This window comes from Enterobacter sp. BNK-34 (assembly GCF_048684445.1).
In the GTDB taxonomy this organism is placed as follows: Bacteria; Pseudomonadota; Gammaproteobacteria; order Enterobacterales; family Enterobacteriaceae; genus Enterobacter; species Enterobacter pseudoroggenkampii.
Genome location: NZ_JBLQUA010000001.1, coordinates 3,759,859 through 3,816,445 on the forward strand (window position 1 = coordinate 3,759,859; position 56,587 = coordinate 3,816,445).

General features: G+C 55.4%; 54 protein-coding genes and 2 pseudogenes (2 of these 56 running past the window's edge). 18 read left to right on the forward strand and 38 right to left on the reverse strand.

Going from position 1 to position 56,587, the window contains the following annotated elements:
* The 11 genes and pseudogenes from ACMGG5_RS18400 to ACMGG5_RS18450 all read right to left on the reverse strand — a co-directional run.
* A protein-coding gene (locus ACMGG5_RS18400) for a Kdo(2)-lipid IV(A) acyltransferase (RefSeq protein WP_407820422.1) crosses the window boundary here: on the reverse strand, nt 1-666 show its 5' portion. It extends 336 nt beyond the left edge of the window; only the first 666 of its 1,002 coding nucleotides appear in the window; its start codon is at nt 664-666; its stop codon lies off the left edge, out of view.
* A gap of 182 nt (nt 667-848) precedes the next feature.
* A complete protein-coding gene (pptA, locus tag ACMGG5_RS18405; protein ID WP_248164776.1) occupies nt 849-1,079 on the reverse strand; it encodes a tautomerase PptA in 231 nt (76 codons plus the stop codon).
* A gap of 37 nt (nt 1,080-1,116) precedes the next feature.
* Nucleotides 1,117-1,734 carry a glutathione S-transferase family protein gene (locus tag ACMGG5_RS18410; protein WP_248271944.1) on the reverse strand — a complete coding sequence of 206 codons (618 nt, stop codon included), beginning with the start codon at nt 1,732-1,734 and terminating at the stop codon, nt 1,117-1,119.
* A 41-nt stretch (nt 1,735-1,775) separates the two neighbouring features.
* The gene (locus tag ACMGG5_RS18415; protein ID WP_248271943.1) at nt 1,776-2,663 is read right to left on the reverse strand and encodes an ABC transporter substrate-binding protein; all 888 of its coding nucleotides are present in this window, start codon (nt 2,661-2,663) and stop codon (nt 1,776-1,778) included.
* A 9-nt stretch (nt 2,664-2,672) separates the two neighbouring features.
* The gene (locus ACMGG5_RS18420; protein WP_024909602.1) at nt 2,673-3,446 is read right to left on the reverse strand and encodes an amino acid ABC transporter ATP-binding protein; all 774 of its coding nucleotides are present in this window, start codon (nt 3,444-3,446) and stop codon (nt 2,673-2,675) included.
* On the reverse strand, nt 3,430-4,356 hold the full coding sequence (locus ACMGG5_RS18425; RefSeq protein ID WP_023327573.1) for an amino acid ABC transporter permease: 927 nt from the start codon (nt 4,354-4,356) through the stop codon (nt 3,430-3,432). Before ACMGG5_RS18425 ends, ACMGG5_RS18420 begins: the two co-directional genes overlap by 17 nt.
* 9 nt (nt 4,357-4,365) lie before the next feature.
* Entirely contained in the window at nt 4,366-4,875 is a 510-nt protein-coding gene (locus ACMGG5_RS18430; protein ID WP_008501765.1) for a GNAT family N-acetyltransferase, read from the reverse strand.
* A gap of 9 nt (nt 4,876-4,884) precedes the next feature.
* Nucleotides 4,885-7,148 (reverse strand): annotated as a pseudogene (locus ACMGG5_RS18435) (NtaA/DmoA family FMN-dependent monooxygenase).
* 16 nt (nt 7,149-7,164) lie between these two features.
* Nucleotides 7,165-8,286, reverse strand: a complete 1,122-nt coding sequence (locus tag ACMGG5_RS18440; protein WP_148769482.1) for a M20 peptidase aminoacylase family protein — start codon at nt 8,284-8,286, stop codon at nt 7,165-7,167.
* Entirely contained in the window at nt 8,283-9,284 is a 1,002-nt protein-coding gene (locus ACMGG5_RS18445) for an LLM class flavin-dependent oxidoreductase (RefSeq protein ID WP_248164786.1), read from the reverse strand. The genes ACMGG5_RS18440 and ACMGG5_RS18445 overlap by 4 nt, the downstream gene beginning before the upstream one ends.
* A gap of 110 nt (nt 9,285-9,394) precedes the next feature.
* On the reverse strand, nt 9,395-9,934 hold the full coding sequence (locus tag ACMGG5_RS18450) for an AAA family ATPase (protein WP_420278323.1): 540 nt from the start codon (nt 9,932-9,934) through the stop codon (nt 9,395-9,397).
* Between the two features lie 345 nt (nt 9,935-10,279).
* Here ACMGG5_RS18450 and ACMGG5_RS18455 point away from each other — a divergent pair, with 345 nt between their 5' ends.
* A complete protein-coding gene (locus tag ACMGG5_RS18455; RefSeq protein ID WP_032647458.1) occupies nt 10,280-11,815 on the forward strand; it encodes a methyl-accepting chemotaxis protein in 1,536 nt (511 codons plus the stop codon).
* Here ACMGG5_RS18455 and ACMGG5_RS18460 read toward each other — a convergent pair.
* The gene (locus ACMGG5_RS18460; RefSeq protein WP_420278324.1) at nt 11,812-12,210 is read right to left on the reverse strand and encodes a (R)-mandelonitrile lyase; all 399 of its coding nucleotides are present in this window, start codon (nt 12,208-12,210) and stop codon (nt 11,812-11,814) included. The two genes, ACMGG5_RS18455 and ACMGG5_RS18460, sit on opposite strands and share 4 nt — an antisense overlap.
* Before the next feature lie 108 nt (nt 12,211-12,318).
* Between ACMGG5_RS18460 and ACMGG5_RS18465 the strand changes: the two genes are divergently transcribed.
* Nucleotides 12,319-13,233, forward strand: coding sequence for a LysR family transcriptional regulator (locus ACMGG5_RS18465; RefSeq protein WP_420278325.1), 915 nt, complete (start codon nt 12,319-12,321; stop codon nt 13,231-13,233).
* A 304-nt stretch (nt 13,234-13,537) separates the two neighbouring features.
* A complete protein-coding gene (ansP, locus tag ACMGG5_RS18470; RefSeq protein ID WP_024909651.1) occupies nt 13,538-15,034 on the forward strand; it encodes an L-asparagine permease in 1,497 nt (498 codons plus the stop codon).
* A 51-nt stretch (nt 15,035-15,085) separates the two neighbouring features.
* On the opposite strand, the gene ACMGG5_RS18475 is transcribed toward ansP, so the two are convergent.
* Nucleotides 15,086-16,147 carry a YncE family protein gene (locus tag ACMGG5_RS18475; RefSeq protein ID WP_420278326.1) on the reverse strand — a complete coding sequence of 354 codons (1,062 nt, stop codon included), beginning with the start codon at nt 16,145-16,147 and terminating at the stop codon, nt 15,086-15,088.
* Between the two features lie 243 nt (nt 16,148-16,390).
* Here ACMGG5_RS18475 and pqqU point away from each other — a divergent pair, with 243 nt between their 5' ends.
* Complete coding sequence (gene pqqU / locus ACMGG5_RS18480; protein ID WP_248271939.1) at nt 16,391-18,505, forward strand: TonB-dependent receptor PqqU; 2,115 nt, start codon at nt 16,391-16,393, stop codon at nt 18,503-18,505.
* Between the two features lie 118 nt (nt 18,506-18,623).
* On the opposite strand, the gene ACMGG5_RS18485 is transcribed toward pqqU, so the two are convergent.
* The 3 genes from ACMGG5_RS18485 to ACMGG5_RS18495 form a co-directional block, all read right to left on the reverse strand.
* Entirely contained in the window at nt 18,624-19,292 is a 669-nt protein-coding gene (locus ACMGG5_RS18485; protein WP_024909654.1) for a GntR family transcriptional regulator, read from the reverse strand.
* Between the two features lie 254 nt (nt 19,293-19,546).
* The gene (locus tag ACMGG5_RS18490; RefSeq protein WP_420278327.1) at nt 19,547-20,587 is read right to left on the reverse strand and encodes an NADP-dependent oxidoreductase; all 1,041 of its coding nucleotides are present in this window, start codon (nt 20,585-20,587) and stop codon (nt 19,547-19,549) included.
* A 65-nt stretch (nt 20,588-20,652) separates the two neighbouring features.
* Nucleotides 20,653-21,228: a helix-turn-helix domain-containing protein gene (locus tag ACMGG5_RS18495; RefSeq protein WP_008501301.1), complete on the reverse strand. Its 576-nt coding sequence runs from the start codon at nt 21,226-21,228 to the stop codon at nt 20,653-20,655.
* A 148-nt stretch (nt 21,229-21,376) separates the two neighbouring features.
* Here ACMGG5_RS18495 and ACMGG5_RS18500 point away from each other — a divergent pair, with 148 nt between their 5' ends.
* Both ACMGG5_RS18500 and ACMGG5_RS18505 read left to right on the forward strand, forming a co-directional pair.
* Entirely contained in the window at nt 21,377-21,895 is a 519-nt protein-coding gene (locus tag ACMGG5_RS18500) for a GNAT family N-acetyltransferase (protein WP_024907250.1), read from the forward strand.
* Nucleotides 21,892-22,341 carry a DMT family transporter gene (locus ACMGG5_RS18505; protein WP_008501299.1) on the forward strand — a complete coding sequence of 150 codons (450 nt, stop codon included), beginning with the start codon at nt 21,892-21,894 and terminating at the stop codon, nt 22,339-22,341. Before ACMGG5_RS18500 ends, ACMGG5_RS18505 begins: the two co-directional genes overlap by 4 nt.
* Nucleotides 22,342-22,344: 3 nt before the next feature.
* Here the strand turns inward: ACMGG5_RS18505 and ACMGG5_RS18510 are convergent, their stop codons facing one another.
* On the reverse strand, nt 22,345-22,578 hold the full coding sequence (locus ACMGG5_RS18510; protein WP_008501298.1) for a YdcY family protein: 234 nt from the start codon (nt 22,576-22,578) through the stop codon (nt 22,345-22,347).
* A gap of 96 nt (nt 22,579-22,674) precedes the next feature.
* Nucleotides 22,675-24,273, reverse strand: a complete 1,599-nt coding sequence (locus ACMGG5_RS18515; RefSeq protein ID WP_024907249.1) for an ABC transporter substrate-binding protein — start codon at nt 24,271-24,273, stop codon at nt 22,675-22,677.
* Nucleotides 24,274-24,556: 283 nt separating this feature from the next.
* On the opposite strand from ACMGG5_RS18515, the gene ACMGG5_RS18520 reads away from it, so the two are divergent.
* Genes ACMGG5_RS18520 through ACMGG5_RS18530 form a run of 3 tightly spaced genes read left to right on the forward strand, consistent with a single transcriptional unit; the run spans nt 24,557 to nt 31,063 of the window.
* Nucleotides 24,557-25,903, forward strand: a complete 1,347-nt coding sequence (locus ACMGG5_RS18520) for an SrfA family protein (protein ID WP_420278328.1) — start codon at nt 24,557-24,559, stop codon at nt 25,901-25,903.
* A gap of 4 nt (nt 25,904-25,907) precedes the next feature.
* The gene (locus tag ACMGG5_RS18525) at nt 25,908-28,889 is read left to right on the forward strand and encodes a virulence factor SrfB (RefSeq protein WP_420278329.1); all 2,982 of its coding nucleotides are present in this window, start codon (nt 25,908-25,910) and stop codon (nt 28,887-28,889) included.
* Entirely contained in the window at nt 28,886-31,063 is a 2,178-nt protein-coding gene (locus ACMGG5_RS18530) for a virulence factor SrfC family protein (protein ID WP_420278330.1), read from the forward strand. The genes ACMGG5_RS18525 and ACMGG5_RS18530 overlap by 4 nt, the downstream gene beginning before the upstream one ends.
* 71 nt (nt 31,064-31,134) lie before the next feature.
* Here the strand turns inward: ACMGG5_RS18530 and ACMGG5_RS18535 are convergent, their stop codons facing one another.
* The 9 genes from ACMGG5_RS18535 to ACMGG5_RS18575 all read right to left on the reverse strand — a co-directional run bounded on the left by ACMGG5_RS18535 (nt 31,135) and on the right by ACMGG5_RS18575 (nt 39,651).
* Nucleotides 31,135-31,890: an alpha/beta fold hydrolase gene (locus ACMGG5_RS18535; protein WP_420278331.1), complete on the reverse strand. Its 756-nt coding sequence runs from the start codon at nt 31,888-31,890 to the stop codon at nt 31,135-31,137.
* A gap of 85 nt (nt 31,891-31,975) precedes the next feature.
* Nucleotides 31,976-32,149: a GhoT/OrtT family toxin gene (locus ACMGG5_RS18540; RefSeq protein WP_013096478.1), complete on the reverse strand. Its 174-nt coding sequence runs from the start codon at nt 32,147-32,149 to the stop codon at nt 31,976-31,978.
* Nucleotides 32,150-32,331: 182 nt separating this feature from the next.
* Nucleotides 32,332-33,756, reverse strand: a complete 1,425-nt coding sequence (gene patD / locus ACMGG5_RS18545; RefSeq protein ID WP_032647482.1) for an aminobutyraldehyde dehydrogenase — start codon at nt 33,754-33,756, stop codon at nt 32,332-32,334.
* 24 nt (nt 33,757-33,780) lie between these two features.
* Complete coding sequence (locus ACMGG5_RS18550; RefSeq protein WP_024907243.1) at nt 33,781-34,587, reverse strand: ABC transporter permease; 807 nt, start codon at nt 34,585-34,587, stop codon at nt 33,781-33,783.
* Entirely contained in the window at nt 34,577-35,515 is a 939-nt protein-coding gene (locus ACMGG5_RS18555) for an ABC transporter permease (protein WP_407820461.1), read from the reverse strand. Before ACMGG5_RS18555 ends, ACMGG5_RS18550 begins: the two co-directional genes overlap by 11 nt.
* A gap of 7 nt (nt 35,516-35,522) precedes the next feature.
* Nucleotides 35,523-36,536 (reverse strand): ABC transporter ATP-binding protein, encoded by a 1,014-nt coding sequence (locus ACMGG5_RS18560; protein WP_420278332.1) that lies wholly within the window; start codon nt 36,534-36,536, stop codon nt 35,523-35,525.
* Between the two features lie 17 nt (nt 36,537-36,553).
* Nucleotides 36,554-37,699 carry a putative ABC transporter substrate-binding protein YdcS gene (gene ydcS, locus ACMGG5_RS18565; protein WP_024907240.1) on the reverse strand — a complete coding sequence of 382 codons (1,146 nt, stop codon included), beginning with the start codon at nt 37,697-37,699 and terminating at the stop codon, nt 36,554-36,556.
* 271 nt (nt 37,700-37,970) lie between these two features.
* Nucleotides 37,971-39,380 carry a PLP-dependent aminotransferase family protein gene (locus ACMGG5_RS18570; protein WP_157189264.1) on the reverse strand — a complete coding sequence of 470 codons (1,410 nt, stop codon included), beginning with the start codon at nt 39,378-39,380 and terminating at the stop codon, nt 37,971-37,973.
* A gap of 82 nt (nt 39,381-39,462) precedes the next feature.
* Complete coding sequence (locus tag ACMGG5_RS18575; RefSeq protein ID WP_032645155.1) at nt 39,463-39,651, reverse strand: hypothetical protein; 189 nt, start codon at nt 39,649-39,651, stop codon at nt 39,463-39,465.
* A gap of 391 nt (nt 39,652-40,042) precedes the next feature.
* On the opposite strand from ACMGG5_RS18575, the gene ACMGG5_RS18580 reads away from it, so the two are divergent.
* The 4 genes from ACMGG5_RS18580 to hslJ all read left to right on the forward strand — a co-directional run bounded on the left by ACMGG5_RS18580 (nt 40,043) and on the right by hslJ (nt 43,147).
* The gene (locus ACMGG5_RS18580; protein ID WP_248164806.1) at nt 40,043-41,443 is read left to right on the forward strand and encodes a cytochrome ubiquinol oxidase subunit I; all 1,401 of its coding nucleotides are present in this window, start codon (nt 40,043-40,045) and stop codon (nt 41,441-41,443) included.
* On the forward strand, nt 41,443-42,453 hold the full coding sequence (cydB, locus tag ACMGG5_RS18585; RefSeq protein WP_420278333.1) for a cytochrome d ubiquinol oxidase subunit II: 1,011 nt from the start codon (nt 41,443-41,445) through the stop codon (nt 42,451-42,453). Before ACMGG5_RS18580 ends, cydB begins: the two co-directional genes overlap by 1 nt.
* Nucleotides 42,453-42,581, forward strand: coding sequence for a DUF2474 domain-containing protein (locus tag ACMGG5_RS18590; RefSeq protein WP_008501283.1), 129 nt, complete (start codon nt 42,453-42,455; stop codon nt 42,579-42,581). Before cydB ends, ACMGG5_RS18590 begins: the two co-directional genes overlap by 1 nt.
* Before the next feature lie 128 nt (nt 42,582-42,709).
* Nucleotides 42,710-43,147: a heat shock protein HslJ gene (gene hslJ / locus ACMGG5_RS18595; RefSeq protein WP_048991967.1), complete on the forward strand. Its 438-nt coding sequence runs from the start codon at nt 42,710-42,712 to the stop codon at nt 43,145-43,147.
* Here the strand turns inward: hslJ and ACMGG5_RS18600 are convergent, their stop codons facing one another.
* Nucleotides 43,148-43,414 (reverse strand): DUF333 domain-containing protein, encoded by a 267-nt coding sequence (locus ACMGG5_RS18600; protein WP_024907232.1) that lies wholly within the window; start codon nt 43,412-43,414, stop codon nt 43,148-43,150. It abuts the gene before it with no gap.
* A 271-nt stretch (nt 43,415-43,685) separates the two neighbouring features.
* Between ACMGG5_RS18600 and nifJ the strand changes: the two genes are divergently transcribed.
* From nifJ to ACMGG5_RS18615, 3 genes are all read left to right on the forward strand, one after another.
* The gene (gene nifJ / locus ACMGG5_RS18605; RefSeq protein ID WP_061715034.1) at nt 43,686-47,210 is read left to right on the forward strand and encodes a pyruvate:ferredoxin (flavodoxin) oxidoreductase; all 3,525 of its coding nucleotides are present in this window, start codon (nt 43,686-43,688) and stop codon (nt 47,208-47,210) included.
* Between the two features lie 388 nt (nt 47,211-47,598).
* Nucleotides 47,599-48,708 (forward strand): porin OmpC, encoded by a 1,110-nt coding sequence (gene ompC / locus ACMGG5_RS18610; RefSeq protein WP_420278334.1) that lies wholly within the window; start codon nt 47,599-47,601, stop codon nt 48,706-48,708.
* Between the two features lie 148 nt (nt 48,709-48,856).
* Entirely contained in the window at nt 48,857-48,982 is a 126-nt protein-coding gene (locus ACMGG5_RS18615) for a hypothetical protein (protein WP_268987792.1), read from the forward strand.
* Nucleotides 48,983-49,046: 64 nt separating this feature from the next.
* Here ACMGG5_RS18615 and ACMGG5_RS18620 read toward each other — a convergent pair whose 3' ends face one another.
* The 9 genes from ACMGG5_RS18620 to ACMGG5_RS18660 form a co-directional block, all read right to left on the reverse strand.
* Nucleotides 49,047-49,124 carry a hypothetical protein gene (locus ACMGG5_RS18620; protein ID WP_223239581.1) on the reverse strand — a complete coding sequence of 26 codons (78 nt, stop codon included), beginning with the start codon at nt 49,122-49,124 and terminating at the stop codon, nt 49,047-49,049.
* A 68-nt stretch (nt 49,125-49,192) separates the two neighbouring features.
* Nucleotides 49,193-49,615 (reverse strand): GFA family protein, encoded by a 423-nt coding sequence (locus ACMGG5_RS18625; protein WP_407858637.1) that lies wholly within the window; start codon nt 49,613-49,615, stop codon nt 49,193-49,195.
* A gap of 3 nt (nt 49,616-49,618) precedes the next feature.
* Complete coding sequence (locus tag ACMGG5_RS18630; protein WP_023312007.1) at nt 49,619-49,816, reverse strand: hypothetical protein; 198 nt, start codon at nt 49,814-49,816, stop codon at nt 49,619-49,621.
* Between the two features lie 90 nt (nt 49,817-49,906).
* On the reverse strand, nt 49,907-50,938 hold the full coding sequence (locus ACMGG5_RS18635; RefSeq protein ID WP_420278335.1) for a methyltransferase: 1,032 nt from the start codon (nt 50,936-50,938) through the stop codon (nt 49,907-49,909).
* 258 nt (nt 50,939-51,196) lie between these two features.
* Nucleotides 51,197-51,646, reverse strand: coding sequence for a hypothetical protein (locus ACMGG5_RS18640; RefSeq protein WP_420278336.1), 450 nt, complete (start codon nt 51,644-51,646; stop codon nt 51,197-51,199).
* Between the two features lie 153 nt (nt 51,647-51,799).
* Nucleotides 51,800-52,240: a VOC family protein gene (locus ACMGG5_RS18645; protein WP_024907226.1), complete on the reverse strand. Its 441-nt coding sequence runs from the start codon at nt 52,238-52,240 to the stop codon at nt 51,800-51,802.
* Nucleotides 52,241-52,312: 72 nt separating this feature from the next.
* Complete coding sequence (locus ACMGG5_RS18650; protein WP_048991959.1) at nt 52,313-52,657, reverse strand: DUF1294 domain-containing protein; 345 nt, start codon at nt 52,655-52,657, stop codon at nt 52,313-52,315.
* Between the two features lie 95 nt (nt 52,658-52,752).
* On the reverse strand, nt 52,753-54,276 hold the full coding sequence (locus ACMGG5_RS18655; protein WP_420278337.1) for an EAL domain-containing protein: 1,524 nt from the start codon (nt 54,274-54,276) through the stop codon (nt 52,753-52,755).
* Between the two features lie 283 nt (nt 54,277-54,559).
* Complete coding sequence (locus tag ACMGG5_RS18660; RefSeq protein ID WP_024907223.1) at nt 54,560-54,880, reverse strand: cupin domain-containing protein; 321 nt, start codon at nt 54,878-54,880, stop codon at nt 54,560-54,562.
* A gap of 141 nt (nt 54,881-55,021) precedes the next feature.
* Between ACMGG5_RS18660 and ACMGG5_RS18665 the strand changes: the two are divergent.
* Together ACMGG5_RS18665 and ACMGG5_RS18670 are read left to right on the forward strand one after the other, a co-directional pair.
* Nucleotides 55,022-55,090, forward strand: a pseudogene (locus ACMGG5_RS18665) (hypothetical protein); the annotation flags it as partial.
* 313 nt (nt 55,091-55,403) lie between these two features.
* The gene (locus ACMGG5_RS18670; protein ID WP_420278338.1) at nt 55,404-56,075 is read left to right on the forward strand and encodes an SOS response-associated peptidase; all 672 of its coding nucleotides are present in this window, start codon (nt 55,404-55,406) and stop codon (nt 56,073-56,075) included.
* 172 nt (nt 56,076-56,247) lie between these two features.
* Here ACMGG5_RS18670 and ACMGG5_RS18675 read toward each other — a convergent pair whose 3' ends face one another.
* Nucleotides 56,248-56,587: the 3' end of a hypothetical protein gene (locus ACMGG5_RS18675; protein WP_420278339.1), read on the reverse strand. 1,757 nt of this gene lie beyond the right edge of the window; 340 of the gene's 2,097 nt are visible here — the last part of the coding sequence; its start codon lies off the right edge, out of view; its stop codon occupies nt 56,248-56,250.

The following is a 56,587-nucleotide window of genomic DNA, read 5'->3' on the forward strand; positions in this document are numbered from 1 at the left end:
GGTCGTCGCGGCATCCGGCACCGCAAAGAACGGCACAAATACGCTATTGGTTTTGCCATAGTCATGGTCCGGAGCGTACCACAAAATTTCATTTTGCTTCAGCGAGCGGATCATGCCCTTTAAATCATGACGATCGAGCATGGTTTTATTGGAACGCAGGCGCCCGCGCGTCTGAAGCCAGTCCAGTAGGGCATTATTATTAGGACGATACACCCCGATACCGGGGTTAAGCATGCCAAATATCCGCGCGCCCAGCTCAAGCGTCAGAAAATGCATCCCCACCAGCACCACGCCCTTTCCTTGCGCCCTGGCCTTTTCCATGTGCTCATAACCCTGCACGGTAAAGTATTTCTTCACCCGCCACTCGGGCCAGAACCATGCCATCCCGGTCTCGATCACCCCCATTCCTACCGATTCAAAATTACGCTGCAGCAATGACTCTCGCTCCGCCTTTTTCATCTCCGGGAAACAAAGCTCCAGGTTGCGGCGGGCAATTTCGACGCGGCGGGGAAGCAAGCGCATCGCCAGTCGACCAAGGCCATGACCGATTCTGAACAGAAGCGGATAAGGGAGCAGCATGATGAGCCACAGCGCGGCAATGCCGGCCCAGCTTAGCCAGTAACGGGGATGAAGAAAGGCGAATGAAAAACGGGGTAATTTTGTCATCAGAAAATTATCCTTTAACGTGTCTGTCCTTAATTGATTCTGTTGAAGATCTTTCCTAAGGATTAATAATATGTCAGCCAGAAACGTTAAGTGTAGCGGATAAGACAAAACGCATTTTTATCGATTTTTGCGAAAACGGGAAAACAAGCCGGGAAGGACTTATTCGCTCCCCGGCAAAGATCTTACATCGAATACCCGGGCTTCTTAATAAGCTCCTCCAGCTTCGGTCCAATTTCGGTATCCCAGACCTGCGCCTTCCAGTCTTCAGGCGCGATCTGGTTCAACGCCACCGACACGGAACTGTCTTTGCTGTTGAAATGGCGAATAATCACGTCGGCAATATCCGCCGCCAGGGCAGCTTTTTGTTCGTCGTTCAAATCACGGGGAAAACATTTGATATCTACGTGTGGCATGTACAGGCTTCCGGTTGTGAATGAGGGTTCCACGTTATCAGATAATATTGTTTGCCTTTAACACCTTGTGCAGTTCCGGTCGCTGACATACGGCGTCCGCAATCGCCGTGAATTTAGGGGTGTTCTCGGCAAACCAGGCGTGACGGGGCCCCCAGGTGCGCGCTACCGCAATATACACATCCAGCAGCGTCAGCCTTTCCCCCAGCGCAAACGGGGCGGCCTTAAGCTGACTTTCGAACCACAAATAGAGGGATTTCCGGTATGCGATGCAGTTTTTCTGCAGCTGTTCCGGCGCATCCGGCACCCAGCGTTCGGGATAGTCTGCATACGTAAATGTTGGATAGACGTTGGCCACAAACCAGATCAGCAGACGCTGAAACTGCTGGCGTTCGGCCTGCCCCACGGGCGGAGCAAGGTCGGGACATCTGTCGAGCACCATCAGGGCAATCGCCGCCGTTTCGGTCATGATGGAGCCATTTTCCAGCTCCAGCGTGGGCACCTGACACAGCGGGTTGAGCTTTTGCAGGAGCTCACGCTGCGGGCCGGGCTGGTCAAACCCGTCCACGTTGATAAATTGATAAGGGATATCAGCCAGGGTCAGCATCACTTCACCGATCGCCGAGCCCCAGCCGGGTACGCCATAGAGTTTAATCATGTTGCCCCCTCAGGAGTGAAAATCCTAAGTGTAGAGCACCATTAGTAGGTTATCCCAGGCGGGTTGACCTCCGACTGTGCCACCGCTTCCCCCTGCTCGCCCCAGCGCGCCAGCACCTTCTGGTAATCTCCCCGCTTGATCGCGCCGTCCAGCGCCGCCTGTAACGCGTACACCAGCTCATTGCCTTTTTTGGTCGTGGTCGCGACATAGGCTTTTTTCGGCCCTAAACCGACCACGCGGGTTTTACCTGTGAGTGCCGCTTTATAGGCTGAAACCGACTGAGGGCCAAAGAACACATCCGCCCTGCCGGACTGGATATAGAGATTGCCCGAAGCATCATCGTGGAGATAAACCGGCAGCGCAGGCTCGCGCCCCGCCTTTTTGTTCTCTTCGTTCCAGCCCAGCAGAATGCGTTCCTGATTCGTACCGGAGCCGACAATCACCCTTTTCCCGGCCAGATCTTCCGCGCTTTTGATTGACTGGATCTCACTGGTGGATTTCACCGAAAACGCCAGCGAGTCGACGCGGTAGGTCGCAAAATCAAACTTCTCTTTACGCTGTTCGGTCACCGCAATGTTCACCAGCGCCACGTCGTAGCGCCCGGAGGCGATCCCCAGCGGCCAGTCTTCCCACGCCGTCGGCACCAGCTTCAGCTTCAGCCCCAGGCTGCCCGCCAGCAGGCGGGCGATATCCGGGTCGCTGCCAATGCGCGTACGGTTATCGCTGGCCAGCAGCGCCAGCGGCGGGGAGTTCAGCATTGAGACGGCGACCGTCAGCGTACCCGGCTCCACGAATTTGTAACCGGCGGGGATCTTCGCCACGGCCTGCCGATCCACCGTCACCGGCAGCGGCTGTTCGTTAGCTTTCAAATCAATGCTGGCGTGGCTCACCGTCGTGAAGACCAGCCCCGCCAGAAGTCCATATTTCATCTGCGCTCCTTACAGCACTTTTGACAGGAACTGGCGCGTTCGCGCATGTGACGGACGGTTTAATACCTCGTCACTGCTTCCCTGCTCGACAATTTTTCCGTCGACCATAAACACCACCTGATCCGCCACTTCCCGGGCAAAGCCGATCTCGTGAGTGACCACCACCAGCGTAGTCCCGGACCGGGCCAGTTTTTTGATTACGTCCAGCACTTCCCCTACCAGCTCCGGATCCAGCGCCGAGGTGGGTTCATCAAACAGCATCACGCGAGGACGTAACGCCAGCGCACGGGCAATGGCAATACGCTGCTGTTGCCCGCCGGAGAGATGCCGCGACCAGGCATCGGCTTTATCCCGCAGCCCGACCACGTCCAGCAGGCTGTACGCCCTTTCTACCGCCTCTTTTTTGCTGAGCTTTTTATGCGCGATGGGCGCCTCAATCAGGTTTTCCAGCACCGTGAGATGCGGAAAGAGATTGAAGTTCTGAAACACATAGCCCACGTTGACGCGCTGTTTGAGGATCTCCTTCTCCTTCAGCTCGTAGAGCCTGTCTCCCTGACGACGGTAGCCAATGTAATCCCCGTCGATCTGAATAAAGCCTTCATCGACGCGCTCCAGGTGATTAATGGTGCGCAGCAAGGTTGATTTGCCTGACCCGGACGGCCCGAGAATGACCGTCACGGACCCGGGCGGGATCTCAAGCGAAACGTTGTCGAGCGCCTTATGGCGGCCAAAAAATTTGCTGACGCCGGTAATCGAAATATGTCCTTCAGGAGAGGCTTGCATGGATAGGCTCCTGTGCTGGCGTGGTGGTGACAGAACGGGTACGACGGGCGGCACGGTTCTGATTAACGGCAGAGCGGCGTTCGCTGCGGGCAAGTGCGCGTTCAACACCGTACTGGATAGCGGACAGGACGGTGGTGATCGCCAGGTACCAGGCGGCACCGACCATCAGCAGCGGGATCACCTCCTGCGTGCGGTTGTAGATCATCTGGATGGTATAGAACAGTTCCGGCATCGCCAGGACGTACACCATCGCCGTGCCCTTCGCGAGGCTGATGATTTCATTGAACCCCGACGGCAGAATGGTGCGCAGCGCCTGAGGCAAAATGATGCGCACCGTGCGACGCCAGGCCGGCAGGCCGAGCGCGGCGGCGGCCTCATACTGCCCGTGATCGACCCCGAGGAAGCCCCCGCGAATGATCTCAGCGGTATAGGCGCTCTGCACCAGGGTTAGCCCCACCACGGCGGTAGAAAATTGTCCCAGCACGTTGATGGTTTCAAAGCTGCCCCAGGTAATGCCGGTGAACGGCACGCCGAGCGAGAGCGTGTCGTAGAGATAGGAAAAGTTGTACAGAATGATCAGCACCACAATCAGCGGCAGCGACCGAAACAGCCAGATGTACGCCCACGCCAGGCTGCTCAGCAGCCAGGATGAAGAGAGTCTCGCCAGGGCCAGCATGCCGCCAAACACCACGCTCAGCGCGGTGCCGATCAGCGTCAGCAGCAGGGTCTGTCCGACACCTTCGAGGATCACCGGGTCGAAGAACCAGCGGGCGAACACCGCCCACTCCCAGCGCGGGTTAAAGGCCACGGACTGAATCACGACCGCCAGGACAAACAGCGCCACCGCGGCGCCGACGGCCCGCAGCGGATAACGCGCCGGGACCACCTTAATGGTTTCAACGTTGCTCATCGTCGTTCCTCATGCGGTTTTACTGAACGCTTCACGTACCAGCGTTTTGGTGAAACGCAGCCGACCGTCAAACGGCGGCTGGCTGTACTCTTCCGGATCGCGGTTCAGATCGAACTGCGGCTGATAGCCCTGGCTAAGATAGAGCCTGACCGCCTCCGGCTGACGAAAGCCGGTTGTCAGGTAGATCTGACTGTACCCTGCCAGCACCGCCCTGCGCTCCAGCTCCTGCACCACGCGCCCGGCAAGCCCCTGCTGACGCAGGGTTTTGTCCGTCCAGATGCGTTTGATTTCCGCGGTGCGTTCGTCGAACGGTTTGTACGCGCCGGTGGCGATAATCTTCCCGTCGCGCTCCAGGACGATAAACAACCCCTGCGGCGCTAAATACCACTCGGTGAGCTCCACTTCCGCGTCTTTAGAGAAGTAGTCCCCGTAGCGGGCGGCATATTCACCAAACAACCCCTCGATAATGGGCTGAAGTTCAGCATCTTCCGGTGATACATCACGAAATCGTTCGCTCATCACGCCTCCTTAATCACCCAGGCCAGCCGGGTTCACTTCGGACTGAGGAATGCGCTCGACCCCTTCTCCCCAGCGGTTCAGCACTTTGTCGTAATCGCCGTTTTTGATGACGCCGTTCAGCGCGGTTTGCACCGGCTCAACCAGTCCGCTGCCTTTTTTCAGCGTCACCGCGATGTGCGCCGCCTTCGGCCAGCCGCCGTCGACGCTGCCCACCAGTTTGGTTTTCCCGTTCAGCGCCGCTTTCCAGGCGCCAATCACGTTCGGACCAAAGTAGGCATCCGCGCGTCCTGACTGCAGCGCCAGCGTTTGTGCCGCATCGTCTTTGGTGTAGATCGGGGTAAAGGGCTTCAGCCCCTTCTTCAGGTTTTCGGCATTCCATGCGAGCAGAATGGCCTCCTGGTTGGTGCCGGAGCCGACGATAATCCGCAGCCCGGCGATGTCCTCAGCCTTCTCAAGCGACTTGATCGGGCTGGTTGATTTCACGTAGAACCCGAGGGAATCTTTTCGGTAGGTGGCAAAGTCAAACTTCTCTTTACGCTCTTTGGTGACGGTGATGTTGCTGATGGCGGCATCGTATTTCCCGGAGGCCACGCCCAGCGGCCAGTCTTCCCAGGAGGTGGGCACCACGTTCAGCTCCAGCCCGAGGCTGTCGGCGACCAGACGGGCGACGTCAACCTCGCTTCCCAGCAGCGTTTTGTTGTCGTCGGAGAAGACCGTCAGCGGCGGTTGATTGAGCCCCGCAACCGCCACGGTAAATTTCCCCGGCACGGCAAAGCGATAGTCTTTCGGCAGCTGTGCCACCGCATCATTGTTTTTGGCAGTGTTAACCGGCGTTTTATTGGCCTCGATGCTCACGCCGGTGCCGTTAATATTCACATTCTCTGCCCAGACGGCAGGGGTAAAGGCCAGCGCGAGCGCCAGAATAAGCGATGTTTTCTGCATAGCGGGGTTCTCTTTTATTGTTGTGTGTACTGGTTTTTCGGTTGGTCTAAACCCAGGCTTTCGCGCAGCGTAGTGCCCGGATAGTCGGTGCGGAACAGGCCGCGGGCCTGAAGAATGGGCACCACCTGGTCAACAAAGCGCGGGAAGGTATTCGGCGTACCGCCCTGAATGATGAAGCCGTCAGCGGCATAGCCTTCAAACCAGGCCTGCAGACCGTCAGCCACCTCTTCCGGCGTACCGGAAAAGCGCGGGCGCGGTGATGCAGCTTCAAGGGCTACCTGACGCAGGGTTAAGCTGCGCTCGCGGGCGTTACGCTTAATTTCATCGGTGGTACTGCGGAAGCTGTTTTTGCCTAAATCGCCGATATCCGGGAACGGCTCGTCGAGCGGATACTGGCTGAAATCATGATGTTCGAAATAGCGCCCGAGGTAATTGAGGGCATCGTTAATCGACACCAGCGCCGCCGTGGTCTGGTACTGGTTTTCCACGTCTTCGGCATCGCTACCCACAATCACGCTGACGCCCTGAAAAATATGTAAATCTGACGCGCGGCGGCCGTTTGTTTCCAGCTGCTGCTTCACGTCGCGGTAAAAGGCTTTTGCCTCGTCGAGCGTCTCGTGATGGGTAAAAATGGCGTCGGCATGTTTCGCCGCCAGCTTTTTCCCGTCGTCCGACGCCCCGGCCTGAAAGACAATCGGACGCCCCTGCGGGGTGCGGCCAATATTCAGCGGCCCGGCGACCTGGAAGAAATCACCGTGATGATCCAGGGTGTGAAGCTTTGACGCGTCAAAGAATTGCCCGCTCTCTTTATTACGTACGAACGCATCACCCTCCCAGGAATCCCACAGCCCTTTCACCACGTCGAGATACTCATCCGCAATCCGGTAGCGCAGCGCATGCTCGGGGTGTTTTTCGCGGGAAAAGTTCTTCGCCGACCCTTCCAGCGGCGAGGTCACCACGTTCCAGCCCGCGCGTCCGTTGCTGAGGTGGTCGAGGCTGGCGAACTGGCGCGCCGTGGTGAAGGGTTCGCTGTAGGAGGTGGATAAGGTTCCCACCAGCCCCAGGCGCGAGGTGATGCTGGCGAGAGCAGATAACACCGTCAGCGGTTCAAAGCGATTTAAAAAATGCGGGATGGATTTCTCGTTTATGTAGAGACCGTCGGCAACGAATAAAAAATCGAGTTTGCCCTCCTCCGCCTTTAACGCCGTCGATTTGACGAAATCAAAATTGATACTGGCATCGGCGACGGCCTCAGGGTGACGCCAGGCGGACATATTTCCGGATGCACCATGCAAAATGGTCCCCAGCCGCAGTTGACGATGTGCAGACATATTCACCTCTTAAGAATTAAACGTGTTGCAGGGCTTTTTCCGCAAGCTGTGCAAAATAGCGGGCAGCGGGCTCAATTAAGGCTTCATCCGGATTAAATGCCGGATGATGTAAACCGTACGGGCTGTTGCTGCCGATGCTGACAAACGCCCCCGGGATCTGCTGCAGATAGACCGCAAAATCTTCCCCGCCCATATGCAGCTCGGCGTGCCGGGTTTCGTATCCGGCGTCCCGGGCGACCGAGGTGGCGAAATCGGCCCAGCGTTCGTCATTCACCAGCGCGGTGGGCCCGGCATACCAGGTGATATCAATCTGCGCGCTGAAGGCGCTGGCAAAACCGGCAGCGATTTCGCCCACGCGGGATTTCACATTCTGCTGCACTTCCGTGCGATGGGTACGCAGCGTGCCTTCCAGCTCGACGCTTTCCGGCAGCACGTTCCAGGTGTTACCGCCCGCAATGCGCGTCACGCTCAGCACCACCGAATCCAGCGTATTGACGTTGCGGCTGGCGACGCTTTGCAACGCCGTCACCAGCTGGCTCGCCAGCACAATGGCGTCGTTGCCTTCATGCGGACGCGCGGCGTGCGCGCCCTTACCGGTAATGCGGATCACAAAGCGGTCGACGTTGGCATAGAACGGACCGCCGCGGGTAGCGAACTCACCGACCGGCAGGCCGGGCTCGTTGTGCATACCGAAAATCGCGCTGACATCGCGTAAGGCACCGGCGCGCACCATGCTCTTCGCACCGCCGAAGTTCTCTTCGGCAGGCTGAAACAGGATCCGCACCCGGCCGTTAAGCGAGGCCTCTCGCTCTTTCAGCTTTAACGCGGCGCCGAGGATGACGCTGGTGTGGATATCGTGTCCGCAGGCATGCATTACGCCTGCACGCTGCGAGCTAAACGGCACGCCGCTGCGCTCTTCAATCGGCAGGGCATCAATATCCGCCCGCAGCGCAATCAGTTTGCTGCCCGAGCCGATTTCCGCCACCAGCCCGGTAGACAGGTCGTAAGGCTGCGGGGTAATCCCGGCATTCGTCAGCCACTGGCGCAGGCGCGTCGTGGTCTCCACTTCCTGGCCGGAGAGCTCAGGGTTCTGGTGCAGTTCGCGACGCCAGGCAATCAGCTGTTCGCCAAAGCTCATACGGTGACCTCCCTGTTAAGACGCGCCTCGGCGAGCAGGCGCAGCGACGCGACGCGCGTTGCTCCCTCCGCTACCGGCGTGTCGATGATAAATTCGTCAATGCCCCACTGCTGATGCAGCGCGTTGAGCTGTTCCACTACCGACTCAGCGGTACCCGCCAGCAGCGACTGCGCCCGACGTGCAATGCGCACCGGCTCGCTGCCCGCCTGGCGTGCAAAGGCGTAGGCCTGCTCTTCGCTGGCCACGGTGACGCGCTGCCCGTTTGCCAGCTCAACGCCCCACACCTCGACCTTCTGCGCCAGCGCGTCTGCCTCGGCCTGTGTCGGCGCGACAATCGCCTGTACTGCCACTATCACGTCCCGCGCGCTGTTCTCACGCCAGGTCGATACCACCTCGCGCAGCAGATCCGGGTCACCGTTCAGGTGTGCGGCAAATACAAAGTGCCAGTCGAGCCTGGCGGCCAGCAGCGCGCTTTCGGTACTCGCGCCCAGCAGGAAACCTTCAGCAGGCAGCGGCGGCAGCGGCGTGGCGCGGACGGCTTCTTCAGTAGCGTGATGCTCAGGACGGATCCAGCGGTCGAGCTGGGCCAGCTGTTCGGCAAAGCTGCCCTTTTCCTGTTGATTCAGGCCCTGTTGCAGCGCGCGGGTTGAGAGCGGTAATCCGCCGGGGGCTTTCCCGACGCCGAGATCCACGCGGCCAGGCGCCAGCGCGGCCAGCACGTTGAAGTTCTCGGCGACTTTATAGGGGCTGTAGTGCTGAAGCATTACGCCGCCGGACCCGACGCGAATGCGCGTGGTTTGCCCGAGGATCCAGGCAATCAGCAGCTCCGGGGAAGGGCTGGCAAGCTGTGGGGTGTTGTGGTGTTCAGCAATCCAGAAGCGGTGATACCCCAGATTTTCTGCCTGCTGCGCCAGCGCCAGGGTACGCGCCAGTGCATCGGCAGCCGTTTCGTTTTCAGCGATGGGGCTTTTATCCAGAATGCTGATTCGCCATGACATGTTGCGTTCTCGTTTGACTTAACATGTCGTCATTATTAAAGGCGCATTTCACCACTGAGAAACAATTAATTTACATTTAGTTTGCCGGAAAACAGATATATAAAACCATGCTAAGAATAAGACTTTAAGGAGGCAATCAGCGTTTCCACCTGCTCCCGACGGGTAATGCGGACGAAGCGAATATGGCTATATTGCGGGTTTTGCAGATCGGCTTCATAGCGCGTGCGGTTGTTACGCCAGGTTTTAATCGTCCAGATGATAATCGATTCTCTGCTGAAGAACGCGCGCCGGAAACTCTCTTTATTCCCCGTTCCCGGCCAGATCTCGTGCTTATGCCAGGCCCGCTTTATTGCTCGCGTGACGGCCTGCCAGAGGGTGCGGATAAACCCATAATCCACCCACACCACAACGTCTACATTGCGCCATTTCACAGGCCGCGTGCGGTTGTAGTTACCATCCAGCACCCAGTCTGGCGACGCCTGTAGCGCCTGCTCCAGCTTTGCCTGAAACTCGTCGTCCGGCGTGCCCTGCCAGTCAGAGCGCCAGTAGAGTCTGTCCATCTCGATACAGGGAATAGCCAGTTCGGTCGCAATCTGCTTCGCCAGCGTGCTTTTTCCACTTCCGCTGGTTCCTATGACGTTAATTTTCACCTCAGCCTCCCTGTATTTACGAAAATGAGACCAAATCATAGCGTTTTCATCCTGTTAACGAAACGCTATTTCAGCATGACAATTTTTCCCGGGAAGCGATCTCCCTCTTACAGTTTGGCTTATGTCATTTATTTACAGCGTCTCCCAAAAACGCCTCTGAAAATATTTTCATTTTTATTACATTCGATAGCGTTAACCGTTTAAAAATAATATGTAGCGAGTATTTCAGACAGCCAAAAATTCAGAGAGAATAAGCAGCAGACAGTTATAAAAATAATCTCATTAATCTTGCCGGAGTGCTTTCCGGACGTTTTTTTATTCTTGCACAACATCATGGAGTTACTCATGAGGCGTAACACTCCCGTTACACAAAACGAGTATTTGCTTAACGCTGGTTCGACGTTAATGTCGACCACCGATACAAAAAGTCATATAACCTATGCTAATTCCGCTTTTATTGAAGCCAGCGGATATAAAGAAGAACATTTACTGGGTGAGCCGCATAACCTCATCCGCCATCCCGACATGCCTGCCGAAGCGTTTGGCGACATGTGGTTTACCCTGCAGCAGGGCGAGACCTGGACAGGGCTGGTGAAGAACCGTCGTCATAATGGCGATCACTACTGGGTGCGGGCCAACGTGACGCCGGTCTGGCAGGGTGGATCCCTGACGGGCTATATTTCGGTGCGAAATATCCCCGCACGGGAAGAGATCGCAGCCAGTGAAAAACTGTATGCAAAAGTGCGTAATAACGAATTAAAACATTATCGTTTTTATAAAGGACTGTTAGTTCGACGCGGTTTGTTTTCCTTTATGTCGCTTTTTAAATGTCTCAGCACCTGTAAGCGAATCCATCTTGGTATTGCAACGACAGCGTTACTCTCCTGCCTGGCGGTGTATTTCTTCCCTGATAAACTTGTGCAGTCGGGGAGTCTGGCGCTGCTCTTTTCTGCCCTTGCCTGTTATCTTCACGCGCAGATCGCACGGCCGGTAAAATCTATTGTTCAACAGATGCAGCGCGTGGTTTCAGGACGTAAAACGGACTATTACCATTTTGACAGGATCGATGACATCGGGCTGATGATGCGCCTGGTGAATCAATCAGGTTTGAACCTGAATTCGCTGGTTGACGATGTCGGGGCGCAAATCAGCGGGATTGGCACCATCAGCCAGCAGGTCGCGAAAGAAGGTGCGGCGCTGCAAACGCGCTCTGAAGAAACCGCAGACTTTCTGCAGCAAACCGCATCTGCGGTGGAAGAGATCGCCAGCGCAGTGAAGCAGACGGCAGAAACCGCGAATGAAGCGATCCAGATGGCGGATCGCACCAGCGACAGCGCCCACTGCGGTGAAGCGATGATGAAAGAGACCATCGGTATGATGCAGTCCGTGTCGCAGGATAACGGCCAGATCGTCGATATTATCAGCGTTATCGATCGCATTGCCTTCCAGACCAATATTCTTGCGCTGAATGCCGCCGTGGAAGCGGCGCGCGCGGGTGAAGCCGGGCGCGGCTTTGCCGTGGTGGCGGCTGAGGTGCGCAATCTTGCGCAGCACTCCGCGACGGCGGCGAAAGAGATCAAAGCGCTGATCGAGAAAAACGTTGCCAGCGTCAACGCTGGCGTGGAGAAGGTGGTACAAACCGAATCACAGCTGACGGTCATGATCGACCATGTTCTGCAGGTTTCCACCTTGATTAAGGAGATCGGCCACGCCACCCAGGAACAAACCCAGGCGCTGACGCTGATCAACGCCTCCCTCTCCCGTATCGGCGCAATGACCCAGAGCAATACGGGGATGGTGGATAACGTCACTCACGCTGCGAATCACCTGACGCAGCGGACGACGCGCCTGCAGCAGGCAATTTCCGTTTTTGGCGGTTAGCCGTTCGGGTACTGCTCGTCAGTCACTTTTTCCAGCCATGTTACCGGGCTGCCGTTTACCGCTTCGGCGATGGCAAGATGCGTCATCGCCGTTTGCGCATTTGCGCCGTGCCAGTGCTTCACGCCGGGTGGGATCCAGGCGATATCGCCCTGATTCAGGATTTCCGCCTCTTTGCCCCACTCCTGTAACCAGCCGCGCCCCTGCGTCACAATCAGCGTTTGTCCCAGGGGATGCGTATGCCAGGCCGTGCTCGCGCCCGGCTCAAAGGTTACGGTTGCCCCGCCGACGCTGGCAGGTTCGGTCGCCTGAAAGGGGGCGTCAATGCGAACAGTGCCGGTAAACCAGGCTTCCGGTCCTCGTACTGACGGTAATGAACCACTGCGGATAATTTTCATCTTTTGCTCCTCGTTGACTGTTGCGTTAACAGTAGCGCAAAGCACTCGGGAGCATTAGGGTGCATAATCAGATAGGACACATGACTGAAACTCATAAATAGAACCACGATGCTAAAAGATAATTTCAACGATCTGCTCTCCTTTATGGTGGTGGCCCGCGAGCGTAGCTTTACGCGCGCAGCGGCGCAGCTGGGCGTCTCGCAATCGGCACTGAGCCATGCGATGCGCAAGCTTGAGGCGCGATTAGACGTTCGCCTGTTAACCCGCACAACCCGCAGCGTGGTTCCGACACCCGCGGGTGAGCAGCTTTTTTCGCGCCTCAGCCCGCATCTGCTGGAGATCGAACAGGAACTCACGGCACTTCGCAGCACCCGCGACAAACCCGCAGGCGCTATCCGCATCGTCGCCGGCGAGCACGCGATGGACGCCGTGCTCTGGCCGGTACTGAAGCCTTTTATGCTGCAGTATCCTGACATTAACGTTGAAGTGACGATCGACAATGGCCTGACAGATATCGTAGATGGCTGCTTCGACGCGGGGGTTCGCCTGGGTGAACAGGTGGCAAAAGACATGATTGCGGTGCGGATTGCGCCGGACATGCGCATGGCGGTCGTCGGCTCCCCGGATTACCTGGCTCGTTTTGGCGTGCCGCTCGTGCCGGAGCAGCTGGGTGAACACCGCTGTATCAATCTCCGCCTGCCCACCCGAGGGGGATTGTATAACTGGGAATTTGAGCGCGACGGGCGCGAGCTTCGCGTGCGGGTTGACGGACAGCTTACGCTGAATAACCTGTCGCAGCGCATCGACGCCGCGGAGAATGGTCTCGGATTAGCCTACGTGCCCGAGTCCTCGGTTCTGGACGCTCTGAATCAGGGACGGCTGGTCAGGGTCCTTGAATCGTGGTGCCCCACGTTTGAAGGATACCACCTCTATTATCCGAGCCGTCGGCAGCATACAACCGCGTTCAGGTTACTTCTCGATGCCCTGCAGCAGCAAAAATTTATACCATCTGGTAATAATTAAGAGAATCTGATGATTAAATAATCAACCCGCCAACTGTTTTGTCTAAAAACTCATCACGATTCAGCGTGTTGTGATCCCCGTCTGCTCTGACCACACGATTTCCTTCGACGTGCATCACTTTCGGCACGGTTATATTTTGCGTCGCTTATGAATTGCAGGTAGGATGCCTCGCCATGTTTCGCCTTATCCATACGCAGAATGACTGGGAAGGCGACATGTGTTTGCGCAGAAGCAATCGTTTGTATTGCTTTCTGCCAGGCAGGACTATCACGATAATGGTTCAGACAGGCAAACAGGTAACTCAATGAAAACAAGCAATAAAAGCGCAGCCGATCATCATGCTGCTAAACGTCGCTGGTTGAACTCTCACGAAGAGGGCTACCACAAAGCGATGGGCAACCGTCAGGTTCAAATGATCGCCATCGGCGGCGCTATCGGAACGGGTCTGTTTTTAGGTGCTGGTGCACGCCTGCAGATGGCTGGCCCGGCTCTCGCCCTGGTCTATCTGGTGTGCGGGATCTTCTCTTTCTTCATTCTTCGTGCACTGGGCGAACTGGTACTGCATCGCCCTTCCAGCGGAAGCTTCGTCTCTTACGCCCGTGAATTCCTCGGTGAAAAAGCGGCCTACGTTGCGGGCTGGATGTACTTCGTCAACTGGGCGATGACAGGTATTGTCGATATCACCGCCGTTGCGCTGTATATGCACTACTGGGGCGCGTTTGGTGATGTGCCGCAGTGGGTCTTTGCGCTTGGCGCGCTGGCGATTGTCGGCACCATGAACATGATCGGCGTGAAGTGGTTCGCGGAGATGGAGTTCTGGTTTGCGCTGGTAAAAGTGCTGGCCATCGTGGTGTTCCTGGTCGTGGGTACCGTCTTCCTCGGCAGCGGTAAGCCGCTGGATGGCAATGCCACCGGCTTCCACCTGATAACCGATAACGGCGGATTCTTCCCGCACGGTCTGCTGCCTGCGCTGGTACTGGTTCAGGGCGTCGTGTTCGCCTTCGCCTCTATCGAACTGGTGGGCACCGCGGCAGGTGAATGTAAAGATCCGCAGACGATGGTGCCAAAAGCCATCAACAGCGTGATCTGGCGTATCGGTCTGTTCTACGTCGGTTCCGTGGTGCTGCTGGTTCTGCTGCTGCCATGGACTGCCTATCAGGCGGGCCAGAGTCCGTTCGTGACCTTCTTCTCTAAGCTGGGCGTGCCTTACGTGGGCAGCATCATGAACATCGTGGTCCTGACGGCGGCGCTCTCCAGCCTGAACTCCGGCCTTTACTCTACCGGTCGTATCCTGCGCTCCATGTCGATGGGCGGTTCCGCGCCGAAGTTCATGTCGAAGATGAGCAAGCAGCAGGTTCCCTATGCAGGGATTCTGGCCACGCTGGTGGTTTACGTCTTTGGCGTGTTCCTGAACTATCTGGTGCCGTCCCGCGTATTTGAGATCGTTCTGAACGTGGCTGCACTGGGGATTATCGCTTCCTGGGGCTTTATCGTGGTCTGCCAGATGCGTCTGCGCAAGGCGATTAAAGAAGGCAAAGCGGCTGATGTGAGCTTCAAGATGCCGGGCGCACCGGTGACCTCCTGGCTCACCCTGCTCTTCCTGTTCAGCGTGCTGGTGCTGATGGCGTTCGACTATCCGAACGGTACCTACACCATCGCGACGATTCCGCTGCTGGCGGTACTGCTGATTGCCGGCTGGTTCGGCGTGCGTAAGCGCGTTCACGAGATCCACAGCACCGCGCCGGTTCATCACGACGATGAAAAACACGACGCACCGCTGGTGGAAGAAACCTCGCGTTAAGCATCCAGAAAGCATTAAAAAGGGAAGGCAAATGCCTTCCCTTTTTTTATCTTAAAGCGCGATACGAATGACATCGTCAGGCTGAGTGGCTTCCTGCTGGCGAGTCGACTTCTGTTTCACCGTCACATACAGCGTTTTACCATCGGCAGAAAGCGCCAGGCTGTTCGGGTAGACCGGCGTGTCGAACGTTTTAGTCACCTTATACGTTTTCGCATCAATCACGCTCACCTTGCCGGCTTCACGGTGGGTCACGTAGGCTTCGTTGCGGGCCGGGTTAAACAGGACCGCCAGGGATTCCGGCGCGGCGATTTTCTCGAGCACGCTGCCGTCTTTCAGGCTCACCACCAGCACTTCCGGCTGTTTTGAATCAGTCAGGAACGCACGCTGACCGGCAGCGTCGAGGCTCAGGTTCAGATAGAAGTGCTCTTTCCCGTCGTCCTGCACTTTTTTACGGCCGATAATTTTGTTGCTGGCCGTATCAATCGTCACCAGTTCACCGTCCGCATTCGTGGTATAGAGACGTTTCGCCTGCGCATCCAGCGCCAGACCGGTACTGTAGGTGCCAGTATTGGCAATGGTCTCTTTCAGCTTCAGCGTTGCGCCATCCACGACCCAAATCACGCTCTCTTTGCCGACACCGGTGATGTAAATCGTGTTGCTCGCGTCATCCGCCACCAGCTGGCGCGGCTGCAGCGGTTTGACGGTTTCGCTGCGTTGACGCCCGTCCAGCACCAGACGTCCTTTTACGTCGCCCGTTTTTGCATCAATCGCGGTTACCGCGCCGTTGATGGTGTTGCCAAACCACAGGGTTTGCGTCGCGCTGTCGAGAGTGGCACCAAAGGGTTTCAGATCGCTATGGATCGCCTGCGTCACGTCCAGCGTGACCGGATCAAGACGGTAAACAACCCCGCCCTTATCGGTTTTGCGGCTTTGCGAGGTCGCCACCCACAGCGCATTCTCCTGCTGGCTCACGGCCATTTCATACGCCCCTTTGCCCACCGCTTTACGCAGCACCTCTTCGGCGGCATGTGCCTGGAACGTCCCGGCAAGCAGTAAAGTGGCAGACAGCAGTGACAGGCTCAGACGCGGCGAGCACAGATGACGTAAAGACATAACAATTCCTTTTCTGAAAAAGAGGGGTTTGGGCTGACATCACTTCCGGCAGGCAACGTCATGGCATCGCCTTTTGATAATGAGAATAGTAATCATTAATCAACTGAATGTGGAGTTTTTCTTTCCCATACCACCTTTCATTAACGCAATGTGCGGTTATAGTTTTCAAAACATTTACAAAACCTTTAACATGTATGGACATGTTCCATTTGGTTCGTTTATACACCACAACCGGTTTTATTCATGAAAATCATTTCTGCCCGTAAGGCCTCTCTCCCGCTGCTGCTGGTTCCCGTTACTTTCGCGCCGCTCACCGCTATGAGCGCGGAGGAACAGACCATGATCGTCAGCGCCACGCCGCAAACCGTATCGGAGCTGGATACCCCGGCCGCGGTCAGCGTCGTCAATGGCGATGACATGCGCCACGCCGCGCCTCGCATCAACCTGTCTGAATCCCTCGGCAGCGTCCCGGGACTGCAAATTCAGAACCGCCAGAACTATGCTCAGGATCTCCAGCTTTCGATGCGTGGGTTTGGCGCCCGCTCAACGTTTGGCGTGCGCGGTATCCGTATGTACGTCGACGGTATCCCTGCCACCATGCCGGACGGACAGGGCCAGACCTCCAACATCGATCTCTCCAGCGTGGAGAGCGTTGAAGTGCTGCGCGGCCCCTTCTCTGCCCTGTATGGCAACGCCTCTGGCGGCGTGATTAACATCAACACCCAGACCGGGCAGCAGCCGCCAACCATTGAAGCCAGCAGCTATTACGGCAGTTACGGTACCTGGCGCTACGGCATGAAGGCCACCGGTGCGATGGGCGACGGCACCCACGCAGGCGATGTGGACTACACCGTTTCCACCACCCGTTTCACCACCCAGGGCTATCGCGACCACAGCGGCGCGCGGAAGAATCTGGCCAACGCCAGGCTGGGCGTGCGTATTGATGACGTCAGCAAGCTGACGCTAATCTTCAACAGCGTAGACATGAAGGCCAACGATCCGGGCGGTCTGAGCTATCAGGAGTGGCAGAATAATCCGCGTCAGTCTCCGCGTGGCGATCAGTACAACACCCGTAAGACCATCAAACAGACCCAGGCCGGCCTGCGCTACGATCGCCAGCTCAGCGCTCAGGACGACCTCAGCGTAATGATGTACGCCGGCGAGCGTGAAATGACGCAGTACCAGTCGATTCCGTATCAGCCGCAGCTAAAAGCCACTCACTCCGGCGGGGTGATTGATATGCAGCGCCACTATCAGGGCGTGGATACCCGCTGGACGCACCGCGGCGAGCTGCTGGTTCCGGTGACCTTTACCACCGGTCTGAACTACGAAAACCTGAGTGAAGATCGTCGCGGCTACGAGAACTTTGTGATGAGCAACGGCGTGCCGGACTACGGCGTCAAAGGCGATAAACGTCGTGACGAACGTAACCTGATGTGGAACGTCGATCCTTATTTGCAGAGCAGCTGGCAGCTGACGCAGAAACTCTCTGTCGATGCGGGTGTCCGCTACAGTTCGGTCTGGTTTGATTCCAACGACCATTACGTTACGCCGGGCAACGGCGACGACAGCGGTGACGCGAGCTATCACAAGTGGCTCCCGGCGGGTGCCGTGAAGTATGCGGTGACTGACGGGTGGAACCTCTACGCTGCCGCAGGGCGTGGATTTGAAACGCCAACCATCAACGAACTCTCCTATCGTGCGGATAATCAGGGCGGTCTGAATATTGGCCTGAAGCCATCCACGAACAACACCTATGAAGTGGGCAGCAAAACCCGCATCGGCAACGGCCTGCTGACGGCGGCGTTGTTCCGCACCGATACGGATGATGAGATCGTGGTGGACTCCAGTTCCGGCGGCCGCACAACCTATAAAAACGCCGGGAAAACCCGTCGTCAGGGTGTGGAAGTTTCCCTGGATCAGCAGTTCGCTGAGAACTGGAAGCTGAAGATGGCGTGGACGTACCTGGATGCCACCTACCGGACTAACGTCTGCAGCGACGCAGACTGTAACGGTAACCGTATGCCGGGGATTGCGCGCAACATGGGCTTCGCCTCGTTTGGCTGGCAGCCGGAGGAAGGCTGGTACGCCGGCACGGACGTGCGTTACATGAGCGACATCATGGCCGACGACGAAAACACCGCGAAAGCGCCGTCGTACACGGTAGTCGGGTTGAATACCGGGTATAAGTTTAACTACGGCAACTGGGGAATGGATGTCTTTGGCCGCGTCGATAACCTGTTCGATAAAGAGTACGCGGGCTCGGTTATTGTCAACGAGTCCAACGGCCGTTATTACGAACCTGCACCAGGCCGTAACTATGGCGTCGGGCTGTCGGTCTCTTATCGCTTCGAGTAAGAAAAAGAAAAGTTTATTTTATTAATGAAATAACCCTCCTGATGGCAATAAGCCATCAGGAGTTATTCACCAAATAAATAATTAGCCGCAGTATATAGTCGCTCTGTTAAATAATCTCTCAGTTAAAATATTGTCGCTGTAAAAGAAAATCCGCTTCATCAATCAACTTATCAATTGCCTTCTGGCTGGCATCCACATCTCTCCGCTCAAGGGCTGAAAGAAGCTCATCATAGTGATACGTTGACGTTTTGATGTCGTTAAGTTCCTGATGCAGGTAGTTCATACAGGGTCCGATGCGCACCCATAACTGTTCAATTAAGGCATTAAGCGTAGGCATTTCCGCATATTGATAAAGCGTAAACCGGAAGATGCGATTTGCATGCAATGCCTGCTGAACGTTTCCATTGCGCATAGCCTCATGGAAGGCCTCTGACATTTTGCGCAACGCCTCCAGCTTGCCGTCTGACATATTCTGGCATGCAGCAGCAACCGCCATCGGCTCAAGCTGTTTTCTGATGGCGTTAATCTCGTTATAACGCTCCAGCGTCACCTCAGGGACCAGAAATGCCTGCGCTGGCGTGGCGTGAAGCGCGCCTGAGGAGACCAGACGTAGCAGCGCTTCGCGGACCGGCGTAATACTGGTGCCTAATTTATCAGCAATCTCTTTCGTAATCAGTCGTGCTCCTGGTTTGAGGGAGCCTGTAATTAACGCCCCTTTCAAACTGTGTTCAACCTGCATGGTAAGGCTAACCCTTTGGGCTTTTTCTAAGTGATCCAAATCAAGCATGTGGAATTCCTGTAGCTAAAACTTAATGCTATTTTTAAACGCCAGTTTTAATAAAACGGCGCCGGTACGATATATCCTGTATCGTCATGCCTGGTGGTGGGAAGTACGTAAAACAGCCAAAAAAGCAAACATCATTTTTTTATCGTTTTCGGCCTCATCCGGGATGATGGCGCGAAAAACCCTGTCCAGTAATTAAAGACAATATATCGTATCTTCACAAATAAATATGGCGGGAAACCCCGCCATTGTGCGCTTTATTTATTGTCACTCGCGACGCGAATCACGACTTTGCCGAAGTTTCGTCCTTCCAGCAGGCCAATCAGCGCCTCGGGGGCGTTTTCCAGCCCGTCCGTCACCTGTTCGCGATAGTGGATTTTCCCCTCTTGCACCCAGCGTCCCATCTCTTCCTGGAACTCATGAATGCGGTGTCCATAATCCTGGCCGATAATAAAGCCCTGCATACGAATGCGTTTCTTGAGAAGGGTCGCCATCAGGAGCGGCAGGCGGTCCGGCCCGTCAGGCAGGCCCGTCGCGTTATAGCCGCTCACCAGGCCACACACCGGCACGCGCGCGGAGGTGTTCAGCAGGGGCAGCACGGCATCAAACACTTTCCCGCCGACGTTTTCATAATAGACATCAATACCGTTCGGACAGGCGTGTTTCAGCTGGTCGGCAAAATCCGCCGCATGGTGATCCAGACACAGGTCAAAGCCGAGAACCTCAACGGCATGGCGGCATTTCTCTGGGCCACCAGCCACGCCGACCACCCGGCAACCTTTGATTTTGCCGATCTGCCCTACTGTCGCGCCAACCGGGCCGGTCGCCGCAGCCACCACCAGCGTTTCACCCGCTTTCGGTTGCCCGATATCCAGCAGCCCCATATAGGCGGTAAAGCCCGGCATGCCCAGTACGCCCAGCGACCAGGAAGGATGAGACGGATTTTCGCCCAGCTTCACCAGGCCACTGCCGTCCGAAAGTTCATACTCCTGCCAGCCGCTGTAGCCCAGCACCCATTCACCGGCTTTGAAGTCGGGATGGTTTGACTGCTCAACGCGGCTGACCGTTCCCCCCACCATCACCGCACCGATCTCAACCGGCGGTGAATAGGATGGCGCATCGCTCATGCGACCCCGCATATAAGGGTCCAGCGACAGCCAGACGGTACGCAGCAAAAGCTGCCCCGCACCCGGTTCCGGAACAGGCTGCGTTTCCAGACGAAAATTGTCCGCGACCGGCGCACCCTGTGGACGAGAGGCCAGTACCCAGCGGCGATTTTGCGAAACAGGTTGGTTCATCAGGATCTCCTTCTGGTACAAATGTCATTACAGCCTGGCTCACGATCGGCGTTATCGCATTAGCATTACGAGCCAGACTGGTTGAGGCGTACAACCAGATAGATGCAGGTTTCATTCGTCTCGTTGATGAACCGGCAGTCATTCGGTGGCCCCAGCTCGAGACAGTCTCCGGCGTGCATCTCGTGGCGCGTATCGCCCTCCTGAAACACCAGCTCACCGGACTGGAGCCAGATAAGCTGACGCGCCAGCGCGTAAGAAGAGGCAGGCATAGGAACATCGCTGCCCGCAGGCAGTTCAACCTGAACCAGGTCGATGGGCAGATCGGTACGGGGAGAAACATGGCGGCGGAGGTAGTGCGTCTGCGGATCGCGCCAGACGGGCTGGTTTGCCAGGCGCAGCAGCTTGCCCTCCTGCATTTCGGCCCGGGCAATCAGCGTTGACATGCTGATGCCAAACGCGCCAGACAGGCGGGCAAGCAAGGTGGCCGTCGGGCTACTGTCCCCGCGCTCTATCTTGTGGATCATCGCGCGTGAGACCCCTGCCCGGTCAGCAAGCTCGCTCAGGGACCACCCGCGAGACTCGCGTTCAAGGCGAATTCTTGCGCTAATCCGTTGATTCATCGTGTCTGTTATGGTGTTCATGACGTCATACTATAGTGTATGAACGGCAATTCAATGGGCTTTTGATAACAAAAAAATATGGCTTATGCCGTAGCGATCGGGGGATACAGTTGTGTAATATCGTAGCGATAACGTAATACTATAGTGAACAACACACAGAGGCTTCATCATGATCGTTCGTCATGCCTGCAAAGAAGACTGCGCTGCGATAGGCGAGATTTACAACCACGCGGTGCTGCATACTGCCGCGATCTGGAACGATAAAACCGTCGATACCGATAACCGAATCGCGTGGTTTGAGGCGCGCACGCTGGCGGGTTATCCGGTTCTGGTGAGCGAAGAAGACGGTGTCATCACCGGTTACGCCTCTTTCGGCGACTGGCGCGCCTTCGACGGTTTTCGTCATACGGTTGAGCATTCGGTCTACGTCCACCCGGCCCATCAGGGCAAAGGGATTGGCCGCACGCTGATGAAGGCGCTGATTAACGAGGCCCGCGCCATCGGTAAACACGTGATGGTGGCCGGCATTGAAGCGCAAAACCTTGCCTCGATTCATCTCCATGAGACGCTCGGCTTTGTGACGACCGGACAAATGCCGCAGGTGGGAACCAAGTTTGGCCGCTGGCTGGACTTAACCTTTATGCAGCTGCAGCTGGACGAGCGCAGCGATCCGGACGCTATCCCATGAATCAGTCACTGACGCTGGCGTTTCTGGTGGCGGCGGGCATCGGTCTGGTGGTGCAAAACACCCTGATGGTGCGTATCACCCAGTCCTCCTCCACCATTCTCATCGCGATGCTGCTGAATTCGCTGGTCGGCATTGTGCTGTTTGTCAGTATTCTGCTGCTGAAACAGGGCGTGGCCGGATTCAGCGAGCTGGCCGCAACGGTGCGCTGGTGGACGCTTATCCCGGGGCTGCTGGGGTCGTTTTTCGTGTTTGCCAGCATCAGCGGTTATCAGAACGTTGGCGCGGCGACGACCATCGCCGTGCTGGTCGCAAGCCAGCTGATTGGCGGGCTGGTGCTGGACGTGCTGAGGAGCCATGGTATTCCGCTTCGCGCCCTGATTGGCCCGGTGTGCGGCGCGGTGATGCTGGTGGTCGGGGCCTGGCTGGTGGCGCGACGCCAGTTTTGATCGTTACAGTATGGTGCCGCCTTTCGTCAGCTGTTCCTCACGCGCGTCCATCTCTTCTTTATGCTGCTTACCGTGATGCGAAATCGCGGTGCGCAGACGCTGCTGCTGGGTGTAGCGATCTTCACGGCTCAGCTCTGCATCATCGCTTAATTCAATCAGCAGTTCGTTCATGTGGGTAATGACGCTCTCTTCGATGGCGGCATCGACGCGGGCGATAACTTCGTTTAAATGTGACATTGTCACTCCTTGTTATGTGCCGGGTGGCGGCTACGCCTTACCCGGCCTACAGGGGGAACCGTAGGCCCGGTAAGCGCAGCGCCACCGGGCACACGATCAGTTCAGCTTCGCTTTCGAGAAATCGCTGCCCATCAGGCTTACGCTGTACCCGGTCACGTTGCTGCGGGTCGCGTAGAACGTTTTCCCGTTTGCCAGCGCAATCCACGGTGCCTGCTGGTAGAAGATCTCCTGCGCCTGGCTATAGAGCTTCGCGCGCTCGGCCGGGCTGCTGGTCAGCTTCGCTTTTTGCACCAGGGCATCATACCCCTTATCGCACCAGCGCGCGGCGTTTGAGCCGGTTTTAATGCTGTTGCAGCCGAGCAGCACGTCGGCAAAGTTGTCCGGGTCGCCGTTGTCGGACATCCAGCCAAACAGCGCGGAGTCATGTTCGCCTTTACGCATTCCGGAGAGATATTCGCCCCACTCGTAGGAGACAATTTTGGCCTTCACGCCAACTTTGGCCCAGTCGCTCTGGATCATCTCCGCAATACGACGCGAGTTCGGGTTATACGGACGCTGAACCGGCATTGACCACAGCGTGACTTCCGCGCCCTTCTCCAGGCCCGCCTGCTTCAGCAGGGCTTTCGCTTTTTCAGGATCGTAGCTGTAGTCCTTCAGGTCTTTATTGAAGCCCAGCATATTTGGCGGGATCGGCGATTTTGCCACCGTGCCCGATCCCATAAAGACCGCATTAACGATGGCCTTCTTGTCGGTCGCGTAGTTAAGCGCCTGACGCACCAGCACGTTATCAAACGGTTTTTTCTCGGTGTTAAACGCCAGATAACCGACGTTCAGCGCATCGACCGAGTGCAGCGTCAGGTCTTTGTTGTTCTTGATGGCGTCAAACTGAACCGGGGACGGCGCAGGAATAATCTGGCACTCGTTGGTCTGCAGCTTCGCCAGGCGGGTTTCCACGTTTGGCGTAATGGAGAAGATGAGATGCTTCGTCGGCACTTCACCTTCCCAATAGTTCGGGTTCGCAACGTAGCGGATCAGCGAATCCACTTTGTACTGCTGCAGCACGTAAGGCCCGGTACCAATCGGCCAGGTGTCCACGTTCTCAGGCGTGCCTTTTTTCAGCATCGCGTCGGCGTATTCAGCGGAGAGAATCGAGGCGAAATCCATCCCCCAGTCGGCCAGGAACGCGGCGTTGGGCTCGCTCAGGGTGAACTGAACGTGGTAATCATCGACCTTTTTAACGTCCTGGATCAGCTTATCGAGACCCACATCGTTAAAGTATTCGTAGTTGCCCTGCGACACGTTGTGGTACGGGTGTTTAGGGTCTTTCTGACGCATGACCGAGAAAATGACGTCATCAGCATTAAAGTCGCGCGTCGGTTTGAAGTATTTGTTGCTGTTGAACTTCACTCCTTTACGTAGGGTAAAGGTATAGGTCTTGCCGTCCGGTGAAATCGTCCAGGATTCCGCCAGCGACGGCACCGGGGTGTTTTTCACCGGGTCGAAATTGATCAGGCGGTTGTACAGTACCTGAGAGCTGGCCACAAAAGACGGGCCTGAGCTGGCAATTTGCGGGTTGAAGGACTCGGGGGACGCTTCTGAACAGTAAATAAGCGTGTCGTTGTTTGCCGCCCATGCGGCACCGGCTGGTAACAGCGCGCTCAGCGCAAGGGCGAGCAGTGTTTTCCCTGTAGACATGGTTATAACCCTGACAGTTTTATTATATAAGACAGTAATAACAGCACAGGCGGTATGACCTGGCAAATAACGAAACACTATCAGGTTATTCTAAAGCCGCCTTTTTCGCTGTTTTAACCGCCAGCGTCCAAAAAGGTGATTTGCCTTAAGGGCCATTATTCGTCAAGCACAACCGTCACTTTCTATGCCGCAAGAAATCGGCCCTTTTAGCGTCTCTTCCCCCGTTTGGTTGCTTCCTCGTTTCGTTAAAGTAATGGTGTGAAGAAGTATATGGGATCAAATCGTGGCAAAAACTCTTTTACGCAGCGGTAATCTGGATGACTTTCAGGCCGTTGGCGGCGGCGGACAAGCCGTTTTCGAATCAGCGCTACAAATCCGGGAAGCGCTCCGGTTGCGCAAACAACAGGCCATCGTCGACTGTCTGGCAATTCCTCAGGTCAACGACAGCGGTGACCGCGTGGACTGGTATTCCCCGGTTGAAGGGAGCGTAACCAGCTGGAAAGCGGCCGATGAAGATGACCGTTATCGCGCCCTGCGCTATCTGGAAAACACGCTCGCCAGCGTCGAGTCGTTAAGCAAGAAATGCCTGCAGTCGCCCAAAACCGCGCAGCAGCTTTTTGGTTCTCTGCTGTCGAAGGCGTTTCAGTTCCCGGGTGAAAACTTCCTCTTCCTGGTAGACGGGAAGCCGGTCATCAGCTTCTGGGGGTTTGTAAACCTGAACGAGAGTGCGCGCGACGACGTCCTCGACTGCCTGCGTGAATCGCTGGTCCCTGAGCCTGCTCCCGTTGTCATTGAAGATCCTGAACCGGAACCTGAGCCAGAACCGCTGGTGACCTTTGAACAGGCTGACGAGCCGCTGATCGCCCCTTCCACGGTGGTGCGCATTACACAGGAAGATCTGTATGAGCCAGAACCGGCCCCGGTCGTGGCGCAAGCCGTTCAGGAAACGCCCCCGGCGATTGTCGCGAAAAAGCGCCGCGTCCCCCTGTGGACGCTGCCGGTTGCCGCCGTGATCGTGGCCGCCATTGCCGCCCCACTGCTGTGGCCAAAACAGTCGCCTTCCGCTGAGCCCGCTCCGGCGCCTGCACCAGAGCCCGTCGAGATTGCGCCAAAACCGATCAAAGCGGTTGAGCCGCTGGCGATGAAATTACCGCTGCATCAGGCAGAGGTCGTGGCCAGCAAAGAAAAAGAAGCAGTTCCGGCGCCTGCACAAACAGCCGCTCCGGTGGTGATTGTCGCCATCCCGAAAGATGCCATGGTGATGGAAGCGAATCAGGTGAAAGCGGGATCGACGCGTTTCCTGAACGGCACCTGGCGTGCGGTTCTCGACGTGAAAGATCCGGTTACCGGCAAGCCGCCATCAATGCGCTATCAGATCCAGAACAACAAAGGTTTCGCCCGGGTTGTCCATGGCGATAACGTGGTCTGCCGTGCGGAGGTCTTTTCCGGGCTGCACAGCAATGGCGAGCTGATGATTAAAAGTCGCGGAACCGCCCGCTGCACCGACGGTTCCCGCTACCCGATGCCGGAGGTTGCCTGTAAAGCCGGCACCAGCGATATCGCGGAATGTCGCGCCCGTTATGATGCCAACACCGTCGTCCCACTGACGTTCAAGAAAGCAGGTGCCTGATCCTATGCTGGTTAATCTTTGCGACTATAAACAAAGCGTCACGCTTATTGCCAACAGCGGCGTACAGTTCCTTGATTTCGGTCTGACGCCGCAGGACACCGCCAGCAACGGGCGCTTCGTACGTAAAACCGCGAACGGCCCGCTGTTGCGCCTCGATTTCGACCTGGTCAACGGTCGCTATACCCTGCCGGGAACGAACGGCGGGCAGCCTGAAGTGGTCAAACCGGAAACCACCATCCCGCTGCATCAGTCTCTGACGGTGCTGGACGGCGTCTGGCTTCCGGTTCCGTTCCTGCGCTTTAACCCACCGCGAACCTTTGTCGAGGGGCCGGATAACTGGGCACGCGTTCAGGTGCGCAGGCTTGATACGCCCGATACGGCAGGCAATACGCACCGCGTCACTCTCGCCCTTGACAGCCAGATTGCTGAACACGCCACGTCCGCCCTGTCCCCGGTTGAAAACGATATTCTCAACGGGACCCGTTTCGCGCTGGCCTGGCGCGATAACGAGGTAGAAAGTTTCCTCGATCAGACCTGGATTGACGGCTGGCTGCGCGAGGCCTTTACCCAGTATGCCGACGGCGTTGAAAACCGCTCAGAACGCGATCTCCAGCAGGCGATGCGCGGATTTGAGTATCAGGCCCACTGGCTCAACGTGCTGACCATGCTCGGTGAACAGCTCACCTTGCCGGAAGTGAAATTTGTTACCCATACGCTCAGCACGCCAGCCATTCCGGTTGACCTGATCCTCGACGTGGGTAATACCCACACCTGCGGCGTCATTATTGAAGACCACGGCGATGCGAACGATGGGCTGCGCCAGACCGCCGAGCTGCAGGTTCGCTCGCTCAGCGAGCCGCAGTTCCTGAACGAGCCGCTGTTCACCAGCCGTCTCGAGTTTTCGGAAGCGCGTTTTGGCAAGCAGCACTTCTCGGTTGAAAGCGGTCGCGAAGACGCCTTTGTCTGGCCGTCGATTGTGCGCGTCGGTGATGAAGCCCGCAAGCTGGCGATGCAGCGTCTGGGAACCGAAGGCAACAGCGGTATCTCCAGCCCGCGTCGCTACCTGTGGGATGAAACGCCGGTCGTGCAGGACTGGCGCTTTAGCCAGATGAACAGCAAAACCCAGCGTGAACCGCTTGCCACCGCATTCCCGCTGATGAACCTGATGAACGATGACGGCGAGCCGCTCTTCACGCTGCCGCAGGACGAGCGCCTGCCGGTCTTCTCGCCGCAGTACAGCCGCAGCACCCTGATGACGCACATGCTGTGCGAGCTGCTGGCGCAGGCGCTGGGACAGATCAACAGCGTCGCCACGCGCCTGCGTCTGGGCTTCCCGGCGTCGCCGCGCCAGCTGCGCACCCTGATCCTGACTCTGCCCTCGGCCATGCCAAAGCAGGAGCGCGAGATTTTCCGTCGCCGCATGTTTGAAGCCATCGCCATTGTCTGGAAAGCGATGGGCTGGCACCCGCAGGATGAGGATTTTGTCACCCGCAAACAGCAGGAAAAAAGCGTGGTGCCGGTACCTGAAATCCAGATGGAGTGGGATGAAGCCAGCTGCGGTCAGCTGGTCTGGCTGTATAACGAAGCCATCTCCCGCTTTGGCGGTCAGACCGAAGCCTTCTTCGCCTCCCTGGCCCGCCCGGACCGTGAGCCTGAGCCGGGTAGCCAGCCGGGACGCGCGCTGCGCGTCGCGTCCATCGACATTGGCGGCGGGACAACGGATATGGCGATCACCCATTACCAGCTGGACGACGGTTCCGGCAATAACGTCAAAATCACCCCGCAGCTGCTGTTCCGTGAAGGCTTTAAGGTCGCGGGTGACGATACGCTTCTGGACGTGATTCAGCGCTACGTGTTGCCCGCTCTGCAAACGCAGCTGCAGAAATCCGGTATCGCGGATGCCTCGCTGCTGATGGCCTCGCTGTTCGGTGACTCCGGGCGCATTGATACCCAGGCCGTGCTGCGCCAGCAAACGGCGCTGCAGCTCTTTATGCCAATTGGCCATGCCATTCTTGCCGGATGGGAATCCAGCGACGTTGACGATCCGCTGGCCGGTCTGCATGCCACCTTTGGCGATCTGCTGCCGCAGAAGCCGACCCGCAACGTGATGAACTATCTGCAGCAGGCGATCGATCATGCCCTGCCTGCGGGTTCAGACGCTTTCGATCTGTTCGCGGTGCCGCTGCATGTGAACTTCCGCGAAATGCAGGATGCGATGCTGGCCGGGCAGTTTACGCTGGCCTCCCCGCTCCACGCGGTGTGTGAGGCGATTTCCCATTACAGCTGCGATATTCTGCTGATCACCGGACGCCCCGGCTGCCTGCCTGGGGTTCAGGCGCTCATTCGTCATCTGCAGCCGGTGCCGGTCAATCGCATCGTCTGGCTGGATAAATACCAGGTGCACGAGTGGTATCCGTTCAGCCAGCAGGGGCGCATTGGCAACCCTAAATCGACAGCCGCGGTGGGCGCCATGCTCTGCAGCCTGGCGCTCGATCTGCGTCTGCCGCGCTTCAACTTTAAAGCCGCGGACATTGGCGCGTATTCCACCGTGCGCTATCTCGGCGTGCTGGATAACACCGTCAATACCCTGCGCGAGGAAAACGTCTGGTATCAGGATATCGATCTCGATAAGCCCGGCGCGAAGCTTGACGCGCGTCTGCACTTCCCGCTGCGCGGTAACGTCACTCTCGGCTTCCGCCAGCTGGCAAACGCGCGCTGGCCTGCCACGCCGCTCTACACGCTCAGCATTAACTCGGCTGAACTGGCCAAAGCCATTGCCGGTGACGGCGTGCTGAACGTGCGGCTGAAACTCTGCGGCGGCAGCAAACAGGAAGGCCCGGAGGCCTTCGAGCTGAGCGATGCCTGGCTGCAGGACGGCACGCCGGTTGCGCCTGACGCGTTAACCTTCAAACTGAATACTTTGGCCGACCGCCGACACAGCGGCAGCCACTACTGGATCGACAGCGGGAGCGTATACCTGAAATGACAGCGACCACGACCACCACTCAGGCCTTAATCGGGTGGATTAATGAGACGCGCCTGAACGCCCCAGTGCTGGATAACGATGCTGACGCCCTGCTTGCTCGCATCAACGCGGTGCAGGCGCGGGAGCAGGCCATTGAACGCGCCATGACTCGCCAGAGCAGCATTGGGCTTTACGGTCATTCGCAGAGCGCGAAAGCGCACCTGCTGCTGTCTCTGTGCGGCAGCGGCAATGGACGCCTTAACGTAACGCCAGGCCAGCGCACCTTTGACTATTTTTCGCATATCAATCCGGGACATGCCCTGACCAACATGGCCGTCCGCTTCACCAGGGAAACCCCGGAGGTGGCTGATGAGGCGTTTCCGCTGCGTCTGCGTCTGGTCACCGAGGCAGAGCTGGTACAGCTGTTTATTGCCCGCACGACCCTGCACCCGCAGATGCGCGCGGTGGATAAGGCGGTCATTGAGACACGTCTGGAGAAATGGCGCGGGCTGCGCCAGCCGCAGGGCGTGCCCGGTATCACTGCTCAGGAGGTGGGAGCGATTGCCCGCTTCTGGCAAAGCACCGTACCCGCAGCGAAACAGCAAATTGATGATGCCCTCTGGTATGAGTTTGCCCAGCTGGTGCCATCGCTCGATCTCAGCACGCGGGCCAGCGTCTGGTCCCTGCTGTGGGGCGAGCAGCAGGAGTTGACCCAGCAGTGGTTAAAACTGGCCCACGTGCTGCACCAGACCAGCCATGTCAGCGATCTTGCTGCCCCGCTTAGCCTGCTGGTGGACAGCTTTGGGCTGCCGGGTGAAGGATTCCTGACGCACGACGGCACGTTAGACCTTCAGGACGCGCAGGAGACGCTGCTTCATCCGCTGAATTGCGGTGAAATGCTTAACGCCATCAGTATCCCCGTCGATGTGCTGGCCTTCCTGACCCGCGAGCTGGTGTTGCCGGTTGAGAACGGCGCGCTGGACAACGTCGATATTATTGATATTCCGGTTTTTGAAGATAACCGTGCCGACCCGCTACGCCAGGCGAAATCCCAGTGGCTGCTCGAGCATTACCGTCAACAGCTTCAACCTGATGTGCTGGTGATTTGTAACGCGACGGCGCAGCACGAACAGACGGCCAAAAAAGCAAAAGTGTTGATGAACTGGGTGAAGGAGACGCAGCCTGCTGAAGAGTCTGCCCTTCCAGGTCTGGTGTGGGCGATCACCCCGCATGACGCCCGCTTTACCACCCGGCAGAACCTCGACGAAGCCGTACAGCATTTGCTCGGTAAGCCGGGCTTACGCTGGGGCACGCTGCAGGCCCTGGACAGCCACAGCATGCAGCGCGTCATCGAGTGGCTGTCTCAGGCCACGCTGCCCGCGCAGCGACAGAAGCGTCTCAGCACGCTGAAAGGCCTGCTGCGACAGGAGCTCTCATCGCTGATGCAAAGCTATCTGACGCCGCTGGTTGAGGAGCCAGGGACAAGACGTGCTCAGGCCGAAAACATGGTGCGCACGCTGCAAAGCAGCGCCGCCCGCCACGGCGAACTGCTTGAAGGCCTGCTGCCGCCGCTGAAAGCCTTTGAAACGCTGCTCGCCGTTCAGCAGCCTCGCGAGGAGCAGGTGAACGGGTTGTTTACGGACACCATTGACCTGTTTGCCGAGAATGCACAGGAAAGCAACGGCCTGTTCCAGACAAAAGACAAAGCGCGACTGGCGCACAGAGTCTGGATAAATCATCTGCGTCAGTGGAGCCGCAATGAGGCCGCGGCCGCCCGTCTGGGGCTGGAACCTGCGGTGTTACAGCAAATCGCGGATGTGCTGGTGACCACCAGCTACCGGCTTGATCTGCCTCAACAGCTTCAGCGTATCGTCGAAGCGGATAAAAGTAGCGCTGCGCAACTGCATGCCGTGATGGGCAATTTCATTGGCTGGCTGGGTTACGACCAGACGCCCGTGGCGGTACGTCCGGCAAGCCGCATCCGCAAAGGCCAGGCCATCTTCGTTACGCCGGTGGTCAGCAGCGCCGAGCCCCGCCTGACGCGTCTGGGGGAACAGCCTGTGCATGCGGCCACCGCGTACGTTTACGACTGGCTGGTCGCCCTCTATAGCCGCGCGATAGAGAACATTGATTACCAGCATCCGCATGATGTTCAGCCTGACGCACGTCAGGCACTGCGGGCATTAATAAAGTAGCCGCCCTTCTTGCCGGGTGGCGCTGCGCTTACCCGGCCTACATTTCGCAACGATAACACATTGCACAACGATCACACCGCCATACACTCAGCTAACGTCTGTGCCAGCGCAGACGGGTTTTCCCACGACATTGAATGCCCCGCCGCAGGGATGATTTTTACCTCAACACCCTTTTGCAGCAGATTATCTACATCGTCATCCGGCAGAGAGAGCTCGCCGAAAATCAGCGTCACCGGGCAAGGGAGTGACAGGAACTGCGCTTCCCATTCCGGTTCAACGCCCGCCACCAGACTGGATGCACCGCGCCAGACGGCATAAGCGGCATTGCTCTGCAGGCACCCTGCCCACGCTGTTTTTTCTGCGCTGAGCATGGCGTCATAACCTTGCTCCAGAAACTGTTGCTCGGATTGCGCCGCTATAGACCGGCTGAACATGCCCCCACCCGCGTGAAAATTGGGCTCTGACACCATCAGTCCCTTCACGCGCGTTGCCACCAGCCCTGCCGTTTCGATAGCAATACTGCCGCCCATGCTGTGGCCGTATAACCAGAAGGCATCCAGCTCAAGATGGTCAATCAGTTCCGCGACAACGCGGGCCTGGTCAGTGGTTTTATAGCTGTAGTGCAGAGGCTTATCGCTATAGCCGCTGCCGGGCAAGTCGATGAGAATCGCTCTGCGCGAGCCAAACAGCGGGTCACGAACGACGCGGGGATATTCATAGGAAGAGGCGCAGCCCAGCCCGTGAATGAACACCACGGGATCGCCGGTACCGGGCAAGTCGTGCCAGCGCACGGTGCAACCGGCCTGCTGCGAGTAAAAACTGTTCATAAGCACTCCTTTTATGATGCACTGTGTATTTATACAGTCACCACATCAGGAATGCTATGTTCATTTTTAAAACTGGAAGCGTGCTTCAGAAAAGCGAGACCAGCAGCGCAACGGGAAAGCTCATTGGCCAGGTTGACCCCACCAGGAAAGCGCTGAGCAGGCGGATACGTTTGCGGTCTTTAGAGAGGAACCAGGTGATTAATGCGCAGATGGAAGCCATGATTGCGTAAAAAACCAACATCTTTTGATACAACGTCATTCTGTATACCAGAGCCGAAAAAATAACCGCACGCAATATGCGTCATATGTTGACACAGATCAAGTTTTTTCGTTACAGAATAACCACTTAAAAACTATGGCTAATAACAATTGAGTATCTTACGTAACACGGGTGGCGGGCAAGGAGAGCGCCTGGCCGCAAATGCGACCAGGCTGAGCGGATTAGTGTTTGATCATCACATGCCGCACGACCGTATAATCCTCAAGCCCGTAGACCGACATATCCTTCCCGTAGCCCGATAATTTCATGCCGCCGTGCGGCATTTCGCTCACCAGCATAAAATGGGTATTCACCCAGGTGCAGCCGTACTGCAGGCGCGCGCTCAGGCGATGGGCGCGCCCCACGTCTTTGGTCCAGACCGATGACGCCAGGCCGTATTGCGAATCGTTCGCCCAGGCCAGCACCTGCGCCTCATCGTCAAACTCGGTGACGCTCACCACCGGGCCAAACACCTCGCGCTGAACGATGGCATCGTCCTGTTTTGCCCCCGCCAGCAGGGTTGGCTGGAAGTAGTAGCCTGCCCCCTCTTTTTTGCTGCCACCGGTGACAACGCGGATATGGCCGAGCGCTTTCGCGTCATCGACGGCCTGACAGACGCGAGAAAGATGGGCGGCCGAGCTGAGCGGTCCCAGTTCGGTAGAGGCATCCTCCGGTGCCCCCATTTTAAGGCTGGCGACCGCTGCGCCCAGCTTTTCCACCAGCGCGGCATAAATGCCTTTCTGGGCATAAATACGACAGGCCGCCGTACAGTCCTGTCCTGCATTGTAGAAACCAAACGTCCGCACCCCTTCGACAACCGCATCCAGGTCGGCATCATCAAAGACAATAACCGGCGCTTTACCGCCCAGCTCCATGTGGGTGCGTTTAATGGAGGACGCCGTATGGCCGATGATATGTTCCCCGGTCGCAATCGAACCGGTCAGCGAAACCATGCGGACTTTTTCATGCCCGGTCAGCGGATCGCCGACCGTTTTCCCCCGCCCAAACAGCACGTTCAGAACGCCTGCCGGGAAGATATCTTTTGCCAGTTCTCCCAGCTTCAGAGCGGTCAGCGGGGTGATCTCTGAGGGCTTAATCACCACGCAGTTTCCTGCCGCCAGCGCGGGCGCGAGCTTCCACGCCGCCATCATCAGCGGATAGTTCCATGGTGCAATAGAGGCAACCACGCCCACCGGGTCACGGCGAATCATAGAGGTGTGTCCTTCGAGGTATTCCCCCGCAGCCAGGCCGTTCAGGCAGCGGGCCGCCCCGGCAAAGAAGCGGAAAACGTCCACCACCGCCGGAATTTCATCACCCAGAGCGCAGTGCAGCGGCTTGCCGCAGTTAAGGGATTCCAGCTTCGCGAAAGTGTCGGCATGTTCTTCGATGGCGTCGGCCAGTTTCAGTAAGCACTCTGCACGGGCTTTCGGGGTGGTTTGCCCCCACTCGATAAAGGCACGATCGGCAGCCCGAACGGCAGCATCGACCTGCGCGGCAGAGGCTTCAGCGATGTCCAGCAGCACCTCTCCGGTGGCGGGATTGTAAACCGGCTGCTTTTCCCCTTCGCCAGTAATCAGTTCACCATTAATCAGCAGTTGGTTTTGCATAGCGTTGTCCTGTTTAAATCGAAGTTATTTCCCGCCACCAGCGATGTTCTCGCCGTCGCGGGTGAGCCACCAGGCTCCCAGAATGGGGAGAGTTGTCACCAGCATCACCAGCAGAGCAACGACGTTGGTGACCGGCACGTCGCGTGGACGCCCGAGCTGATTGAGCAACCACAGCGGTAACGTGCGCTCGTGTCCCGCGGTAAATGTCGTGACGATGATCTCGTCAAACGACAGGGCAAACGCCAGCATTCCCCCGGCCAGCAGCGCGGAACCCAGATTGGGCAGCACCACATAGCGGAAGGTTTGCCATCCGTCGGCCCCGAGATCCATCGACGCTTCCACCAGGCTCCAGGAGGTGCGTCTGAACCGGGCAATCACGTTGTTAAACACCACTACCACGCAGAAGGTGGCGTGTCCGACCACGATGGTGAAAAAACCCGGCTCAAGGTTGATCGTTTTGAAGGCCGTCAGCAGCGCCAGGCCGGTGATGATCCCCGGTAATGCAATCGGCAACAGCAGCAACAGCGAAATCGCATTCTTGCCAAAAAACTCGCTTCGCCACAGCGCCGCTGCAGCAAGCGTGCCAAGCACAAGGGCAATTGCGGTAGATAGCGCCGCAATTTGAAGTGACAACGTCACGGATTCAATAATATCGCCGCGCCCCGCCGCCACGCTAAACCACTTCAGCGTCAGCCCCTGCGGCGGAAAGCTGAAGGCAGCGTCTTCGGTGTTGAAGGCGTAGGTCGCGATAATCAGCAGCGGGAAGTGCAGGAAGATGACGCCTCCCCACGCTGCCACTTTCAGGAACAGCGGTGCGCGTTCAGAGTGCATCGAATGCTCCCAGACGTTTCACGAACGCCAGATAAAGAGAAATCAGCACGATGGGCACCAGCGTGAACGCGGCGGCCATGGGCATGTTGCCAATGGCACCCTGCTGCGAGTAGACCATGTTACCGATGAAGTAGCCCGGCGGCCCCACCAGCTGCGGAACGATGAAATCTCCCAGCGTCAGAGAAAAGGTGAAGATTGAGCCCGCCGCAATGCCCGGAATGGCCAGCGGCAGAACGACATAGCGAAAAGTCTGGCGAGGACGCGCGCCAAGGTCGGCTGAGGCCTGCAGCAGCGAGGCCGGCAGGCGTTCCAGCGCCGCCTGGACCGGCAGGATCATAAACGGCAGCCAGATATAGACGAACACCAGAAACCGTCCCAGCCCGGAGGTGGACAAGGTGTTACCGCCAATTGACGGGAGCGTAAGGAGTGAGGTCAGGATCGGCTCCAGCCCCATATGACTAAGAAACCACTGCGCCACCCCGTCCTTCGCCAGCAGCAGCGTCCAGGCGTAGGCTTTGACGATGTAGCTCGCCCACATTGGCAGCATCACGGCGATATAGAAAAACGCTTTCCACTTGCCGCGGGTGTATCGCGCCATGTACCACGCCATCGGGAATGCCAAGATGGCGCTGGCAATGGTCACCGCAATCGCCATCGTTAACGTGCGCAGGATGATGTCGTAGTTTGCCGGGTTGAAGAGCGCCAGAATGTTCGCCAGGGTCAGGTCCGGCGTGACGGCCATGGTGAAATCGTCAAAGGTGTAAAACCCCTGCCACAGCAGCGTCAGCAGCGATCCTAAATAGACGATGCCAAACCACATCAGCGGCGCGAGCAGAAGCAGGAACAGGCCGAGCGACGGCTTGCGCCAGAACAGTGCGGTCATGCGGCTTAAGCGGCCGCGCGAGGCGGGAGGATGCGCGACACTCATATCCATTTCACCTCTCCTCGTGCAGGCGAATCATCGCCTCGCGTGACCATGACGCCATGACCGCCTGCCCCGGCGCAATGCCGCTCAGCGACGAGGTTTCACTGAGATTAGCCTGGCTCACCAGCAGCTTGGCACCATCGGTGAGCTTTAGCTCCAGACGCGTGGCCGCCCCCTGATACTGAACGGCCTGCACGACGCCCTGAACCTGAACGTCTCCGCCCTCATTAAGGCGAATATGTTCCGGGCGCAGGGAATAGCTGCCTTCCATGCCGCAGATTTTCTGCGCAAGGCCCGCATCGAAGACGTTAGAGGTGCCGACAAAACCGGCAACAAACGGCGTGCGCGGACGCATGTAGAGATCGCGCGGGGTATCTACCTGCTCGATGCGCCCGTTATTGAACACCGCCACCCGATCTGACATGGAAAGGGCCTCGCCCTGATCGTGGGTGACAAAAATAAAGGTGATACCGAGTTCCTGCTGAAGCTTCTTCAGCTCGAACTGCATCTGTTCCCGCAGCTTGAGATCGAGCGCCCCTAAAGGCTCGTCCAGCAGCAGGACGCGCGGTTCATTCACCAGCGCGCGGGCAATGGCGACACGCTGACGCTGGCCGCCGGAAAGTTGCGAAGGTTTGCGGGCAACGGCAAAGCTCAGGCCCACTTTTTCCAGGGCATCACGGGCCTGGGCATGGCGTTTTTTCTTGTCGATGCCTTTGACCATTAGCCCGTAGGCGACATTGTCGAGGATCGACATATGCGGGAACAGCGCGTAGTCCTGAAACACGGTGTTCACATCCCGCTCCCAGGGGGGCAGCTCGCTCGCCTCTTTGCCGAAGATAGAGATCGTGCCGCCTGACAGCTGTTCGAAACCGGCGATCAGACGCAGGCAGGTGGTTTTGCCGGAGCCCGAAGGCCCCAGCATGGAGAAAAACTCTCCGTCACGAACCGCAATGGTGACCCCATCCACCGCCCGGACGTCGCCGTACAGGCGGGAAACATTGTTAAACTCTACCGCGTACGTCATGTTCTGCTCCCGGGCAATTAACGACCGCCCATGATGGCGATGTAATCCTGCGTCCAGCGGCTGTAAGGGACAAATTTGCCGCCTTCTGCGATGGGGGTTTTCCAGAACATGATTTTGTCGAACTCGTTATAACCGTTTGTTTCGCAGCCTTTATCGCCCAGCAGCGTGCTGGCTTTACACCCTTCCGGAACCACGGGCAGGGAACCAAACCACGCTGCCAGATCGCCCTGCACTTTCGGCGTCAGCGACCAGTTCATCCATTTGTAGGCACACATCGGGTGTTTAGCCTGCGCGTGGAGCATGGTGGTGTCCGCCCAGCCGGTTACCCCCTCTTTCGGGAAGACGGTAGCAATGGGCTGGTTCTCGGCCTTCAGAGCATTCGCCTGATACGGCCAGGCGCTGGAGGCCACGACGCCTTCGTTTTTGAAGTCGCTCATCTGAACGGTGGTGTCGTGCCAGTAGCGGTGGATCAGGGCATGCTGGTCGCGAAGCACCTTAAGCACGGCGGCATACTGTGCTTCGGTGAGCTGGTACGGGTCTTTAATACCCAGCTGCGGCTGCGTGGCTTTGACGAACAGCGCCGCATCGGCGATATAAATCGGGCCGTCATACGCCTGTACGCGTCCCTGATTGGTTTTACCGTCCGGCAGATCCTGTTTAGTAAAGACCACGCTCCAGCTGTCCGGCGGCGTCGGGAAGGTTTTGGTGTTGTACATCAGCAGGTTTGGCCCCCACTGGTACGGCGTACCGTAGACCTTGCCTCCGACGTTAAACCATTCCCCTTTCACAATCCGTTCGTCGAGGGTTTTCCAGTTGGGGATAAGATCGGGGTTAATCGGCTGGACGCGTTTGCCCATGATCAGCCGCAGGGAGGCATCACCTGAAGCGGTCACCAGATCGTATCCCCCTTTCGCCATCAGGCTGACCATTTCATCCGACGTGGCCGCCGTTTTGACGTTGACCGCACACCCGGTCTCTTTTTCAAACTGGGTGACCCAGTCGTAGTTTTTATCCGTCTGTCCCCGCTCGATGTATCCCGGCCAGGCGATAATATCCAGTCGACCTTCCCCATCGCCAATGGCCTTGGGGGGTTCTGCGGCTTGCGCTGTCATGATAGTCATGCCGAGCGCACACAGGCTGCTGCGGGCAAAATTTTTGCTCATAAGAGTTACTCCTGTCGCAATGAAATTTAGCGGCAGCCGTGCCGTAAAAATATCTCCCTTATTAAACGTAGACCGCGCAAATGCGCCGCACCGTACGGCTTCAGGAAATTTCATCAAGGTGTGACCGAGGGCGCATTCCCCGTTAACTGGATTATAGACAAGGAGTTAGGCGCGAGAGACGGTATGCAGATTTCCTATGACAGGTCACCGCGAAATATTCGCAGTGCCGTCATCAGGATAAGAATTGATTATTTAAATAACGGAGAAGGGATTATTCCAGCATCGTGCTAATTAATTTTCCTAACTGAATGACCGCCTGCTCTTCCCGCTCTCCCCAGGCCCAGGAGGTATTAAAACGAAAGAAGGGCGTCCACGCGTCAGAGGTGGAAAACATCTTTCCGGGGGCAATGCTGATGTGGTGCGTTAAGGCCTTTTCACTCAGCAGCCCCGCATCCAGCTGCGCCGGAAGCTCCAGCCATAAAAAGTAGCCGCTGTCGTTATGGTGGATTTTGACGCCGGCAGGCATATGGCGCAAAAGTGACTGCCAGGCCTGCTGCTTTCGCTCGGCCAGCGTACGCCGCAGGCGGCGCAGGTGAGCGTCGTAGCGTTTGGTCGCCAGGTAATCCACCAGCGCCAGCTGCATGGGAGAACTGGTTGAGAGCGTGCTCATCAGCTGCAGTTGCTGAATGCGACGCGCGTGTTTACCTGCCGCCACCCAGCCGATGCGAAAACCGGCCACCAGACATTTTGAAAAGGACGAGCAGTGCAGCGTCATGTCCTGACGATCCCATGCTTTCGCCGGGAGCGGCTTATCGCGGCCAAAATAGAGTTCGCTGTAGACGTCATCTTCAATCAGCGGGACGTTGTGCTGTGTTAACAGCGCGACAAGCTGCGCTTTTTTCTCCGCGCTCAGCGTGAAGCCGAGCGGGTTCTGGCTGTTGGTCATGATCCAGCAGGCTTTAACCGGGTACTCATTCAGCGCCTGTTCAAGGGCGTTGAGATCGATCCCCTCGCGGACGTCTGTCGCAATCGACAACGCTTTAAGCTTCAGGCGTTCCAGCGCCTGCAGCGCGCCGTAGAAACAGGGGTTTTCGACAATCACCCAGTCACCCGGCTCGGTCACCGCCTGCAGGCTAAGATTCAGCGCCTCGAGCGCGCCTGCGGTGATCACGATCTCTTCCGGGGAGATGTTCATCCCCTGCTGCGCGTAGCGACGGGCAATGGCGTGGCGAAGATCGACGTTACCCGGCGGCAGGTTCTCAATCACGCTCATCGCCGTCGCGGTTTTACTGACGTTCGCCAGCGAGCGGTTGAGCTGCTGAAGCGGGAAAAGACGGGGATCGGGAAACGCGGAGGCAAAAGGAACAACGGACGGGTCGCGGCTGGCCTGTAAGACGTCGAAGATGTAGGTATTGATATCCACCGCTTCGTCACGCATCACCTGAGCGGGTGGCGCAGGCTGTTGTGCGGTCGGGCGGGAGGCAACGTAATAGCCCGACTGCGGTCTGGCGACAATGCGCCCCTGACTTTCCAGCATCTGATACGCGTGGCCAACGGTCATAAAACTCATGCCGCTGCTTGCCACCTGCTCTCGCAGGGAAGGCAGCTTATCACCCGGCAGCCATACGCCAAGCTCAATCTGCGAGATAATTTGTTGCGCCAGACGCTGGTATTTTTTCATCAGATTCTCCTTATGACCGACAGTGTATATCAGCAGGAGAAAAAGAGAAGATTTAGCTAACTGTTATAGTCTGGAAGATGAATTACTTACGGTATTCGGTCACGTGGCTCTGAGCGGAATGCGCGGCGGCCAGGTGGTCGAGCGTGATCATCGGCGATTTGCAAAAAATGCATTTCGCGCCAAACGGGTTTTTCTCAGACACATCAAAGGCTGAGGTACGGTACTGCGAACCATGGCAGCATGGGCAGCGAAAATGGATATAAGAAGTCATAGGATTCTCCTGAAACGTTAAAACGTAAATTACTAATGGGCCGATTGGGCATAATGGTTTTAAACAAAACGAATCGGAATGTAGATAAAGACCCAAGAGAGGCTGCGGAGAGGCACAACGTGATGAGAACTGCTTTATAAAACTACGTCAGATATTTATTTGGACTCAAAACCAGAAGACCATTAACGCACGGCGCTGACGACAAAGCAAGCGGTTTAATGCGGAAAATTCATAAAAAGAATGTTTTTATTCCAAAGCCTCAAGGTATATCAGATGGCCAAAGCGTGAAATTTACGCCAACTGTTATGGTTAAAAAACCCTTTTCTGCGTCTGATAGTCCGAACGTTGCCCCTATACCATAACAGCACACCGTTTGACATTGAGGCTGTGCATGTTTGGTTTAGATGCTTTTCACCTTGCACGGATACAGTTTGCCTTTACCGTATCCTTTCACATTATTTTCCCGGCCATCACCATTGGTCTCGCAAGCTACCTTGCCGTGCTCGAAGGGCTGTGGCTAAAAACAAAAAATCCGGTCTGGCGCTCCCTGTACCATTTCTGGTCGAAGATTTTTGCCGTCAACTTTGGCATGGGCGTGGTCTCCGGGCTGGTGATGGCCTACCAGTTTGGCACCAACTGGAGCGGCTTTTCGCAGTTTGCGGGCAGTATTACCGGCCCGCTGCTGACTTATGAAGTGCTTACCGCCTTCTTCCTCGAAGCCGGATTCCTCGGCGTAATGCTGTTCGGCTGGAACAAAGTCGGGCCGGGACTGCACTTCTTCGCTACCTGCATGGTAGCGCTGGGGACCATCATCTCCACCTTCTGGATCCTCTCCTCGAACAGCTGGATGCAGACCCCGCAGGGCTATGAGATCGTCAACGGTCAGGTGGTACCGGTAGACTGGTTCGCGGTGGTGTTTAACCCCTCCTTCCCTTACCGCCTGCTGCACATGTCGATAGCCGCGTTCCTGAGCAGCGCCCTGTTTGTGGGCGCATCGGCGGCATGGCATCTGCTGCGCGGCAATAATACCCCTGCCATCCGCGCGATGTTTTCGATGGCGCTGTGGATGACGCTGATTGTCGCCCCCATCCAGGCCATGGTTGGCGATATGCACGGGTTGAACACCTTAAAGCACCAGCCCGCCAAGATTGCCGCCATTGAAGGCCACTGGGAAAACCCGCCGGGTGAGCCAACCCCGCTGCTGCTGTTTGGCTGGCCGGATATGGAACAGGAGCGTACCCGCTTTGGGCTGGAGATCCCCGCGCTCGGCAGCCTTATTCTGACGCACAGCCTGGATAAACAGGTACCGGCGCTCAAAGAGTTTCCAAAGGAAGACCGCCCGAACTCCACCATCGTCTTCTGGTCGTTCCGCATTATGGCGGGTCTGGGCATGCTGATGCTGCTGCTTGGGGTGACGGCTCTCTGGCTGCGCTATAAAAAGCGCGTTTATTCTTCCCGACCTTTCCTGTGGTTTGCGCTGTTGATGGGACCATCCGGGCTGATTGCTATTCTGGCCGGGTGGATCACCACCGAAGTGGGCCGCCAGCCGTGGGTGGTCTACGGACTCCAGCGAACGAAGGATGCGGTATCTGCCCATGGCGATCTGCACATGAGCGTGAGCCTGCTGGCCTTCTTCGTTGTCTATACCTCGGTATTCGGCGTGGGTTACAGCTATATGGTGCGCCTCATCCGAAAAGGCCCGCAGCCGCATGAATCTTTCGCCACCGAGTCCGACGGACGTCCGGCGCGCCCGCTTTCTGCCGTCACAACTGAACACAAGGAGCAACCATAATGGGTATCGATCTTTCCATTATCTGGTTTGTCATCATCGTCTTTGCCACGCTGATGTATATCGTCATGGACGGTTTTGATCTGGGGATCGGCATTCTGTTCCCGGCAACGCAAAACGCCGACGCTCGCGACGTGATGGTCAACAGCGTCGCGCCGGTCTGGGACGGAAATGAGACCTGGCTGGTGCTCGGCGGAGCCGCCCTGTTCGGCGCGTTTCCGCTGGCCTATGCGGTCATCGTTGATGCCCTGACCATTCCGCTGACGTTAATGCTGATCGGACTTATTTTCCGCGGGGTGGCATTTGAGTTTCGCTTTAAAGCCACCCCGGCTCACCGTCCCTTCTGGGATAAGGCGTTTATAGGCGGTTCAATTCTGGCGACGTTTACCCAGGGCGTAACGGCAGGCGCCGTCATTAACGGCTTTGCCGTCACCGGTCGGGCCTATACCGGCGGCCCCTTTGACTGGTTTACCGCGTTTAACCTGTTTTGCGGCGCGGGGCTGGTGGTGGCTTATGCGCTGTTAGGCTCGACCTGGCTGGTGATGAAAAGCGAAAACGCATTGCAGCAGCGGATGCGTGAGGTGTCGAAAACGCTGTTAATCGTGCTGCTGGCGTTTATTGCGGCGATCAGCCTCTGGACGCCGCTGGCGCAACCGGCCATCGCTGCGCGCTGGTTTACGCTGCCGAATCTGTTTTATCTGCTGCCCGTCCCGGCGCTGGTGGTGATTTTTAGCCTGTACCAGTGGCGCTGCCTGAATAATCCCGACAGCCATAGCCGTCCGTTTATTCTGACGCTGGGGCTGATCTTCCTCGGCTTTAGCGGGCTTGGGATCAGCATCTGGCCGCATATTATTCCACCGTCGATCACCCTGTGGCAGGCGGCCGCACCGACGCAAAGCCAGGGCTTTATGCTGGTCGGCGCGCTGTTGATCATTCCCGTTATTCTGGTCTACACCTTCTGGAGCTACTACGTATTTCGCGGCAAAGTTCAGCATGGGGAGGGTTATCACTGATGCAACAACCGGTCTGGAAAAGATTGCTGTGGCTGGCCATTATCTGGGGCGGCAGCGTACTGGCGCTGGCTGCTGTCAGTATGCTCTTCCGTATGCTGATGACGGCGGCAGGGTTTAAATCGCATTAACGTCATTCCGGGCAACCGCTGCGTTGCCTGGTACCTCCCCCCGCACTTTCAGATAAACCCCATTAACGCACGGCAGGGTATCGTTACACTGGAAAAAGATTCACAGTATTTATAGTTTGAGAAGAAAAATGAAAAAGCTCATTGCGTTAGGTGTTATTAGTCTTGTCCTTACCGGGTGCGTTAATCCGGGTAAAGCCTCCGTTCAGCCGGAGCAACTTCAGAACCACCGCTTTGTGCTGGAAAATGTAAACGGTAAGGCAGTGAAGAGTGCGACAACGCAACCTGAGATCGGTTTTAGCGCGCTGCCAGATATCAGCCTGGTTAATAACATCAGCGTTTCTGGCCAGATGTGTAACCGCTTCAACGGACAGGGGAAATTGTCCGAAGGCGAGCTTAAGGTTAAAACGCTGGCCATGACGCGCAAGCTATGTACTGAACCGCAGCTGAATGAGCTGGATCAGGCCATCGGCGACATGCTGCGCAAAGGGGCGCAGGTCGACCTGACTGAAGACCAGTTAACGCTGGCCACGGCCGATAAAACGCTGATGTTTAAGCGTGCAGAATAATCAGTAGTTACCGCAGCTTCCAACGGCAAGCGACTGTTCGCTACAGCGTTTGCCATTTGGCAAGGCGCACATCCCAATAGCAGAACCATCCAGCTGACGGGCGACAGACAGCGAACCGCCAATCATTGCGCAGTTGGCCTGACCTGAACTGGACATCGCCGCTTTCATTCCCGGCGCCACGTGGGCTGCCGTTGCCTGCTGAACGGGCTCACTGCTACATGCCGACAACAATAATGCGGCACACCCTAACCAAAATGCTGAGCGCATGCTCTCTCCCCCATGAATAAAGCGAAACCTATGCATAATAGGCATCACATCCCGTGTCGTCGAGAGCGAAAGTGCGTATTTATGCGCTTCAGAAACAATTTCTCGCAATTTTTTCGCCAAAAGTTTGATCTACTCATTGATGGCGAGAATACCAAGGACACAAAAGCGAAAATCGTAAAATCACCCATTTGCTAGAATACACAGATAATATTCAGGGTTTGTTGCCGTAATACAGACCCCTATTTTTTGCGCAATGTAAGGGTGTTGTCCTATGCAAACTATTGACGGTAATGGTGCAGTTGCCTCAGTCGCGTTTCGCACCAGTGAAGTTATCGCCATCTACCCAATTACGCCAAGTTCTACCATGGCTGAGCAGGCGGATGCCTGGGCGGGTAACGGGTTAAAAAACGTCTGGGGCGATGTCCCGCGAGTGGTTGAAATGCAGTCGGAAGCCGGTGCGATTGCCACGGTGCACGGCGCGCTTCAGACCGGCGCGCTTTCCACGTCGTTTACCTCTTCTCAGGGATTGTTGTTAATGATCCCAACGCTGTACAAACTCGCCGGGCAACTGACCCCCTTCGTTCTGCACGTCGCGGCGCGTACCGTTGCCACCCACGCGCTCTCTATCTTTGGCGATCACTCTGACGTGATGGCCGTACGCCAGACCGGCTGCGCGATGCTGTGCGCCAGCAGCGTTCAGGAAGCTCAGGACTTTGCCTTAATTTCGCATATTGCCACGCTCAAAAGCCGCGTGCCGTTTATTCACTTCTTTGACGGTTTCCGCACCTCTCACGAAATCAACAAAATCGTCCCGCTGGCCGACGATACTATCCTGAATCTGCTTCCGCAGACGGACATCGACGCGCATCGCGCCCGGGCCCTTAACCCTGAACACCCGGTTATTCGCGGCACATCGGCGAACCCCGATACCTATTTCCAGTCCCGCGAGGCCACGAACCCGTGGTACAACGCGGTTTACGACCATGTTGAACAGGCGATGAATGACTTTGCCGCCGCGACCGGCCGGGAATACAAACCCTTTGAGTACTACGGCCATCCACAGGCGGAACGGGTCATTGTGTTGATGGGCTCGGCCATTGGCACCTGCGAGGAAGTTGTTGATGAGCTGCTGACGCGCGGCGAAAAAGTTGGCGTGCTTAAAGTACGTCTCTATCGTCCGTTCTCGGCGAAACATCTGCTCTCTGCGCTGCCGGAGACCGCGCGTACCGTTGCGGTGCTCGATCGCACCAAGGAGCCGGGCGCCCAGGCGGAACCGCTGTATCTGGATGTGATGACTGCCCTGGCCGAGGCCTTTAATCACGGCGAACGTGAAACGCTGCCGCGCGTGATCGGGGGTCGCTATGGGTTATCGTCCAAGGAGTTTGGTCCGGACTGCGTGCTGGCGGTATTCAACGAGCTCAGCGAAGCGAAGCCCAAGCCGCGCTTTACCGTCGGCATTTATGATGATGTGACGAATCTGTCCCTGTCGCTGCCGGAAAACACCCTGCCCTCAACCGCCAAACTTGAGGCGCTGTTCTATGGTCTGGGCAGCGACGGCAGCGTCTCCGCAACCAAAAACAACATCAAAATCATCGGCAACTCCACGCCGTGGTACGCCCAGGGGTACTTCGTCTATGACTCCAAGAAAGCCGGCGGTTTGACCGTTTCCCACCTGCGCGTGAGCGAACAGCCCATCCGCTCTGCGTATCTTATTTCTCAGGCTGATTTTGTTGGCTGTCACCAGCTGCAGTTTATCGATAAATACCAGATGGCCGAGCGCCTGAAGCCCGGCGGTATTTTCCTCCTGAATACGCCATACAGCGCGGACGAAGTCTGGGCGCGCCTGCCGCAGGAAGTGCAGGCGGTGCTGAACCAGAAAAAAGCCCGTTTCTATGTGGTTAACGCCGCAAAAATTGCCCGCGAATGTGGCCTTGCTGCACGTATTAATACCGTAATGCAGATGGCCTTCTTCCATCTGACCAATATCCTGCCGGGCGACAGCGCGCTGGTAGAACTGCAGGGTGCGATTGCCAAAAGCTATAGTAGCAAGGGCCAGGAGCTGGTCGAACGTAACTGGCAGGCGCTGGCGCTGGCGCGCGAGTCGCTGTTCGAAGTCCCGCTGCAGCCGGTCAATGCCGCAAGCCCGAACCGCCCTCCGGTCGTGTCCGATGCGGCGCCTGATTTCGTGAAGACCGTGACGGCGGCGATGCTGGCCGGGCTGGGTGATGCCCTGCCCGTCTCTGCGCTGCCGCCGGATGGCACCTGGCCGATGGGCACCACCCGCTGGGAAAAACGTAACATCGCCGAAGCGATCCCCATCTGGAAAGAAGAACTGTGTACCCAGTGCAACCACTGCGTGGCGGCCTGCCCGCACTCTGCCATTCGTGCCAAGGTGGTTGCACCGGAAGAGATGGAAACTGCACCAGCCAGCCTGCATTCGCTGGATGTGAAATCTCGGGATATGCGCGGACAGAAATACGTTCTGCAGGTCGCGCCGGAAGACTGCACCGGCTGTAACCTCTGCGTCGAGGTCTGTCCGGCGAAAGACAGGCAGGATCCGGAGATTAAAGCCATCAATATGATGTCGCGTCTGGAGCACGTTGAAGAGGAGAAGGTCAATTATGACTTCTTCCTGAATCTGCCGGAAATCGATCGTAGCAAACTGGAACGCATTGATATTCGTACGTCACAGCTGATTACGCCGCTGTTTGAGTATTCCGGCGCCTGTTCCGGCTGTGGTGAGACGCCGTATATCAAGCTGCTTACCCAGCTGTACGGTGACCGCATGCTGATTGCCAACGCTACTGGCTGTTCGTCTATCTATGGCGGTAACCTGCCCTCCACACCGTACACTACTGACGCCAACGGTCGCGGTCCCGCGTGGGCAAACTCGCTGTTCGAGGATAACGCCGAATTCGGCCTGGGCTTCCGCCTGACCGTTGACCAGCACCGCGCACGCGTGATGCGCCTGCTGGAACAGTTTGCCGGGCAGCTCCCTGCTGAGCTTAATGACGCGCTTCACGCGGACGCATCGCCTGAAGAACGGCGTGAGCAGGTTGCTGAGCTGCGTCGCGCGCTTCAGGGCGTGGCGGGCGCTGAACAGCTGCTGACCGACGCTGACGCCCTGGTCGAAAAATCGATCTGGCTGATTGGTGGTGACGGCTGGGCTTACGATATCGGTTTTGGCGGACTGGATCACGTGTTGAGCCTGACCGAAAACGTCAATATCCTGGTTCTGGATACACAGTGTTATTCCAATACCGGTGGCCAGGCGTCGAAAGCCACACCGTTAGGCGCTGTGACGAAATTCGGTGAACACGGTAAACGCAAGGCGCGCAAAGATCTCGGTGTGAGCATGATGATGTACGGTCACGTTTACGTCGCGCAAATCTCACTGGGTGCCCAGCTTAACCAGACGGTAAAAGCCATCCAGGAAGCGGAAGCGTATCCTGGCCCGTCGCTGATCATTGCCTACAGCCCTTGCGAAGAGCATGGCTACGACCTGGCACTCAGCCACGACCAGATGCGTCAGCTGACCGCGACCGGCTTCTGGCCGCTGTACCGGTTCGACCCGCGCCGTGCGGACGAGGGTAAGTTACCGCTGGCGCTGGATTCACGTCCACCGTCAGATGCCCTGGCCGAGACGTTGATGCAGGAACAACGCTTCCGTCGCCTTAACGCGCAGCAGCCGGAAGTGGCCGAACAGCTCTGGAAAGACGCCGCGGCCGATCTGCAAAAACGTTATGATTTCCTGGCGCAGCTGGCGGGTAAAGCCGAAAAATCGACCAGCGACTAGTTTCTCAGCCCGGCGTGTCCGGGCTTTTTTTTGCCATAAAAAAACCCGGTGTATTCACACCGGGCGAATCCAGATAATCAATAAATATCTATTTAGTTTCCTAAACATTATTCACGCGAATTATGGATAAATAATCTTAAAGGCATATAACGCCGCCAAGAATAGCTTAACTAATGCCTGATTAATAATTTTAATTTATTATGTTTTGCATTAATACATTCATCAAACAGATGACCATTACCATTGATTTATTCGGTTTAGATTTTACTTAGTTCGTAACAATTATAATTTATTACTCTTACACAGGAGTGATTTAGCATGAGACAACTTTCTCATTCAGGAAGTTCAACAGGTAATTAAATAAAAACAACTGCAAAGGAATATCACAATGCAAAGAAAAGTACTGGCCCTGATGATTCCGGCTCTGTTAATGGCTGGCGCAACTCATGCAGCAGAGATTTATAATAAAGACGGCAACAAATTAGATCTGTACGGAAAAGTAGATGGTCTGCACTATTTCTCCGATGATAAAGGCGCTGACGGGGATCAAACCTATATGCGTCTGGGCTTCAAAGGCGAAACCCAGATCAACGACATGATGACCGGCTACGCACAGTGGGAATACAACATTCAGGCCAATAACACCGAAGGGTCTGATAACCAGTCCTGGACGCGTCTGGCCTACGCCGGTGTGAAGGTGGGCGACTACGGTTCCTTTGATTACGGTCGTAACTATGGCGTGCTGTACGACGTTGAAGGCTGGACCGATATGCTGCCTGAGTTCGGCGGTGACTCCTACACTAAAGCCGACAACTTCATGACCGGCCGTGCCAACGGCGTGGCCACCTACCGTAACACCGATTTCTATGGTCTGGTGCAGGGTCTGAACTTTGCGCTGCAGTACCAGGGCAAAAATGAAGACGCCAGCAACAATCAGGAAGGTACCAACAACGGTCGCGACACGCGTCACGAGAACGGGGACGGCTTCGGTATCTCTACTACCTATGACTTCGGCATGGGCATTACTGCGGGTGCAGCCTACACCTCTTCTGACCGTACCAACGAGCAGGTGATGCATACCACAGCGGGCGGCGACAAAGCGGATGCATGGACTGCGGGCCTGAAATATGACGCCAATAACATCTACCTGGCGGCAATGTATTCTGAAACCCGCAATATGACGCCGTACGGTGATAACACCGACGCCGTGGCGAACAAAACCCAGAACTTCGAAGTGACCGCGCAGTACCAGTTCGACTTCGGCCTGCGTCCGACCCTTTCATACCTCCAGTCTAAAGGTAAGGATCTGGGCAACGGTCAGGGCGATCAGGATCTGGTTAAATACGCTGACGTAGGCGCGACCTACTACTTCAATAAAAACATGTCCACCTACGTTGATTACAAAATTAACCTGCTGGATGAAGATGACAGCTTCTACAAAAACAACGGCATCGGCACGGATGATGTCGTCGCGTTAGGTCTGGTTTACCAGTTCTGATTGCCAGAGCCCGCATTATGATGCGGGCTCAATTTTTTTTTGAAGTACGTCACAAAAGACAGTTTCAGAAAAGGGTTGGTTGAAGGTAAGTTGAAAGAAAACGGGTTAAACTCAGGTGATAGCCCTTTCGTCACTAAGGATAACAGCGTTGTTTGGTCGTGTATCCCTTGCCGTACTTGCCCTTTTAGCCGTGCTGTGGATGGCGTTAATTTTTGATTTTGCTGATATTGTCGGGCATCTCGGCGCTGTGTTAACCCACCTGGATGGCGGTTAACAGGTTTTCCTGGAAAATAAAAAGCCACCAGCAGTGCCGGTGGCGGATAAACGCACAGGTCGCGTTATTTTTTCACCGGTTGAGGCTTTTTATCACCTGATTCAGGCGCCTCTCGCGGATCGTCTTTTTCAACACAGAGCATAGTCTCTCCTGTTTCAGATAACCACCCTCCACTATAGCCAGGCTGATTAAAGAATGGCCAGGCGGCAATTACGCCTCAACTGTCCCTTTCTTGCGAAAAGAGAGATAGCCAAACACCCCGCTGTCTCCATCCGAGGGATGGTTTACCCCGTCCATTACCTTCACCTCAGAGAAATCGAACGGTGAGACGTTTTCAAAGCAGGCAACATTCACGCCGTATTCGTTTGGATTGGAACGCCGCTGATGGAACGTGTAGATCCCGCACACCGAGCAGAAGAAGTGCCGTGCCGTTCCCGTGTTAAAATGGTACTCCGTGAGCTTATCCTCACCTTTTGTCACGGTAATCCCTGACAGCGGCGCAGAGACGACAACCGCACCCCGCATGCGACAAAAAGAACAGCTGCAGCGCCGCGCGGTATTCAGGCCATCCGTGAGCGCAACGGTAAAGGCCACCGCACCGCAATGGCACTGCGCATTACGACATTCAGCCATAGGCTATACCCCTTTTCTCACCAACTCGGCGGCTTTCACGAAAACCTCGTCTTCTACACCATCGCCTTTTTGCCTGCCCAGCCTGACCAGCTCATCGACAATACTGTTGCGATGGATCGGTTTCTGCGCTGAAACCAGCCCAATGACGGCGGCCCCAATCGCCAGCCCCACTAATCCGGTTTGTTCATCTTTGTTTTTCATATTCATGCTCCTGGTACAAGAGACAAGCGTAGCAGGAATACGGTAAAACGGAATGCCGGGCACATGCTCTGTGAATATTATTTAAACAGTTCAGGCAGGTACGACTTCTAAAATCGACAGATACGAACGGGTGTCTATTATTTTGTTCAATTTCAGATTGGTCTGTTCAAACAAGGCCTGATACTCAGACTCTGTTCGTGCCCGCCCTCCATCAAAACTTGTTAACAGAAGAAGGTCAATTTCAAATCGTCCCTGTTCATTATTTTCTTTTTTAATAAGCGGCTCAAAAATTAATAGCCGGGAGTTTTCTTTCATAGCCTTTCTGCAGCATTGAAGGATCTGAATGGCCTTCTCATCAGGCCAGTCCATCAAAATATATTTAAGTAGGTAAATGTCCGCTACAGGACAGGATTCAAAAAAGCTGCCCTCAACGGTCTTCCATCGACGATTATCCTTTAACAGGTGCAGTCGATTCCGCTCAAGCACGTCTTTTTGATCGAAGAGGATCCCCGTTAAGGTCGGATTTCGACGTAAAACGGCCAACAATAAGTTACCCAGCCCACCGGCGATATCGGCAACGACAGCGTTTTGAGGGAACGAATAGCTATCTGCGATGACTTCATTCTCTACGGATGACATAGAGGCCATACCCGCATGAAAAATGTTGCTGTCAGTCATCGTGTCATCATGCTGCCAGTAGTCGTAAAAAGGCTTGCCAAACAAATCATTAAAAACAGGTTTGCCTTGCAATATTTCATCCATTTTAGCCGCTGGCTGCCAGAATGTTGGGTCTGTCAGCATGAGCACCGCCGCACGCAAGGAAAATTCATGCTCAGAACAGAGGAATTGTGCTGAATGGCTAAGACTGTATTCAGCTTCAGATAATTCGTTGAACACCCCGCGAGAGGACAATAAGCGCATGATCCGATGAAGATAGTCGCCATCGACATTAAGCTCATCCGCCAGTTGCGTAACGGATTTTTTTCCTTCAACCAGACGATCTGCGACCCCTAATACCGCGACCGCCCGAAGTGCTGCCTGCCAGACAAAACCCATGCTTTGCTCTAACAGACACATTCCCTCTTTACGGCTTAGTAAATCCAGACTATTACGTTGCGACATTTTCTGCTCCTTACCAGTAAAGATGTGATGAACAACTAAAACGCCGCTAGCAAGCGTAAGTCTGGTAGTGAGCTTTATCCATAATATCAGAAAGGATTATTTGTGCGGTTTCGTACCGTTTAGCATACAGTCAATTTCAATACGTAAAAAAACAGGGCCACTTACCCCTTATTTTGATTAATAACACCACGACACTATTATTTCATAAATGATTACCATGAAAGAAATAATACCTGTCGTGAGACAGACATTTCATCGTTAGAATCTCGGTGCCAGCCCGTATTTTGGCGTTTTTATATTCGCCGCCCAAATTTTGATATCGTTTTGCAGGAGAATAGTGAAATCAGATTTCAAATGCGTCACCATGCCATTGACGCTGTCCGCATCCACCACTGAAAAATGTTCAATTCTGTTCTGCCCTATCTGAACACAATCATATTTGGCGGGCAGGACTTTACCATTCACATTTAGCGGAAGGTTATTATCACCACAACGGCCTTCAGTAATATATGACACCAGCAAGTTAGCGGATTTTCGCCCTGGCTGAGAAACACTCACCATGACGGGAAAGCCTTCCGAGGTTTGTGTCATATCATAAAGGACCGCATTTTTGATATACCAGGTATTATATTCCCGTTCCTGAAAAGCAGACCAGGAAGGCGCAGAAAAGACAGACATCACTGCCAGTATAATAGAATTTATTTTCATGGGATGTTGTCTTCCTTGTTGTTGCACGTATTATTCAGATTGTGCAAAAAACAGCAACCACTTAAGAATAGTCCTACTACTATTGGCAGTGATGGAGGATTAATTAACGACGTGCGATGCGCCCCATTTCTTCGTTCCGGACGTTTACCCGCGTTATTTATCCCGATTCATCGTTCGAATCGCTTCCAGACCGACACGCTGTCCAAATGACAGCTCTAACGTATTTCCATCGGGATCGGCAAAAAAGACATAGTAGCCGACGGGATCGCCTACGTTCTCAGGCGCTTTCCTTAGCACGCCTTCAGCGGTGGCCATCGCGGTTTTTCTGTCAATTTCTTCGCGGGTCGCGCAGGCAATACCCAGATGCCCGAAGCTACCCAGCGGCGTATCGGTCACGGTATCGGCCTGTACAAGAACAAGTGCAAAAGGACGAGTATGGTCGCTAAGCCATGCCACTTTTCTTGCATCAGGCATATCGGGTTCACGCAAATGAATGACCTCCATACCGGCATAGCGACGATAGAAGGCAATACTCTTTTCCAGGTCTCTGACCATAAACGCGACATGAGTGAAACCTACATCAATCTCTTTCATTTTAAGATGTTACTCCCTTATCAACGTGGTGCTGGCATCTTAAAAGCTCAAGTTAACTTGATGTCAATACGTTCATAAAGAAGAAACAGGAGAGAAATGGTAAAGCACCGCCATCATGCCGATGCTGACCACGACGCTTAAGAAAAAGTAGGTTTTGAAGGGCTGCTTTTGGGTTTTATGGCGAAAAAGCTGCTGGCCCACAATGGCGCCAGGCCAACCTCCTGTCACGCCAAATACCAGCAATGTAGCTTCCGGTACCCTGCGCATCCCTTTACGCGCCGCCATTTTATCAGCGCCATACAGAGCCAACGTCAGCACATTGATCAGCAGAAACCACATCACCACAGGATTCGAGGCCAGAAAGCTACCGATCGCAGCAAAGATCAGGAGTAAGTAACAAAAGCGATTGAGGGTCATAGCACAAGCCAGTGGGTTGTTGAGCGGTTTTGGAAGAGGGATTATACGCTATCTTAGAAATGTTTCAGGGTGAAACGCTGATAGCGGGTTAAACCTCATTCCACCCTCACTTTAACTTTTGGCTTCGACAGGAGAACTTTGAGCAGCTCCTTGAAAGGAAGAGGTTTATAGAAGAAAAAGCCTTGTAAAAAACGGATATGATTGCGCGTGAGGTAATCAAGCTGCTCTTCTGTTTCAACACCTTCCGCCACGATGCTAATTGATAGTTTTTTTGCCAACTCCAGCACCGAATCCAGGATCAACGTTGAATCCTCATTCGCGTTAACCCTGGCAACAAAGCTTTGGTCGATTTTAATGTAATCAATATGAAGCGCTTGCAGATAGGATAGACCTGAGTATCCCGTACCAAAGTCATCCAGGGCAATAGCAAATCCGTTGTTATGCAGCTCATTCAGCGTCCTGACGAGATGTTCATCGATGTGGAGCGGTTCGCGCTCGGTCACCTCAACGACAAGATTAAGATCCTGTTGAATAAAACTGTGTTTGTAGTGGAGGCACTCTTCAACAAAGGTGGACGCAACGATATGAGAAGCGCTGAAGTTCATCCCTACGTGGAACCCTTCTGGCAGCAATGTTGAAATAGAATTCATCTGCTTTGCAACCTGTTTCATTAAACTTTGAGTTAACGGAATAATTAACCCTGATTTTTCAGCGAGAGGAATAAAGGACGCGGGAGAAATAAACCCCGATTGCGGATGCTTCCATCTGGCCAGCACTTCTACGCCACGCAAGGTGCCCTCTTTTCCGCTCACGACGGGTTGGTAATAGGGAATAATTTCATTTCTGTAGATGGCAGTACGCAGAGATTCCTCAGGCGAAATATCCTTAGAGAGATAACGCTGCAAAAGATAAGCAGGAAGAGAGGAAATGAGCAACAGAAATAACAACACCCCACCGGTCTGGTCGAATAATCTCGTCAGGCTAAACAGAGGCGGAGCGTTAAATTGAATCGCGAAAGGAAAATCAGCATCTTTTACCGTTAGTACATCTTTGTTCGAATGGGCTGCCGTCAACACATCGCCTGATTGGCCTAAGATACGATCGCCGACGTTCAGTGAATATCCCACGCCGCGTAATGGCATATTCAATGCATCGCGGATATGGCTGTCACTGATGCTCACCATGATTCGGCTTCCGGCATGATTTGTCTGGTATAAGAGAACCGGCAGGCCGTTGACCGTACTTTTCGCTGGAACGAGTAGTAACGATGCTGCAGGCAGCGCAGAGCCGTTAACCAACAACACGCGGTTTCCCGGTAAGGAGGAGCACCAGACCGCATCTTTTTTCAGAATAACGATCGTTCTCAGATGTGGTTGTAATGCCGCTTCAGTGCCGAGCCGATACTGTCCTTCAGCATCACACTCATTCTCAGCAAGCTGCATTGCAATCTGGGTCGCATGACGGGCTTCTTTAAGAATGACGTTCATGTTCCGCACGACATAGTGCGCCCCTGCAAAGCTGTCAGCCCGTGCAGAATACCAAACCTGTAAATTGATAATAAAAACGCCCAGCAAAAATATTGCCGTGGCTGCAGCTACGGGGATAGATGCATGGCGCATTTAGGGTTCTCGATTAGAGTGAAGTAACCGCTTCAGCGATGCTGAAGCGATTGAATTGTCATCGTCTTAATCATGGTAGATAACATAATAATTACCATGTCAGGCGTCGAAAATTTTCATTCAGACCCGAATATTTGGTCTGCTCCCATGGCGCAATAAACGACATCATCGAGGGGAAAGATATAAGGCCACCGAATGGCAGCCCTGCTGATACGTTTTCATTAATTTCAGGTAGACTGAGAGCCAGATCAAAACGACACCCTGACACTTCATCGCAAGCCGCTTAAAGCGAGGCCACTTCCGTTTCTGGTAAATCAATGATAACCAGTGTGCCAAAACTGCCTGTTTCGACAGTATGGGGAGTGCCAGCTTTGGCTACATAAAGTTGTCCAGACGTCACAGAGATTTTTTTACCCTTCACGCTCAGCTCCAGACGCCCATCAATGACCAGTAACCCCTCGTCATACTCATGAACCTCTTCAATCACTGAGCGTTCATCCATGCGTAAAACTTTGAGATTCGCAGTTCCAATACGGCCTAATATATGAGAGTGCCAGGTCTCCGGTAATGCAAGTGCTTCGGTTTTGAGGTCATATAGCGACATAACGTCATTCCTTTTGATGTTCGTTTAACGCTCTTATGCCATACAAGTTTCCTCCCGTCTTAGAACAAATATGGAAAACCAGGACGAGTAAGATGCTATAGGAGGTCTTGAAACCACAGCGCACGCTGACAGCGTTGCAACGCCAGATATAACCTCGCTGCAAAACGTGCTGGTATTCGCCGCCGGAATCCGTACCATACGCGGCATACAATTTTTGCCCCTGCTGGTTCCGAAGGTAGTACTCAATGCAAGAGAATCAAGAGATTAACAAAAAAGAGCAATACAACCTGAATAAGCTACGCTGATTTTGCCAACTCATTGATATCATTTGTTTTAGCAATCCATTCAATTAGTTATAGCATAGTATCTTCCCCCTAAAGCTACCCACAACTACATTTTTAGCGCCCTTTTTTTGCCCCTATTCCGGACTTTTGCCCCTAAATTTGCCCCTAACTTGAGCCAGTGCGCCACCCTTCTTCTCCCTGCCCTATACTTTAAGTCTGACATCTGGTTCGAGGTTTCTATGTGTGGACGTTTTGCACAAGCTCAAACGCGTGAAGAATATTTGGCTTTCCTAGTCGATGAAGCCGATCGCGACATCGCATACGACCCTGAACCTATTGGCCGGTACAACGTAGCACCAGGCACTAAGGTTTTGCTGCTGAGCGAACGCGACGAGAAACTGAACCTTGATCCAATTTTCTGGGGCTACGCACCCGGGTGGTGGGGTAAGCCGCCACTGATTAACGCGCGCGTCGAGACGGCGGCCACTAGCAGAATGTTTAAACCTCTCTGGCAGCATGGCCGGGCGATCTGCTTTGCAGATGGATGGTTCGAATGGAAGAAGGAAGGCGACAAGAAACAGCCCTACTTCATTCACCGTGCCGACGGCCAGCCAATTTTCATGGCGGCGATCGGCAGTACGCCGTTCGAACGCGGCGATGAAGCAGAAGGTTTTCTGATAGTGACGTCCGCAGTTGATAAAGGCCTGGTTGATATTCACGACAGGCGGCCACTGGTCTTGTCGCCGGAGGCTGCAAGAGAATGGATGCGTCAGGATGTTGGTGGAAAAGAGGCTGAAGAGATAGCAGCCGACGGAGCGGTGCCCGCCAACAAGTTTATCTGGCACGCTGTGTCGCGCGCCGTGGGGAATGTAAAAAACCAAGGGCCAGAGTTAATCGAGGCAGCACAATAAAAAATAGAAGAAACTAAAGGACGTCCGAAATAAGCGAAGTGCAGAAATTCGAAGAAGTTCTAACCTAGATTGAATTCATTTCTAACTATGAAACGCTTCCGAGAATCCTCAACTGCGAGACTAGCCAGTCTTCGCCGTCGACAACTAGGAAATCATCGTGCGCATTATATAATCATGGTAACCAACCTTCATCAATAATTGTTGGGTTGGTCTCTACTGTGCGTGGGATTAAATCCTGATAACCATGTTCCCAGTATGCAGTACCTTTTATTTCAATTTTACCATTGTCATTTTGAGGTGAAATAAAAAGGAATGACTTACGAGAATTATCGCCACCTCGTTTTTCAAGAAAAAAATCATCGGTTTTCTGTAAGCTTGAAGTTGGTGTTGCTTTGTAAGTTGCATTTAGAACTAATTTAATAAAACGACCTCTTTTTTCATCATCATCACCAAGCTGATTTTCAAATACAAATGAACGCATGCTAGAACTAGGTGGTAAGTTCATAAACCAG

Excerpts from the sequence above, each read along its gene's own strand:
- ACMGG5_RS18505 (WP_008501299.1), top strand. The coding sequence starts at position 21,892 with ATGAATCAGTCACTGACGCTGGCGTTTCTGGTGGCGGCGGGCATCGGT.
- ACMGG5_RS18455 (WP_032647458.1), top strand. The coding sequence starts at position 10,280 with ATGAGGCGTAACACTCCCGTTACACAAAACGAGTATTTGCTTAACGCT.
- ACMGG5_RS18590 (WP_008501283.1), top strand. The coding sequence starts at position 42,453 with ATGCAACAACCGGTCTGGAAAAGATTGCTGTGGCTGGCCATTATCTGG.
- ACMGG5_RS18490 (WP_420278327.1), bottom strand. The coding sequence starts at position 20,587 with ATGAACCAACCTGTTTCGCAAAATCGCCGCTGGGTACTGGCCTCTCGT.
- ACMGG5_RS18525 (WP_420278329.1), top strand. The coding sequence starts at position 25,908 with ATGCTGGTTAATCTTTGCGACTATAAACAAAGCGTCACGCTTATTGCC.
- ACMGG5_RS18485 (WP_024909654.1), bottom strand. The coding sequence starts at position 19,292 with ATGCTTGATTTGGATCACTTAGAAAAAGCCCAAAGGGTTAGCCTTACC.
- ACMGG5_RS18660 (WP_024907223.1), bottom strand. The coding sequence starts at position 54,880 with ATGTCGCTATATGACCTCAAAACCGAAGCACTTGCATTACCGGAGACC.
- cydB (WP_420278333.1), top strand. The coding sequence starts at position 41,443 with ATGGGTATCGATCTTTCCATTATCTGGTTTGTCATCATCGTCTTTGCC.
- ACMGG5_RS18460 (WP_420278324.1), bottom strand. The coding sequence starts at position 12,210 with ATGAAAATTATCCGCAGTGGTTCATTACCGTCAGTACGAGGACCGGAA.
- ACMGG5_RS18440 (WP_148769482.1), bottom strand. The coding sequence starts at position 8,286 with ATGAGCTTTGGCGAACAGCTGATTGCCTGGCGTCGCGAACTGCACCAG.
- nifJ (WP_061715034.1), top strand. The coding sequence starts at position 43,686 with ATGCAAACTATTGACGGTAATGGTGCAGTTGCCTCAGTCGCGTTTCGC.
- ACMGG5_RS18575 (WP_032645155.1), bottom strand. The coding sequence starts at position 39,651 with ATGACTTCTTATATCCATTTTCGCTGCCCATGCTGCCATGGTTCGCAG.
- ACMGG5_RS18530 (WP_420278330.1), top strand. The coding sequence starts at position 28,886 with ATGACAGCGACCACGACCACCACTCAGGCCTTAATCGGGTGGATTAAT.
- ACMGG5_RS18620 (WP_223239581.1), bottom strand. The coding sequence starts at position 49,124 with ATGCTCTGTGTTGAAAAAGACGATCCGCGAGAGGCGCCTGAATCAGGT.
- ACMGG5_RS18625 (WP_407858637.1), bottom strand. The coding sequence starts at position 49,615 with ATGGCTGAATGTCGTAATGCGCAGTGCCATTGCGGTGCGGTGGCCTTT.
- ACMGG5_RS18510 (WP_008501298.1), bottom strand. The coding sequence starts at position 22,578 with ATGTCACATTTAAACGAAGTTATCGCCCGCGTCGATGCCGCCATCGAA.
- ACMGG5_RS18445 (WP_248164786.1), bottom strand. The coding sequence starts at position 9,284 with ATGTCATGGCGAATCAGCATTCTGGATAAAAGCCCCATCGCTGAAAAC.
- patD (WP_032647482.1), bottom strand. The coding sequence starts at position 33,756 with ATGCAAAACCAACTGCTGATTAATGGTGAACTGATTACTGGCGAAGGG.
- ompC (WP_420278334.1), top strand. The coding sequence starts at position 47,599 with ATGCAAAGAAAAGTACTGGCCCTGATGATTCCGGCTCTGTTAATGGCT.
- ACMGG5_RS18500 (WP_024907250.1), top strand. The coding sequence starts at position 21,377 with ATGATCGTTCGTCATGCCTGCAAAGAAGACTGCGCTGCGATAGGCGAG.
- ACMGG5_RS18475 (WP_420278326.1), bottom strand. The coding sequence starts at position 16,147 with ATGTCTTTACGTCATCTGTGCTCGCCGCGTCTGAGCCTGTCACTGCTG.
- ACMGG5_RS18600 (WP_024907232.1), bottom strand. The coding sequence starts at position 43,414 with ATGCGCTCAGCATTTTGGTTAGGGTGTGCCGCATTATTGTTGTCGGCA.
- ACMGG5_RS18670 (WP_420278338.1), top strand. The coding sequence starts at position 55,404 with ATGTGTGGACGTTTTGCACAAGCTCAAACGCGTGAAGAATATTTGGCT.
- hslJ (WP_048991967.1), top strand. The coding sequence starts at position 42,710 with ATGAAAAAGCTCATTGCGTTAGGTGTTATTAGTCTTGTCCTTACCGGG.
- ACMGG5_RS18420 (WP_024909602.1), bottom strand. The coding sequence starts at position 3,446 with ATGCAAGCCTCTCCTGAAGGACATATTTCGATTACCGGCGTCAGCAAA.
- ACMGG5_RS18555 (WP_407820461.1), bottom strand. The coding sequence starts at position 35,515 with ATGAGTGTCGCGCATCCTCCCGCCTCGCGCGGCCGCTTAAGCCGCATG.
- ACMGG5_RS18430 (WP_008501765.1), bottom strand. The coding sequence starts at position 4,875 with ATGAGCGAACGATTTCGTGATGTATCACCGGAAGATGCTGAACTTCAG.
- ACMGG5_RS18635 (WP_420278335.1), bottom strand. The coding sequence starts at position 50,938 with ATGTCGCAACGTAATAGTCTGGATTTACTAAGCCGTAAAGAGGGAATG.
- ACMGG5_RS18570 (WP_157189264.1), bottom strand. The coding sequence starts at position 39,380 with ATGAAAAAATACCAGCGTCTGGCGCAACAAATTATCTCGCAGATTGAG.
- ACMGG5_RS18540 (WP_013096478.1), bottom strand. The coding sequence starts at position 32,149 with ATGACGTTGTATCAAAAGATGTTGGTTTTTTACGCAATCATGGCTTCC.
- ACMGG5_RS18650 (WP_048991959.1), bottom strand. The coding sequence starts at position 52,657 with ATGACCCTCAATCGCTTTTGTTACTTACTCCTGATCTTTGCTGCGATC.
- ACMGG5_RS18580 (WP_248164806.1), top strand. The coding sequence starts at position 40,043 with ATGTTTGGTTTAGATGCTTTTCACCTTGCACGGATACAGTTTGCCTTT.
- ACMGG5_RS18560 (WP_420278332.1), bottom strand. The coding sequence starts at position 36,536 with ATGACGTACGCGGTAGAGTTTAACAATGTTTCCCGCCTGTACGGCGAC.
- ACMGG5_RS18410 (WP_248271944.1), bottom strand. The coding sequence starts at position 1,734 with ATGATTAAACTCTATGGCGTACCCGGCTGGGGCTCGGCGATCGGTGAA.
- ACMGG5_RS18535 (WP_420278331.1), bottom strand. The coding sequence starts at position 31,890 with ATGAACAGTTTTTACTCGCAGCAGGCCGGTTGCACCGTGCGCTGGCAC.
- ACMGG5_RS18515 (WP_024907249.1), bottom strand. The coding sequence starts at position 24,273 with ATGTCTACAGGGAAAACACTGCTCGCCCTTGCGCTGAGCGCGCTGTTA.
- ansP (WP_024909651.1), top strand. The coding sequence starts at position 13,538 with ATGAAAACAAGCAATAAAAGCGCAGCCGATCATCATGCTGCTAAACGT.
- ydcS (WP_024907240.1), bottom strand. The coding sequence starts at position 37,699 with ATGAGCAAAAATTTTGCCCGCAGCAGCCTGTGTGCGCTCGGCATGACT.
- ACMGG5_RS18495 (WP_008501301.1), bottom strand. The coding sequence starts at position 21,228 with ATGAACACCATAACAGACACGATGAATCAACGGATTAGCGCAAGAATT.
- pqqU (WP_248271939.1), top strand. The coding sequence starts at position 16,391 with ATGAAAATCATTTCTGCCCGTAAGGCCTCTCTCCCGCTGCTGCTGGTT.
- ACMGG5_RS18425 (WP_023327573.1), bottom strand. The coding sequence starts at position 4,356 with ATGAGCAACGTTGAAACCATTAAGGTGGTCCCGGCGCGTTATCCGCTG.
- ACMGG5_RS18645 (WP_024907226.1), bottom strand. The coding sequence starts at position 52,240 with ATGAAAGAGATTGATGTAGGTTTCACTCATGTCGCGTTTATGGTCAGA.
- ACMGG5_RS18550 (WP_024907243.1), bottom strand. The coding sequence starts at position 34,587 with ATGCACTCTGAACGCGCACCGCTGTTCCTGAAAGTGGCAGCGTGGGGA.
- ACMGG5_RS18640 (WP_420278336.1), bottom strand. The coding sequence starts at position 51,646 with ATGAAAATAAATTCTATTATACTGGCAGTGATGTCTGTCTTTTCTGCG.
- ACMGG5_RS18630 (WP_023312007.1), bottom strand. The coding sequence starts at position 49,816 with ATGAAAAACAAAGATGAACAAACCGGATTAGTGGGGCTGGCGATTGGG.
- ACMGG5_RS18465 (WP_420278325.1), top strand. The coding sequence starts at position 12,319 with ATGCTAAAAGATAATTTCAACGATCTGCTCTCCTTTATGGTGGTGGCC.
- ACMGG5_RS18415 (WP_248271943.1), bottom strand. The coding sequence starts at position 2,663 with ATGAAATATGGACTTCTGGCGGGGCTGGTCTTCACGACGGTGAGCCAC.
- pptA (WP_248164776.1), bottom strand. The coding sequence starts at position 1,079 with ATGCCACACGTAGATATCAAATGTTTTCCCCGTGATTTGAACGACGAA.
- ACMGG5_RS18655 (WP_420278337.1), bottom strand. The coding sequence starts at position 54,276 with ATGCGCCATGCATCTATCCCCGTAGCTGCAGCCACGGCAATATTTTTG.